At 40.2% G+C, this 57,671-nt stretch carries 47 protein-coding genes and 1 pseudogene (1 of these 48 running past the window's edge); 19 read left to right on the forward strand and 29 right to left on the reverse strand.

Annotated elements, in window-relative coordinates; genetic code table 11:
• The 5 genes and pseudogenes from Q0976_RS13940 to Q0976_RS13960 all read left to right on the forward strand — a co-directional run.
• Nucleotides 1-333 (forward strand): annotated as a pseudogene (locus Q0976_RS13940) (transposase); the annotation flags it as partial.
• Nucleotides 334-1,125: 792 nt separating this feature from the next.
• Nucleotides 1,126-2,082: a hypothetical protein gene (locus tag Q0976_RS13945; RefSeq protein ID WP_299494453.1), complete on the forward strand. Its 957-nt coding sequence runs from the start codon at nucleotides 1,126-1,128 to the stop codon at nucleotides 2,080-2,082.
• Nucleotides 2,083-2,224: 142 nt separating this feature from the next.
• Nucleotides 2,225-2,539, forward strand: a complete 315-nt coding sequence (locus tag Q0976_RS13950) for a hypothetical protein (RefSeq protein WP_299494454.1) — start codon at nucleotides 2,225-2,227, stop codon at nucleotides 2,537-2,539.
• A gap of 634 nt (nucleotides 2,540-3,173) precedes the next feature.
• Nucleotides 3,174-3,677, forward strand: a complete 504-nt coding sequence (locus Q0976_RS13955; RefSeq protein ID WP_299494455.1) for a GNAT family N-acetyltransferase — start codon at nucleotides 3,174-3,176, stop codon at nucleotides 3,675-3,677.
• A gap of 66 nt (nucleotides 3,678-3,743) precedes the next feature.
• Entirely contained in the window at nucleotides 3,744-4,199 is a 456-nt protein-coding gene (locus Q0976_RS13960; RefSeq protein WP_299494457.1) for an energy transducer TonB, read from the forward strand.
• Between the two features lie 40 nt (nucleotides 4,200-4,239).
• Here Q0976_RS13960 and Q0976_RS13965 read toward each other — a convergent pair whose 3' ends face one another.
• Nucleotides 4,240-4,722 (reverse strand): pyrimidine dimer DNA glycosylase/endonuclease V, encoded by a 483-nt coding sequence (locus tag Q0976_RS13965; RefSeq protein WP_299494459.1) that lies wholly within the window; start codon nucleotides 4,720-4,722, stop codon nucleotides 4,240-4,242.
• A 320-nt stretch (nucleotides 4,723-5,042) separates the two neighbouring features.
• Here Q0976_RS13965 and Q0976_RS13970 point away from each other — a divergent pair, with 320 nt between their 5' ends.
• Nucleotides 5,043-7,760: an Ig domain-containing protein gene (locus Q0976_RS13970; protein ID WP_299494461.1), complete on the forward strand. Its 2,718-nt coding sequence runs from the start codon at nucleotides 5,043-5,045 to the stop codon at nucleotides 7,758-7,760.
• Nucleotides 7,761-8,936: 1,176 nt separating this feature from the next.
• Nucleotides 8,937-9,485 carry a DUF296 domain-containing protein gene (locus Q0976_RS13975; protein WP_299494463.1) on the forward strand — a complete coding sequence of 183 codons (549 nt, stop codon included), beginning with the start codon at nucleotides 8,937-8,939 and terminating at the stop codon, nucleotides 9,483-9,485.
• A 371-nt stretch (nucleotides 9,486-9,856) separates the two neighbouring features.
• On the opposite strand, the gene Q0976_RS13980 is transcribed toward Q0976_RS13975, so the two are convergent.
• Nucleotides 9,857-9,988, reverse strand: coding sequence for a hypothetical protein (locus Q0976_RS13980; protein WP_299494465.1), 132 nt, complete (start codon nucleotides 9,986-9,988; stop codon nucleotides 9,857-9,859).
• A 645-nt stretch (nucleotides 9,989-10,633) separates the two neighbouring features.
• On the reverse strand, nucleotides 10,634-10,960 hold the full coding sequence (locus Q0976_RS13985; RefSeq protein WP_299494466.1) for a hypothetical protein: 327 nt from the start codon (nucleotides 10,958-10,960) through the stop codon (nucleotides 10,634-10,636).
• Between the two features lie 937 nt (nucleotides 10,961-11,897).
• Between Q0976_RS13985 and hrpA the strand changes: the two genes are divergently transcribed.
• From hrpA to Q0976_RS14005, 4 genes are all read left to right on the forward strand, one after another.
• Nucleotides 11,898-16,019, forward strand: coding sequence for an ATP-dependent RNA helicase HrpA (gene hrpA / locus Q0976_RS13990; protein WP_299494467.1), 4,122 nt, complete (start codon nucleotides 11,898-11,900; stop codon nucleotides 16,017-16,019).
• A 152-nt stretch (nucleotides 16,020-16,171) separates the two neighbouring features.
• On the forward strand, nucleotides 16,172-17,530 hold the full coding sequence (locus Q0976_RS13995) for an acyclic terpene utilization AtuA family protein (RefSeq protein ID WP_299494468.1): 1,359 nt from the start codon (nucleotides 16,172-16,174) through the stop codon (nucleotides 17,528-17,530).
• Nucleotides 17,527-17,844 (forward strand): DUF4387 domain-containing protein, encoded by a 318-nt coding sequence (locus Q0976_RS14000; protein ID WP_299494469.1) that lies wholly within the window; start codon nucleotides 17,527-17,529, stop codon nucleotides 17,842-17,844. The genes Q0976_RS13995 and Q0976_RS14000 overlap by 4 nt, the downstream gene beginning before the upstream one ends.
• A 621-nt stretch (nucleotides 17,845-18,465) precedes the next feature.
• On the forward strand, nucleotides 18,466-20,688 hold the full coding sequence (locus tag Q0976_RS14005; RefSeq protein ID WP_299494470.1) for a M4 family metallopeptidase: 2,223 nt from the start codon (nucleotides 18,466-18,468) through the stop codon (nucleotides 20,686-20,688).
• 161 nt (nucleotides 20,689-20,849) lie between these two features.
• Here the strand turns inward: Q0976_RS14005 and fadE are convergent, their stop codons facing one another.
• Nucleotides 20,850-23,297: an acyl-CoA dehydrogenase FadE gene (gene fadE / locus Q0976_RS14010; protein ID WP_299494471.1), complete on the reverse strand. Its 2,448-nt coding sequence runs from the start codon at nucleotides 23,295-23,297 to the stop codon at nucleotides 20,850-20,852.
• A 245-nt stretch (nucleotides 23,298-23,542) separates the two neighbouring features.
• Between fadE and Q0976_RS14015 the strand changes: the two genes are divergently transcribed.
• Nucleotides 23,543-24,346 carry a class II glutamine amidotransferase gene (locus tag Q0976_RS14015; RefSeq protein WP_299494472.1) on the forward strand — a complete coding sequence of 268 codons (804 nt, stop codon included), beginning with the start codon at nucleotides 23,543-23,545 and terminating at the stop codon, nucleotides 24,344-24,346.
• 45 nt (nucleotides 24,347-24,391) lie between these two features.
• Here Q0976_RS14015 and Q0976_RS14020 read toward each other — a convergent pair whose 3' ends face one another.
• Both Q0976_RS14020 and Q0976_RS14025 read right to left on the reverse strand, forming a co-directional pair.
• On the reverse strand, nucleotides 24,392-25,138 hold the full coding sequence (locus Q0976_RS14020) for a DUF3108 domain-containing protein (protein ID WP_299494588.1): 747 nt from the start codon (nucleotides 25,136-25,138) through the stop codon (nucleotides 24,392-24,394).
• Between the two features lie 107 nt (nucleotides 25,139-25,245).
• A complete protein-coding gene (locus tag Q0976_RS14025; RefSeq protein WP_299494589.1) occupies nucleotides 25,246-25,572 on the reverse strand; it encodes an MGMT family protein in 327 nt (108 codons plus the stop codon).
• Between the two features lie 630 nt (nucleotides 25,573-26,202).
• Between Q0976_RS14025 and Q0976_RS14030 the strand changes: the two genes are divergently transcribed.
• Entirely contained in the window at nucleotides 26,203-26,655 is a 453-nt protein-coding gene (locus tag Q0976_RS14030; RefSeq protein WP_299494473.1) for a hypothetical protein, read from the forward strand.
• Nucleotides 26,656-26,696: 41 nt separating this feature from the next.
• Here Q0976_RS14030 and Q0976_RS14035 read toward each other — a convergent pair whose 3' ends face one another.
• The 13 genes from Q0976_RS14035 to Q0976_RS14095 all read right to left on the reverse strand — a co-directional run bounded on the left by Q0976_RS14035 (nucleotide 26,697) and on the right by Q0976_RS14095 (nucleotide 39,903).
• Nucleotides 26,697-29,546: an alkaline phosphatase family protein gene (locus Q0976_RS14035; RefSeq protein ID WP_299494474.1), complete on the reverse strand. Its 2,850-nt coding sequence runs from the start codon at nucleotides 29,544-29,546 to the stop codon at nucleotides 26,697-26,699.
• Between the two features lie 163 nt (nucleotides 29,547-29,709).
• Nucleotides 29,710-29,934: a DUF2897 family protein gene (locus tag Q0976_RS14040; RefSeq protein ID WP_299494475.1), complete on the reverse strand. Its 225-nt coding sequence runs from the start codon at nucleotides 29,932-29,934 to the stop codon at nucleotides 29,710-29,712.
• A 114-nt stretch (nucleotides 29,935-30,048) separates the two neighbouring features.
• Nucleotides 30,049-30,786: an 8-amino-3,8-dideoxy-manno-octulosonate cytidylyltransferase KdsB gene (gene kdsB / locus Q0976_RS14045; RefSeq protein WP_299494476.1), complete on the reverse strand. Its 738-nt coding sequence runs from the start codon at nucleotides 30,784-30,786 to the stop codon at nucleotides 30,049-30,051.
• Between the two features lie 88 nt (nucleotides 30,787-30,874).
• Complete coding sequence (kdnB, locus tag Q0976_RS14050) at nucleotides 30,875-31,945, reverse strand: 3-deoxy-alpha-D-manno-octulosonate 8-oxidase KdnB (RefSeq protein ID WP_299494477.1); 1,071 nt, start codon at nucleotides 31,943-31,945, stop codon at nucleotides 30,875-30,877.
• Between the two features lie 82 nt (nucleotides 31,946-32,027).
• Nucleotides 32,028-33,212, reverse strand: coding sequence for an 8-amino-3,8-dideoxy-alpha-D-manno-octulosonate transaminase KdnA (kdnA, locus tag Q0976_RS14055; RefSeq protein ID WP_299494478.1), 1,185 nt, complete (start codon nucleotides 33,210-33,212; stop codon nucleotides 32,028-32,030).
• 198 nt (nucleotides 33,213-33,410) lie between these two features.
• Nucleotides 33,411-34,028, reverse strand: coding sequence for a carbonate dehydratase (gene can / locus Q0976_RS14060; RefSeq protein ID WP_299494479.1), 618 nt, complete (start codon nucleotides 34,026-34,028; stop codon nucleotides 33,411-33,413).
• 102 nt (nucleotides 34,029-34,130) lie between these two features.
• On the reverse strand, nucleotides 34,131-34,805 hold the full coding sequence (locus Q0976_RS14065) for a M15 family metallopeptidase (protein WP_299494480.1): 675 nt from the start codon (nucleotides 34,803-34,805) through the stop codon (nucleotides 34,131-34,133).
• Entirely contained in the window at nucleotides 34,799-35,953 is a 1,155-nt protein-coding gene (gene dapE / locus Q0976_RS14070; RefSeq protein WP_299494482.1) for a succinyl-diaminopimelate desuccinylase, read from the reverse strand. The genes Q0976_RS14065 and dapE overlap by 7 nt, the downstream gene beginning before the upstream one ends.
• Complete coding sequence (locus Q0976_RS14075) at nucleotides 35,950-36,342, reverse strand: arsenate reductase (protein WP_366525080.1); 393 nt, start codon at nucleotides 36,340-36,342, stop codon at nucleotides 35,950-35,952. Before Q0976_RS14075 ends, dapE begins: the two co-directional genes overlap by 4 nt.
• Nucleotides 36,343-36,497: 155 nt before the next feature.
• Nucleotides 36,498-37,007 (reverse strand): PTS glucose transporter subunit IIA, encoded by a 510-nt coding sequence (gene crr / locus Q0976_RS14080; RefSeq protein WP_299494483.1) that lies wholly within the window; start codon nucleotides 37,005-37,007, stop codon nucleotides 36,498-36,500.
• A 324-nt stretch (nucleotides 37,008-37,331) separates the two neighbouring features.
• The gene (ptsP, locus tag Q0976_RS14085; protein WP_299494484.1) at nucleotides 37,332-39,035 is read right to left on the reverse strand and encodes a phosphoenolpyruvate--protein phosphotransferase; all 1,704 of its coding nucleotides are present in this window, start codon (nucleotides 39,033-39,035) and stop codon (nucleotides 37,332-37,334) included.
• A gap of 9 nt (nucleotides 39,036-39,044) precedes the next feature.
• Nucleotides 39,045-39,305, reverse strand: coding sequence for an HPr family phosphocarrier protein (locus Q0976_RS14090; RefSeq protein WP_299494485.1), 261 nt, complete (start codon nucleotides 39,303-39,305; stop codon nucleotides 39,045-39,047).
• A gap of 211 nt (nucleotides 39,306-39,516) precedes the next feature.
• A complete protein-coding gene (locus Q0976_RS14095) occupies nucleotides 39,517-39,903 on the reverse strand; it encodes an ACT domain-containing protein (protein ID WP_299494486.1) in 387 nt (128 codons plus the stop codon).
• 309 nt (nucleotides 39,904-40,212) lie between these two features.
• Between Q0976_RS14095 and Q0976_RS14100 the strand changes: the two genes are divergently transcribed.
• From Q0976_RS14100 to Q0976_RS14115, 4 genes are all read left to right on the forward strand, one after another.
• A complete protein-coding gene (locus tag Q0976_RS14100; RefSeq protein ID WP_299494591.1) occupies nucleotides 40,213-40,914 on the forward strand; it encodes a DUF3334 family protein in 702 nt (233 codons plus the stop codon).
• A 250-nt stretch (nucleotides 40,915-41,164) separates the two neighbouring features.
• Nucleotides 41,165-41,395 (forward strand): hypothetical protein, encoded by a 231-nt coding sequence (locus Q0976_RS14105; protein ID WP_299494487.1) that lies wholly within the window; start codon nucleotides 41,165-41,167, stop codon nucleotides 41,393-41,395.
• Between the two features lie 15 nt (nucleotides 41,396-41,410).
• On the forward strand, nucleotides 41,411-42,034 hold the full coding sequence (locus tag Q0976_RS14110) for a MarC family protein (protein ID WP_299494488.1): 624 nt from the start codon (nucleotides 41,411-41,413) through the stop codon (nucleotides 42,032-42,034).
• 71 nt (nucleotides 42,035-42,105) lie between these two features.
• Complete coding sequence (locus Q0976_RS14115; RefSeq protein WP_299494489.1) at nucleotides 42,106-43,323, forward strand: RsmB/NOP family class I SAM-dependent RNA methyltransferase; 1,218 nt, start codon at nucleotides 42,106-42,108, stop codon at nucleotides 43,321-43,323.
• 85 nt (nucleotides 43,324-43,408) lie between these two features.
• Here the strand turns inward: Q0976_RS14115 and Q0976_RS14120 are convergent, their stop codons facing one another.
• The 4 genes from Q0976_RS14120 to Q0976_RS14135 form a co-directional block, all read right to left on the reverse strand.
• Nucleotides 43,409-44,254, reverse strand: coding sequence for an ABC transporter permease (locus tag Q0976_RS14120; RefSeq protein ID WP_299494490.1), 846 nt, complete (start codon nucleotides 44,252-44,254; stop codon nucleotides 43,409-43,411).
• A 4-nt stretch (nucleotides 44,255-44,258) separates the two neighbouring features.
• A complete protein-coding gene (locus Q0976_RS14125) occupies nucleotides 44,259-45,488 on the reverse strand; it encodes an ABC transporter permease (protein ID WP_299494491.1) in 1,230 nt (409 codons plus the stop codon).
• Between the two features lie 31 nt (nucleotides 45,489-45,519).
• Nucleotides 45,520-46,581 (reverse strand): ABC transporter substrate-binding protein, encoded by a 1,062-nt coding sequence (locus Q0976_RS14130; RefSeq protein ID WP_299494492.1) that lies wholly within the window; start codon nucleotides 46,579-46,581, stop codon nucleotides 45,520-45,522.
• Between the two features lie 86 nt (nucleotides 46,582-46,667).
• Nucleotides 46,668-47,771, reverse strand: coding sequence for an ABC transporter ATP-binding protein (locus Q0976_RS14135; RefSeq protein ID WP_299494493.1), 1,104 nt, complete (start codon nucleotides 47,769-47,771; stop codon nucleotides 46,668-46,670).
• A 223-nt stretch (nucleotides 47,772-47,994) separates the two neighbouring features.
• Here Q0976_RS14135 and Q0976_RS14140 point away from each other — a divergent pair, with 223 nt between their 5' ends.
• Nucleotides 47,995-48,867, forward strand: coding sequence for an SDR family oxidoreductase (locus tag Q0976_RS14140; protein WP_299494494.1), 873 nt, complete (start codon nucleotides 47,995-47,997; stop codon nucleotides 48,865-48,867).
• A 40-nt stretch (nucleotides 48,868-48,907) separates the two neighbouring features.
• Here the strand turns inward: Q0976_RS14140 and Q0976_RS14145 are convergent, their stop codons facing one another.
• The 6 genes from Q0976_RS14145 to Q0976_RS14170 form a co-directional block, all read right to left on the reverse strand.
• Nucleotides 48,908-49,378: a MarR family transcriptional regulator gene (locus Q0976_RS14145; RefSeq protein ID WP_299494592.1), complete on the reverse strand. Its 471-nt coding sequence runs from the start codon at nucleotides 49,376-49,378 to the stop codon at nucleotides 48,908-48,910.
• A gap of 191 nt (nucleotides 49,379-49,569) precedes the next feature.
• Nucleotides 49,570-50,274, reverse strand: coding sequence for a TorF family putative porin (locus tag Q0976_RS14150; protein ID WP_299494495.1), 705 nt, complete (start codon nucleotides 50,272-50,274; stop codon nucleotides 49,570-49,572).
• Between the two features lie 138 nt (nucleotides 50,275-50,412).
• A complete protein-coding gene (locus tag Q0976_RS14155) occupies nucleotides 50,413-51,600 on the reverse strand; it encodes a BCCT family transporter (RefSeq protein ID WP_299494496.1) in 1,188 nt (395 codons plus the stop codon).
• A gap of 293 nt (nucleotides 51,601-51,893) precedes the next feature.
• Nucleotides 51,894-53,597, reverse strand: coding sequence for a choline dehydrogenase (betA, locus tag Q0976_RS14160; RefSeq protein ID WP_299494497.1), 1,704 nt, complete (start codon nucleotides 53,595-53,597; stop codon nucleotides 51,894-51,896).
• A 9-nt stretch (nucleotides 53,598-53,606) separates the two neighbouring features.
• Nucleotides 53,607-55,070: a betaine-aldehyde dehydrogenase gene (betB, locus tag Q0976_RS14165; protein ID WP_299494498.1), complete on the reverse strand. Its 1,464-nt coding sequence runs from the start codon at nucleotides 55,068-55,070 to the stop codon at nucleotides 53,607-53,609.
• Between the two features lie 868 nt (nucleotides 55,071-55,938).
• The gene (locus Q0976_RS14170; protein ID WP_299494499.1) at nucleotides 55,939-57,519 is read right to left on the reverse strand and encodes an isocitrate lyase; all 1,581 of its coding nucleotides are present in this window, start codon (nucleotides 57,517-57,519) and stop codon (nucleotides 55,939-55,941) included.
• 110 nt (nucleotides 57,520-57,629) lie between these two features.
• On the opposite strand from Q0976_RS14170, the gene Q0976_RS14175 reads away from it, so the two are divergent.
• Nucleotides 57,630-57,671: the 5' end (the start) of a LysR family transcriptional regulator gene (locus Q0976_RS14175; RefSeq protein ID WP_299494500.1), read on the forward strand. The gene runs 903 nt beyond the window's last position; 42 of the gene's 945 nt are visible here — the first part of the coding sequence; it begins with the start codon at nucleotides 57,630-57,632; its stop codon lies off the right edge, out of view.

Consider the following 57,671-nt stretch of genomic DNA (forward strand, 5'->3'; position numbering starts at 1 on the left):
TTATTAGGATTTGTGGGTAATGAAAGGCTTGATGTTCCTAATGGCTTGGCATTTCATTTGAATGATTATTTGCAGTTAGTGGATGAAACGGGGCGGCTAATTCTTAATAATAGTCGTAATGATAAAAGAGGCGCAATGAGTGAGTCTGCGATGCCGATTTTAAATCGATTGAATATTCCACCTGATAACTGGCTTAAATTAACTAAAGAGTTTACACGTTTATTTAAAGGGCCTGTTGGTCGCTTACAAGAGTTGGATGCTTATTGTGCGCATTTAGAGCGAAAACGACGTCAAGGTGTTGGGAGCTGCCTTCGTTGGCTCGATAGTGCTTAACGGGATTTGATGAGTACTCATTTTTAGCATTTAACCATACCGTTCTTTTATTATGCTGAACAACTTCTGAAAATTAGTTCAGTGATTTACTTTGCATGAAACTCATATAAATCATATTTTTCATAGGTTTAACAATCTTTTTGATGTTAGATTAACCTTTATATTAATGGTAAAGAACGAATAGCAGATCTTGAGGTGTAGATTGTGGGTTACGGCGTTATAAAATTAATTATGGATGTCTTAATTGATTTTTATACCGTTCTTTTATTATGCTGAACAACTTCTGAAAATTAGTTCAGTGATTTACTTTGCATGAAACTCATATAAATCATATTTTTCATAGGCTTAACAATCTTTTTGATGTTAGATTAACCTTTATATTAATGGTAAAGAACGAATAGCAGATCTTGAGGTGTAGATTTTGGGTTACGGCGTTATAAAATTAATTATGGATGTCTTAATTGATTTTTGGAATGACTCATAGTAAAAGTGCGCATGCGCATTTATTCAAATAAGATATAAAATATTTAGTGACTTTTCAATTAATTAAGTGAGCCCCAGTCGTCAATAATATGTCTCGAATGTAATGAATATGTTGCTTATTGGTAGCTAGATCAGTGGTTAACTGTTTGGTTTGATGGTAACCTATTGATCATTAATAAAAGAAAAACGCGCATGCGCACTATACAAAGGTTAGGGCTTTGCCTGGAAATTTGACGATAATCACATGGTTGCATTTGAAAGTGGCCGCATTAGGCTGCATATTGATGGTGAACTCTATGGATGCAATATATGAATAAGCAACACTTAGCTACTAAATTTCAAATGCACTACTATTTCGGCGATGACTCACACACAATGGATGCGTTGGTACGTAATCGTTGTGAAGCAGAAGTTATTGCGATACTTACAGAGATCGCTAAAACACTTGATGAAAATGTCTTGATCGAATGCGAAGCTCACAGAGAGGGTGGACTTCGTGACATATGGCAGCTAGCTAACGCAAACGCTGGAGTTCTTTCTGTTATTGTTGGCATTGCAGCGATAGCCGTCCCTCTGCTACCAAAATCAGATTCAGAATTAGAGCGGCTTCAAAAAGAAGACCTTCGTTTGAGTATAGAAGAGCGAAAATTGAGGATTCAAGCTCTAAAAGCAGAAATAACAGAAGATAAAGTTCAACCTGAAACAGTCACAAAAGTCGCTGAAGTAGTAAATGAAAACTACAAGGTTATTACTCGACGCTCTAACTTATTTAAACATCTGAATACATACAGCAAAGTCACTAAGTTAGGTGTAAATGGTCTCTCATCTGACGGTAGCGAGGTTAGCCCTGAAACCGAGGTAGTACGTGGTAGCTTTAAACGCTTTATCCTAAGTTCTAACGTATTACCAGTTGAAACGGTTGACGAAGCAATTATTGAAATTGTTTCTCCAGTTCTGAAACAGGGTAACTATAAATGGAAGGGTGTTTTTCATGGTGAAACTATAAGTTTCACCATGAAAGACCAAGAGTTTAAACAAGACGTACTAGACGAAAGAATTAGTTTTCAACATGGTTCTGCGATTCAGTGTGCTTTAAACATTCATAGCAAATTAGACGAAGTCGGTGAAATAACAATAACAGGATACTCGGTCGAAACTGTATTAGACAATATCAATGGTCAGCAAATAAGCCAAACATCCCAAGGCTTGGCCTACAGACACAAAAGAACTTTGGAAAAAGGGCAAGGAGACTTGTTCGTAAGCTGAAGAACGCCCCTAACAAGCAATTCAAGACCCTCAACGCGTGGCATTTTTGGTTTGCAGGTGTTTCAGTGGTTATTCTGCTATGCAGAAACTATCATTGTGCGTTTCGGGCTACTTAATCGGGCGTTAGGTAACAAGGAGAGTTATGAGAAATATTCTACTACTGGTACTACTTTCAACTATTTCCTATTCTTCTTTTGCAATAAATGACTTTAAGTGTGTGGTTAAAGAAGTATATAAATTGGATGATTCAGGAAAGTTAATAACTAAAGCTGGCTTTGTAACTCCAGATGTTGGTAGTACCTTTGTCGTTAATCGCCAATCAGGTCAAATTACAGGCGAAAAAATCACTAATACAATGTCTGGCGTTATGCCAAAAGTTTATGATATTTTGCCTAGTGAAAATACTTATAAATCAGTCACCGTTTATCCATACACCATTGATTATATTGAGATCTAGACTTACAAGAAGTCTCAAGAAAAGCCTTTTGTATATAAAGGAGCGTTTGGGGAAGTGATTACTGGTCTATGTACTGTGTCATAGTTACCTAATAAGCAAATAAATCAGGACAAATAACAGTTGGTTTTTGCTCCTGCGTCGCTAATTTTAACCAACTATTTTTCGCCTCTGATTGAGGCGTTAGGCATCTTGGAGAAGTCTTCGAAGTATGGTAAATAAATTAACCAAAAACACCTTCTATAAGTGATTAACTAGAGAGATTAACAGGAGAGATTAACAGCGAGAGATTAACAGGACATCCACGATTATTTCCATGAAGCCAAAGATATCTAGCTAAGGTTAATTTTCGTTGGTAACTTCAGTGAACCTAGCGCTCATCAAAAGTGATGCTGTGAAGTTGCATGGTCTATCTATAGGTCATTTGTTGTGTGGTATTTGCTGAGATCTTGTTTGTTGGGTCGAAATAATCAATTTACAACAATGAGTTATAAATGTATTCTGGCTTAATGATTTGTTTTAAAAACTGCTTTAAAAAACTGTTTTAAACTTAATGATTTGTTTTAAAAAAAGAGTAAGCAGTCTGGAAGATTATCCTGCTGTTGTTGAATAAATGTTTAGGCATCAAAGGATAGAGATGAGCACGCTGAATGTAAGAGTCTTGAAAAAGGAAGACTGGCTAACTTATCGAGCATTAAGGCTTTTATCTTTACAAGACTCCCCTGATTCATTTGGTAGTACTTATGGTTCTGAAATTAAGTTTTCCAATGAAGAATGGCTTTCTCGTCTTGAGCTTGATAATCGGGCTAAATATGCACTGCCATTAATGGCTGAGTTAAATGGAGTTGCAGTCGGTCTCGCTTTTGGGGTACTTCACCATCCATTCGATAAAACGGCTCATATCTATCAAATGTGGGTGTCTCCCAGTGTGCGCGGTCAGGGTGTTGGCAGTTTACTGCTTAACAAAATCATCGTATGGGCAAAAGGCTGTGATGTAGATTACCTTTGTTTAGCTGTTACCACTGTCAATTTAGGTGCGATTTATCTATATAAAACGACTGGGTTTGAGTCTTATGGTTCATTAGAAAAGCTTCGAGAAACCTCAGCGTTGGCTGTTCAACCAATGAGATTGAAATTGTGAAGTCAATGCTGTCACACACGTTTTACCTAGCCTGTTACTTGGCATAAACGCTATAAGGAATTAGCCATGAGGAAAGTCGTTACATTATCCATTTTTAGCCTGTTTTTAGGGGCATGTGTTTCAAATGATGCTGTAGAAGGGGTGGCTGAATCGCCAGTACACTATATAGACTTAACATCAAAGGAGTATAAGGAACGCGTTAAGGAATATTGGGTGGTGGAGACGAGTCAACATCCTAAATATCCCATTAGTGCAGCGAGAAAAAGGGTGTCTGGCTGTGTTGATGTTATTGTCGGTATTAAAAAAGATGGCAGAATGGGTGAGTATAAAGTCAAAAAGTCATACCCTGAAGGGATATTTGATCAATCTGCTATCGCAGTATTAAAGCATTGGAAATGGACATCGACACAAGAAAATACTGATAGCGCACCTGTTTTGACTACCGTTCAGTTAGATTTTATGGTTGATGGGGCTAAAAATAAGAGTGAAGCAGAGACGCTGTGCGGATTTACTCACATTTAGCCCTTTAACCAGCTAAGGCATGATGTGCATTTTGTGAGCTTTAGCCGTCGGGATGGGTGATCCAATCGGGGGCGGGGCGTTTACGCCATTTGGCAAAATGCATTTTGTCCCCTAGGTAAAATTGTCGGTAGGCTTTGATTGGATCGCCTACGATTTTGTATTGATCGGGCATGGCTTGAGCAAATTCGGTTAAGCCTAGATGTTCATATTTGTATTTGTCATCTTTTAAGGTATCCAATACTGCGATAGATTTATGATCATCTCGTTTATCATAACGATAGCGATATTCTTGGTTCAGTGCTCGCGTTAATTCTTTCAGCCAGAGAAAGTTGTCAAATGACGCTTCAACCCAGAGTACACAAGGATGATGAATATGAGTGGAACGATAGGGTGCCACAAAGCCTTTTTTATTTAACGCAGTGCAGAGTATTTGCACGCTTTCAAGGATCATTTTAATCACATGTTGATCGCAATGATATTGAGCGCAGTGTTCAATGTCGTTATCAAGCACGAAAATGTTCATGATTGCCTTCATCCTTGGGCTGATTGAAAATGATGCCAACTTTTAGTATACCAATAAATAAACCGAGTGATTTTTTACATCAGGTTTTTATTGACTGGGTTTTATTGTTTATTTATCTTTTTTTTGTGTCTCTTTGCTTTTTGACCACTATCGACAAATACTCAAAGTGTTCATACTGTTTTCATCTGTTAAGTCAATATATTTATATGGATTTAATCTGTTGTTATGTCTAAATTTTATTTCCTTTTAACGTTTTATCGATATTGCTAACAGGTTTATTTGCTATTGATTATTCATCGACGGGTTATAGGGAGATAGCTATGTTGTCAAGTGGATTACTATATCGTTGGTTGTTACATGTCTTTATCGCTTTTATATGCGTGTTCAATTCCCCTTTAATGGCTCGAAATTATCTTATTGATGCGGATAAGCAGCATATTTTTGGTGAAGATGCTTTTACCTTGATAGAGCACCCCACTTCCGCTAATGATGCTCCTCGTAGCGAGCCAAGTTATACTCAGCTTGCCATTGCACCAGGGGATCCTAACTATCTGTACGCAGCAACCTTAACCCACGGTATTTTGGCGTATCAATATCAAGAAGTCGATAAAATAGAAGGGGGGTTTGATGAGGCTCCCATAGCGGCGGTTTCAGCATCCGTGTTTGAAAGTACTCGAAATGCGTTAAATGGAAAATGTAATGAGGCGAATCCGGGGCAAACGCCAGGTGAGAGTTGCCATGGCTCTATTGGTATTGCATTTCATTACGATCCCATTGCAATCAATCACCATACGAATACTGCAGGTAAGGTTTTTATGTACTTAGCGCCGACCGTGGTACTTGATAACAGTGGTGGCAGAAACTTTTTTCAAAATATTATTCGATTGAGTGATGATGATGGCGATAGGATCTGGGGAGAAACCATCGCAGATGGGAATGAGGTCAATGAAGTTCGCCAAGTTATTGCTGAGTCGTTAAGTGTCTCACATCATCAAATTCAGCAACTGCATGTTAGCGGTAATGCATTATTTATTTCGCTAGGCTCTAGAGGTGACATTCAAACCAATGAGCAAGCTTATACGGCGTCGATATTATTCATTGAAAATTTACTTGAGCTGAATGACACCAGTACAGCAAACACTGCTTGGTATGACATTGGAGGGCATATCGATCCGAATAATTTTGATAGTCACGAAGATTATTTAAATGCATTACTACAGGAACATAATAAAGATATTCAAATTTTTACCAGTAGTGAGCCACATAAAATCCGCAATTATGTTCAAGGTTTACGTAATCCTTTTGGTATCGCCACAGATGAACTCGGTGATATTTACACTTCAATGCATGCGGTGAATGATGCCTCATCGCTGACTTTTTTGTGTCCGAATCCAACGGCTGTTGATGGTACCCCTAGAGATCAGCTTTATAAACTTGTTCGCGGCATCGATTATGGCTGCCCTAAAAGTAATACCACTGTAGGGGATTGGCGTGATGTGCAAAGTACCCATGAGAGTGTTATTCAAGCCATTGCACTGGGAGTGATTGAACCGGATCCTGCTAAGCAGGGGCGTCCAGTTTTAATGCTTGAATATGATATGGATAAAATTCCGCCGAGTGGTCTCGATTTTGTGACGGCCAGTGGCAATTATCATCAAAGTGCTGTCATGGGCAGCTGGAGTGTGCAAAATGCGGTGTTTTTATTAAATCAAGATCAGGGAGAATGGTCATTAGAAAAGCTGATTTCCAGTGGTGCCCATCAACCGCAAAGTACTAAATTTTTAAATGGCATGTTAGATGTTCTGACCGATCATAATGGTGATTTGCTTATGGCGTCACATAGGGGGGAGTTTGGCGGTAATGTGGGCTCGGGGATCTGGTATGTCGATGTGGAAAATGATCTGGTAAATAATCAAGTCCCCCTGTTCAGATACAGCCATATTGTTGATCATACTGTTATGATTGGCGGTTCTTTTTCTTTCTTTCCTGCTTGGCATGATGGCGATGAGCAAGATGCGATGAATATGACTTTCTCTATCGTCAATGCACCGACTTGGCTTGAGATTAATACGCAAACAGGTGAAATTTTTGGGACTCCTGCTTGTGGCGATCAAGGTAATGCAGAAAACATTTATTTTGAAATATCAGATGGTATGGCAAGCACATCATCACCAATGTTTACTCTCACTGTGGTGGGTGAGCAATGTACTCCTAAGATGGAACATGGCGTGTTAATCAATGTGAGCAATCACTGGCAAACGGTCAGCTTAAGTCACGATTACGATAATATGGTGGTGGTAGCTACGCCTGTTTATACATTGAGTCATGTTGCTACCGTGCCGCGGATCCGCAACGCTACTGGTAATCAATTTGAGATCATGGCGCAAGACATTAATCAAACGGGAGAGGCGATATCGGTAACATTAAGTTATATGGTCGTGGAGGAAGGGATTTATACCCAAGAGGAGCATGGTATAAAAATGGAGGCGCAAAGAGTCACGGCCAGTTTAACAGGACATAAAGATATCTGGGAAGCTGAAACGCAAACCATGTTAAACAATACGGATTATATAATGCCTGTGGTGATTGGCCAAGTTATGACCTATCAAGATACTGAGTTTTCATACTTTTGGAGTGCAAGCAATGGTGGTAAGAAAGATCTTGGCTTGCCAACAGAGATAGCCTTTATCGCTGGAAAAGGGACTAGCACCAGCAGAGGAAGCCGCTTAGCAGAAGATGTGGGTATTATCATTATTGAGTCTGGACATTATATCGCTGAAGGGCTTTATTTTACTGCGGCAATCGGGGCTGATATTGTGAAAGGTATCGCGAATGGCGGGGAGTATCTTTATGTTACGGGGGAGGGCAGTCATGCTGTTGCTTCGGTCATGGGATTAGATGGCGCCGATGGGGGTTGGGCAGTACTCAATGGCTTACCAGGAAGTCCTGAGGGGACGCTGTCACTGACAATTGATGAAAGTAACAGTAAAAGAACACATAGCTCAGCAGAACGTATAGGTTATGTATTGTTTCAATGAGTTGTTAAAATAAAAAGGAGCTTATGGTCAATCATTATGATTGATAGAGTGTTTTATTCCTCTGGAGAGACGAGGATAAATTGAAGTGGGTAAACGTTGAGAGTCAATGCGGTGCCACTTTCTTAGAGATATACCAGTTAGACGTTAAGATGCCTGTTTTCAGAGCCTGTAAAAGTGCCTAATTCAAGGCGTACTCTTTTGCAAGAAAAGGGGCCAAAATGCTTATTGCCTTTTAAGGTGATACAACGCAGAAGTCCGTGCTTTTACAGACTCCCAAAGGGCTGGCCTCTTTTATATGTAAAAGCAAGGCCTTTTATACTGCGTGACTGAACATCAGCTTAGAATGACTAGGGGGCGTTGACCCCTTAGCCCCCATTGTGATTACTTAATCTGTTTTAGATTTTCTGTTTACTTTGCTCTTGTTTTTCACGTGATGAATACTTATTTAAAGATTGTGTTAACTGTATTCAAATGATCCATGGCAGTGGCTTTTATTCAGCCATGTTTACAATGAATAGCTTAATAATATTGTCTAATCCATTGCTAATGTTAATGGCTAATCCTTTAGGGGTAATACTAATATTAACTATGATATCAACAGGAAAGAGGTTAGTATTTACTAACCTCGCTGTTTATACTCACTTTTGTTAATGGCAATGATATTTCACCTGCGAAAATGCCAAATGACATGTCAAAAATTCATTATGCTGCTGAAGTCATATGGGTCGTTTGGCTTAATCATCTTGGACTATATTAATGTGATTTAAACAGCCGGAATTGGCTGTTAGCCATGGTGAACCTGCTAATTTTATATTTGACTTGTGGTTGTGATGAGGTATGACTAAATTGTGATATTACCATTTGAGGTAAGTTTGTTTCATAGAAGGGGTGCAAATTGACTTGGCCTATTGTGTATGGGATTGAATGTATTCGTCGCCGATAATGACATCATTAAGTCTTAAAACACCTTATTAATCGTATTTAGATGGATGACGTTTGTTAATATCCAGTGTATTCACCTATCAGGAGTGGAGGATATCGACATATTAATGACAATGACATTTTATTAAGTTGAGCATTATTTGAAAAGAAGAATGAGCATAGTGAATAGTTCGCTATGGGGTTAGACTCAAACTACACTATATTTCGGGATCTAAAATATAGGATATTTAGAAAATGAAAACATGTCGCTTCATCATTACTTTTATTGCAATGGCAATAAGTATTTCAAGTTATGCTAATGAGCAGCAGCTTGCAATGGGATCAGCAGAATGTGCATCCATAAGTTCTGATAAGCCATTCACTTTAGTATTGAAAAAAGGAAGTATACTTCCAGATACTATTATTGATTGCGTTAATAAAGCGAAAATACAAAGTGCATGGATACAGGCAATTGGCGCGCTTAAGAATGTTGATTTGGCATATTATAATGCCAATAGAGAAGACTTTGATCATAAATTGTTTAACACCGAGATCTATGAATTGGTCTCATTTACAGGCAACATAGCTTTACGAGATAGCAAGCCTTTTTTACACGCTCATCTTATTTTAAGTGATAGTAATTACAATACACTAGGCGGTCATCATCAACGTTCAGAGGTTGGAGTGACTTTTGAAGCAATGATTGCTCCTGTTGACGCTCATCCAGTGCGATATCAAATAAAACCAAATAATCCACTTTGGTTGATCCGCTCACCAGAAAATTCAGCTAATGATAATCGTTGAGAAGAATTATAAAATAAATACTTGTCGATAAGCTGGAGGCTATATCAGAGGCTTTTATGGCGTGAGTTAGCGATTGATTGCTTTTTCTTTAATCCAAGCTGGGGTCAATTCCTCGTTGATTGCGGTGTAGAAGTATTAAAAGGAACATGTTTACAGACAAGATAAAGTGCTTATTAACCTGAACTCGGGATAATGAGTGTCAAAGAATATTGATAATTCATTTAAAATCAATATTTTAAGTTAAGTCCCGTTATTCTTTATTGTTTAATTTGGCTAAATACCGCTATTAAGCGGCGCTGCTTATCCCGAGTTCAGGTTTATTATTTTATTCATGGCCAAACTGTATGATATTTTTTGATTTTTGAATCGGGTCATTTTACTAACAAACCCGTTTTCGCATAAATGACTGTATTGTCAATGTCACCATTTGGCAGTAAACGATGGTTATATAACTGACCTTCAAATTGATAACCACAGCGCTGAGCCACAGACAAACTTTTCACATTTTTATCAGATGCCTTAATTAGAAATAGAGTCGGTAGAATTTAGCGTTCAAATATTATCTTTTGACCGTGACGTCAGGCTGAATGAGTTTATTACTAGTACAATATAAATGATAATTAGTGAAATCAATGTTAAGTGGTTGACTATTTGTCTTTAAAAAATACAAATTATTTTGTCCTAGTTTTTTCTTTTATAATGAAAAAATTTGATGGCAATTATTGGCGTCGAATAAGTCTCTATTTGGCTGAAAGCGATATGTTCATATTCAGGCACTCATTGTTGGGTGCTTATATTTTGGACTACTTGAGGACTCTTATTTACGGATCTAAATGCAACGATATTAACAGGCAGACAGTGGGCGAGGTGTCATCTGTTTGAAAGTCGTGCTCGCGTTTTTTAACTAGGGGACGGAAGAATGCTCATTCTTTTTGTTGGAAGCTGATATAGACTTTGATTAATCACATAGTTGTTAGCAGTCTCATTAGTGAAAGACAAGTGGTTTGAATTACGCGAAAATGGCGTTTAATCCACTACTCAGAGATACACCGGAAGTAGATGAATCATTACAATGGGATTGCCATTTGAATAAATGGCAATAAAGTCCATGTACAAAGCGGCGTGCATTATTTTTTGCTTCGCGTTTTTTACTCTGTTGAGATAGTGATAATAACGGTGCCCATCGGGAAGGTGATGTTACCAAAAGTAATAACAACTTTCGTGGCGCTTGCTGGCGTACTGATGGAATTACCAAGGGGCGTTGATTCTGTAATGTTAAGTTCTACTGGCTGTCCAAGCGGAGTATTATCTTGCCAATATTGCGCTAAGGCAGTTGCAGAGCCGCCCGAGACATTTTCAACTAGCAAACGATAACCATGGATCCGATCATTTTCTGTTACCTGAGCCGTTAATGATGACGCGCCAGCTCTAAACTCTGTAATGGAGAAGACTGCTTGAGAAATGATATTGGACATATTTTGCCTCTATAGGTAATTGATATGAAAAATTTAAATTATTTCAAAATGAGTATAGAACATTTCTGCTTATGTGGATTTATGGGTTGTTTTGTTCTTAGCATCCTCATTGAAACATGAAACATGAAACATGAAACATGAAACATGAAACATTTGAATTGATCTATGAATGTAATCGCGTTTTTGATCGGAGTGATAAAGGATACTCACTCTTTTTGTTGGATGTAGTCTGAATGGCCGAAAGGAGCATGTACCGAACGCTTAATCAAGTGTGAAAATGAATAAAGCTAAACCAGTGATGGGATATAGCTTTGAACAAGATAGTAGCCCATCGACTTGCTTACACCAATGAAGGATGAATGGTTGATCATTAAAGAACAGTCGACTAAATGCAAATAGGCATGTTGAGTTTTGGTTATTTTTTCTGGATTATTAGTGACAAAAGAAGAACGCTTGATCCCAAAGTTAATCATGAATAAATTTAAATCACTTGAGGATGAGAAAGTGACTTAAATTAACGAGTGACATTTATCATGCGTTTTGCAAAGCCAGATAAAAAATAGAAGCTGGTGATCACGTCTATTCCGCTAGGTGGCAAGATTAATATTGCTACCTACATTCTAATCTCGTCATTTGGATAAAAGTATTGATAAAGTCGGGGATTGGTATGTTGAAATGGACGCCTGCTATCCATGCAGGTCAAATACTTGCTGTGTGTCACAGAGGTATCTGCACAAACCCCGCTGGAAGCGTTAAGTATCCATGAACCCAACACCTCAAATACATTGAATCAATAGCAGATAAACCTAAACAAAAATGTAGGAGCTTCATTTGAAGATTGAATGAAGCCTTAGACTTTGGCTAAAAAGTGCGACTATCAAACACTTTGATTTCTTGTTAAAATCATCGCCTTTGATTTTGGTTATGGATTTTTGACTTGACTTCGCATTCGGACCCTCATTCTGGCTCACATTCTGAGCGCGCTAACGACCATGGCGCTGACACTCATTCTGACTCATCGTCTGGTTTACCTTCTAAATCGGCTGCTGAGAGTACGCCGACAGCGCCTGCTGAGCATCATTCGCCTCATCCGTTATCGGCAGCCTTTTTAAAGACCTGTTATCAAGCCGATGCGGCCCGTATTAGAAAGCGTCTGTTTCGATTAAACAAAGGGCCTCATTCTGCTAATAGAAAAGGAAAGGGTAAACAGAAAATAAAAAGTCAGCATGTTCATACCAAAGAAGGTAAAGACAATGCCGATAGTAAGGCTGTTGCGCAACAAGCTGCGGCGAAAAAGAATGAAGAGCGTCAAAGACTGACTGAGCAAGCGTTAAAAGCCCGTGAAAAGGTTGAGCAGCGCCTTGCTCGTCGCCCTCGAATTGATTATCCCGAAAATTTGCCTATTTCACAAAAGCGTGAAGACATTGCCGCTGCGATTGCTGCTAATCAAGTGGTGATTATTGCAGGGGAAACCGGTTCAGGTAAAACGACTCAGCTACCTAAAATTTGTTTGGATTTAGGCTTAGGAACGCGAGGCTTGATTGGTCATACTCAGCCTCGGCGCTTGGCGGCGCGCAGTGTGGCCTCTCGTATTGCAGAGGAAATGAAAACGCCTTTGGGTGAGGCGGTGGGCTTTAAGGTCCGCTTTGCCGATGCCATTAAGCCTGAGTCGTATATTAAACTCATGACCGATGGGATTTTATTGGCTGAGCTGACCTCCGATAAATTTCTTGATCAATATGATGCGATTATTATCGATGAGGCCCATGAGCGCAGTCTCAATATTGATTTCATTTTAGGTTATTTAAAGAATGTATTAAAGAAACGCCCCGATCTAAAAGTGATTGTGACCTCGGCCACCATTGATGTGGCGCGTTTTTCTAAGCACTTTAATGATGCGCCTGTGATTGAAGTATCTGGGCGAACTTTTCCGGTTGAAACCCGTTATCGGCCTTTAGTGTCAGATAATGAGACCGATATGGACATGATGGATGGCATTTTTGCTGCCACCGATGAGTTGGTGAATGAAGGCTTAGGGGATATTCTGATTTTCTTAAGCGGCGAGCGTGAAATTCGTGATGTGGCGGAGCAGCTCAATAAACGTCAGTACCGTGATACGGAAATTTTGCCTTTATATGCGCGTTTATCCTATGGCGAGCAATCAAAAGTGTTTAATAGTCATGTGGGCAGGCGCATTGTACTGGCAACGAACGTCGCAGAAACCTCTTTGACTGTGCCGGGGATCCGTTATGTGATTGATCCCGGTTTTGCCCGCATTAGCCGCTATAGTTATCGTACTAAAGTGCAACGTTTACCCATTGAGCCTATCTCTCAAGCCAGTGCCAATCAGAGACAAGGCCGCTGTGGACGTGTGGCGGCAGGCGTGTGTATTCGCTTATACAGTGAAGAGGATTTTAATCTTCGTTCTGAATTTACCGATCCTGAAATTCTGCGTACCAACTTAGCCTCGGTGATTTTAAAGATGTTGGCTATTGGCCTTGGGGACATTGAGCATTTTCCGTTTATACAGGCGCCAGATCCCCGTTACATTCGTGACGGCTTTTTGTTGCTTGAAGAGCTAGAAGCAGTGCACAAACAGAGCCAAGGGCTGAAACTGACACCTTTAGGCAAGCAGCTGGCGCATATTCCTGTGGATCCTCGATTGGCGCGAATGGTCATTGAGGCCAATAAAAATGATTGCTTACATGAAGTCTTAGTGATCGCCTCGGCTTTGTCGATTCAAGATCCACGTGAGCGACCCATAGATAAACAGCAAGCGGCGGATCAGGCGCATCAGCGTTTTATTAATAATGAGTCAGATTTTATTTCATGGCTCAATTTGTGGGATTTTATTAAAACCAGCCAGCAAGAATATAGCAGTAATCAGTTTCGGCGACAGTGTAAGAAAGAGTTTTTAGCTTACTTGCGCGTGCGAGAATGGCAAGATTTGTATGCCCAGCTTAGACAAGCCACACATGATTTGAAATGGAAACTGAATACGGCGAATACTGAGATTAACTACGAGTTATTGCATCGCGCTTTACTGACTGGTTTACTCAGCCATATTGGGTTTAAAGATAAAGACAAGGAATACTTGGGGGCTCGCAATCGTAAATTTTTTGTGTTTCCCGGTTCGCCTTTGGCTAAAAAGGGTCCCAAATGGGTGATGGCGGCAGAGCTGACGGAAACGTCTCGCTTATTTGCTCGTTGCTGCGCGAAAATCCAACCTGAGTGGATAGCTGACTTGGCTGGGCATTTAGTGAAAAAGAACTATCTTGAACCGCATTTCGAAGCCAAACAGGGCAGTGTGGTGGCCTTTGAAAATCAAGTGCTTTATGGGCTGACAGTCTTGAATCGCCGTAAAATCCAATATGGACCGGTGGATCCAGTGGAAGCTCGGGATATTTTTATTCGCAGTGCGTTGGCAGAAGGCCAATTGAAGACTAAAGAAGCGTTTTTCATTAACAATCAAAAGCTACTGTTAGATATTGAATCATTGGAGCATAAGTCTCGTCGCCGCGATATTTTGGTGGACGAGCAAGTGCTGGTGGACTTTTATCAGTCTAAAGTGCCCGATGGCATGTATAACGCCGCGTCTTTTCATCGCTGGTGGAAAAAAGCCAAACAGCAAGAGCCAGAGCGACTGGATTTTGAACGCGATAGTTTGATGCAGCGCTGTGACACTCATGTGTCGGCACTAGACTTTCCTGAGCGGTGGCAAAAAGGCAATTTGAATTTATTGGTTAGTTATCATTTTGAGCCATCTGCGGTTGATGATGGGGTGTCGGTGCACATACCAGTAGCCTTGATTAATCAGGTGGATGACAGCGACTTTGACTGGCAAGTTGCAGGGTTGCGTGAAGAGAAAGTTGTGGCCCTTATTCGGTCTTTACCTAAAACCTTAAGGCGTAATTTTGTGCCTGCGCCCGATTATGCTCAGGCTTGTATACAGGCAATGATACCGTTTGATTTACCCTTGCTAGATGCCATGTGTAAGCAGTTACTGCGTATGAGTGGTGTACGCATTGAACCTCATGATTTTGATCTTGCCCAATTGAGCAAACATTTGAAGGTGAACTTTAAGGTAGAGGGCAATAAAGGCCAGTTATTGGCGCAAGGGCGAGAATTATTACCGCTAAAAGACAGCATGCAAGGGCAAGTATCTCAAGCTATTCGTCAAGTGGCGGATGCAGGAATTGAACAAGATGCCCTCACTACGTGGTCATTTGGTAAGTTGCCTAAGCAATACCAGCAAAATAAGGGTAATTTTGAGGTAAAAGCCTTTCCGGCGTTAGTGGCCCATAAAGACAGTGTTTCTATCAAATTATTTGATGATGAACATGAGGCGGATAAAGAGCATTCTGCGGGGTTAAAAACATTACTGCTGCTTAATATTCCCTCTCCTGTGAAATATTTACAAAAGAGTTTGCCTAATAAAGCCAAGCTTGCGATGTATTTTAATCCTTTTGGTCAGGTGCAAGTGTTAATCGATGATATTTTATCGGCCGCAGTACAACGTTTATTGGACGAAAAAAAGCTGGATATTCGTGATGAGGCCAGTTTTGATGCTGCAAAGGATTGGGTACGCCAAGAGTTGAATCCCACGGCTGAGAAAATCTCCCTCGATGTAGAAGCCATTTTGACTTTATATCAAAAAGTGAAGAAACGCTTAAAGGGGAAGATCAGTCTCGATATTGCTTTTGCCATGAGCGATATTCATGGGCAATTAGATAAGCTGGTGTTTAAAGGTTTTGTCCAAAGCTGTGGCTGGCAACGTTTGCCTGATGTGCTGCGGTACTTAAAGGCGATTGAGAATCGTCTTGATAAGTTGCCTGTGGATCCAAACCGTGACAGGTTGCATATGCACAGCATAAGCAAGGTACAAGCACAATTGGATGCCCAAGTGGCAAAATTGACTAAAAACATGCCCGAATCTGAAGTATTAGTGGAGGCGAGATGGATGATTGAAGAGTACCGTGTTTCTTGTTTTGCGCAAATTTTAGGGACGGCTTATCCTATTTCGGAGAAACGGATTTTGAATAAAATTGCCGAAAGTTAAGGCGGATTGATTAAAATAATGTGAAGGTGAAAGCGTGAATGATTGTTTAGGCAGCCATTCTGCTTTCATTCTCTATATTGATTTTCGTTATTGTCAATTCTATGTGTGCCTGTTCTATACTTTAAAAGACATTCCTTTATCCTAAAGACACTATGACACCTAAGTCATTAACTGTACTATCCCCTACTGCTATTTTAGGTTACGGCTTTCCTTTATCCTCGTTTGAGCGGGGCATGGCGATGAAGCCCGATGTGATTGCCGTTGATGCAGGCTCAGTGGATCCTGGCCCGTTTTATTTAGGCTCAGGTAAGTCTTTTACTGATAGGGCCGCGGTTAAGCGAGATTTACTGCAGATGATCATTGCGGGCGTGCAAGCAAAGATCCCTGTTATTGTGGGCTCTGCAGGGGGCTCAGGTGCGAAAGCACATTTAGATTGGACCCTTGAGATTGTGCAAGAGTTACTTGTAGAACAAGGTATTACTGCGAAGCTTGGCGTTATTACTGCTGATATTGATAAACAAGCTGTTATCAATGGAATTGAGAGTCATAAAGTGACGGCCCTGGCAGGTTTAGCGCCACTTGTGAAAGAAGAGGTTGAAGCGACAACATCAATTGTTGCTCAAATGGGGGTTGAGCCTTTTATTGAGGCATTAGATGCTGGATGTCAGATTATTTTGGCTGGAAGGGCTTATGATCCTGCTGTTTTTGCTGCTCTTCCGATAAAGTGTGGCTTTGATGCAGGCCTTGCTATTCATATGGGCAAGATTTTAGAATGCGCTGCTATTGCGGCTGAACCGGGATCTGGCGCAGATTGCGTGGTGGGGGTGATTGATCAATCTGGTTTTACGCTTATTTCGTGCAGTGATGAAAGGCAATTTACTGAAGATTCCGTTGCTGCTCATACTTTATATGAAAAATCGAACCCTTACCTGTTACCAGGGCCGGGTGGATATTTAGATTTAACCCAAGTTGTGTTTAGTGCGTTAGGCAATGGACAGGTGCGTGTGACGGGAAGTCGTTTTGTTAAAGATGATATTTATCGAGTCAAATTGGAAGGAGCGCGGTTACAAGGTTATCGAACGGTGAGTATTGCTGGGATCCGCGATCCGATCATGATTAATACAATTGATGATATTTTAACAACGATTAAAGATAAAATGTGCACTCGAATGGAAGAAGATACCGTTGAAGCTTTTATTGATTTTCACGTATATGGTAAGAATGGGGTGATGGGACAACAAGAACCCATGAAAATAACTCAAGCGCATGAATTAGGAGTGGTTATTGAGGTGGTTGCCAGTGAACAAGCCATTGCCGATAGTATGTGTAGTTTGACGCGTTCAACCTTATTGCACTTCGGTTACCCTAACCGCATTGCTACAGCAGGAAATTTGGCGTTTCCTTTTTCGCCGTCAGACTTAAGTGCTGGTCCTGTCTATTGTTTTTCTATGTATCATTTAATTGAAATGCAAGATTTTTCCTTTTTTAAATTGAAGGTGATTGAGTCATGAAAAAGGTATTAACTGAGCTGGCTAAGGTGATCCGCTCTAAAAACTGCAGTCCATTTGAATTAACATTGGATATTATTTTTAATCATAGAGTTGATTATGATGTTTTAAAAAAGACACAGCAGATTAATGATGAGCTTATTGCAAATTTATATAATATTTCTGTCGAAGAGGTTAAATCGATTATTTATTTTGAACCTGCAAAATCAATAAAAATTGTTCTTAACAGAATTCAACCATCCGGTAGTCAAGGAGATAATGATGTTTATGGGGCGCAGCAGCATGCACCATTATTAGCAATTACTCTTGATGTTTAATATTATTTTTTCTATTTTTATTAAAAATTTTTTGTATCGATAATTTTACTTATATTTTACTAGTAATAGATATTGTATTTTTTATTCTCAATCATTTTTATGACTTTCTTATAATTAATGATAATCATTGTTGTTTATATTTCATTCAATAAGTAGTATTAAAGTCGTAATGATCCATAATGATTGATATTGTCACTTTACTATTTAAAATAAATGATATTGAAATCATTGTAACGGCTTATATTCTGTTTTTTCATTATTTTTAACTTACTTTTCAACTTCAATTATTTGGGGGTTATTTTAATTTTTTGATTTTATAGGTTATTTGATTTATTAGCAAAAGTTAATGTTTTATGTTTGACAAGTTTACTCTCTGTACTAGCCTTAGATCGAAATACTGCTGTAAAACATATCGAGAATATGTTTTTTCTTAACAAAGTATTTGAAGATAGGTAAATACCTTGATCATTTGTCTGATTGGGTGAGGGGAATATAATTTTAATATTTCATCTAAAATAAAAGTATTGTTATTTCAATTATTGATGATTTGAAAAAGTATATTGTTCATTGCTTCACTCAATGATGGTCAGTTTTTAAATTTATATTTATAAGGATATTTAAATGTTTAAAAAAAGTATTATCTCTTGTTCAATATTAGGGCTCTTCTCTTTCTTACCTTCGATTACATTTGCGGCTACACAACTTGACTTACGTAATAATCAAACGCAATTATTACATGTTAATGCAGATAAAAGTGATTTAAGAAGCCTACTTAATTTTACTAAGAATGATAATCTAGATTTAATCAAGCAACGTACCACCACAGCCAATATCACTCATAGCCGTTATCGCCAGCTGTATCAAGGGCTACCTGTTTGGGGACACCATGTCTTAGTGACAACTGATGATGCCCAGCAGGTAGTCGCGTTACATGGGGCTTTATTGCAAGGTATCGACAAAGATGTGAGCACTCAAAGTATACAAAATAATAAAATGCAGGCTAAAGCGGCACTGGTTAAGCAGCAAAATGCATTAAAAGCACAATATCCTGAAGTAAAAAGCTGGGTATTTGAAAATGCGATCAGTGAGAAAGTGATTTATTTAAATGAGCGTAATCAAGCTAAGTTGGCTATTTATGTGTCGTTTTTTGCCGATGCAGCGAAAGGAGGCCATCCTACTCGACCAACTTACATTATTGATGCCACAACGGGGAAAATGATTGAGAGTTATGATGGTTTAGCGTTTGCTAATGGGACAGGCCCAGGTGGTAATGCAAAAGTGGGTCAATATCATTATGGCACTGATTTCCCTGTATTTGATATCATTGATGTGGACGGTACGACTTGCCAAATGGAAAACACCAATGTGAAAACTGTGGATTTAAACCATGGCACATCGGGCACATCTGTTTTTGAGTTTGGTTGCTATGAAAATACCAAGAAAGAAATTAATGGCGCTTATTCTCCGCTTAATGATGCGCACTTCTTTGGTGGAGTGGTGTTTGATATGTTTAATGATTGGTATCAAACCGCGCCACTCACTTTTCAGCTAACAATGCGGGTTCATTACTCAAATAATTATGAGAATGCTTTTTGGAATGGCTCTTCCATGACGTTTGGTGATGGTAGAAATACTTTCTATCCACTCACATCGCTGGATGTGTCTGCTCATGAAGTGAGTCATGGGGTAACCGAGCAAAATTCTGGGTTAGAATATGAGAAGCAGTCAGGTGGCATTAATGAGTCATTTTCTGATATTTCCGGTGATGCCGCCGAGTTTTACATGAAAGGCACTAATGACTTTATGGTGGGAGCGGATATTTTTAAAGCGGCAACGGGGGCGCTACGTTATTTTGCCGATCCAACCTTAGATGGCCGCTCTATTGGGCATGTGGATGACTATTACGATGGATTGGGGGTGCACTATTCCAGTGGAGTCTTTAATCGCGCTTTTTATAATTTAGCTACCACTGCTGGTTGGGATACGCATAAGGCATTTGATATCTGGGTCAAAGCCAATTTGGACTATTGGGGGCCACTGACCAATTTCCAACAAGGGGCTGAAGGCATTTTAGATGCCGCTATGGCACTTAAAGATACTAATCCGAATTTTGACTATCCTGCTGCTGATGTGCGTGATGCATTTGCTGTTGTGGGGATTGATTTGGTGATCCCCGATGAACCGGTCGCCGATTTTTCATATAGTAAAGAATTTTTAACGGTGAGCTTTACTGATCTGAGTTCAAGCCCAAATGGCAGTATTAGCACTTGGGCATGGGATTTTGGTGATGGCGGCAGCTCTGCAGTGCAAAACCCTGTTTATACTTATGCTGGAGGAGGGATTTATCAAGTGGGCTTGACAGTGACTGATGTCGATGACCGCTCACATTCAGTCACGCAAACGGTCAATGTCGCCTCTACACCTGATTACTGCTCTGCTGCAGGTGGTTCAAATAGTTATGAGTGGATAAGTGGTGTCAGTGTTGGAAGCTTTAGTAACAGCTCAGGTGCCAGTGGTTATACCGACTTTACTGGGCAAATTATCGATATGACTAAAGGGACTGAGTACACCATGGCGTTAACTCCAGGCTATTCGGGGGCATCTTATACTGAAACTTGGCAAGTTTGGGCCGATTTAAACCAAGATGGTGATTTTGATGATGCAGGTGAGCAGCTCTTTAGTGGTACTGCGAGTAATACGGTTACAGGTACCTTAACGGTTCCAGCTTCAGCAATGACAGGAGCAACCGTTATGAGAGTGGCTATGCAGTGGAACTCTTCCGTATCGGCTTGTGAAAGCTTTAGCTGGGGAGAAGTGGAAGACTATACCCTTAATGTTTTGTAATGTGATTGGTTAAACAGTAAGGTCGATAAGTGTGCATTACCTGCTTTTCACTGTTGAAGTCAAAGAGGTGGATTGCAGGTGAGATAATCCTTGTCAATAGCGTTTATAAAAAAGGAGGCTCATTGTGAGCCTCCTTTTTCATTCAAGTGCTGTTTTTTTACTTATGCTGCTTGAATGTGTTTCTTTTTTACCTTCATTTTTGCCTGTAGTTCTTCAGCTGAAAAATCATCGACATTAATGGATTTCATACGACCTATTTCTGCTTTTTCCAATAAGGCTACTTCATCCTCAGATAAGACCCCCAGCGCTTTACCTTCTGCTGCTACTTTATCTAACCACATGAAAGGTAGTCGCTTATTTGCAGCTTTACAGACTTTATCAAATAATGGTTCTGCTGCCAGAAGATCTTTAAAGGTTTCCTCTTGTACTCCAATAGGATTATTCTCATGGGCCTCAAAATATTGGCCATTCCCTAAACGGTCGCGACTGGCACAAGGCGTTTGCATAATGGCGGCAACCTTACCATCAAGGGCGTCACTTGGACGACTTAATGGACGACCAAAGGGGAAAATGACTAGACGCAGTACACGGCCCAATCCCATTGGGAAGTTGTCTAATAGTTCATCAAGTGAGGTTTGCAGTTTATGCAATGAATCTTCTACAGCCCATTGAACAAGCGGTAAATCTTCTGTTTTACGTCCATCGTCATGGTAACGCTTAAGCGTGGCAGAGGTTAAGTATAATTGACTTAATAAATCCCCTAGACGCGCTGAAATCCGTTCCTTGCGTTTTAGGTTTCCGCCTAATGTTGCCATAGCTAAATCAGACAGTAGTGCTAAGTTCGCACTAAAACGATTCATATGTTGATAGTAACGTTTCGTTTTATCAGAATAGGGCGCATTAGAGAAACGACTTGAGGTTAAGCCTAACCAGAAACTGCGTACAAAGTTACTTGCTGCGAAACCCATGTGACCAAAAATAGCCGCATCAAAGTCATTTAAGCCTTTATTGGCATCGGGATCAAAGGCTGATTCCATCTCGGCAAGGACATAAGGGTGACAGCGGATAGCCCCTTGACCGTATATGATCATAGAACGCGTAAGAATATTGGCACCTTCCACGGTAATAGCAATTGGCGCAGCTTGATAGCCTCGGCCAAGGTAATTATTGGGGCCAAGACAAACGCCTTTACCGCCATGAATATCCATGGCATCGATAATACTTTTTTGCATTCTATCGGTTAAATGATATTTAACAATAGCAGAAATGACGGATGGTTTCTCACCTAAATCAATACCTGTGGTTGTCAGTGAGGCAACGGCGTCCATTAGATAGGCATTACCGCCGATACGGGCCATTGGCTCTTCAATACCTTCAAGTTTACCAATGGCTAATTTAAATTGACGACGAATGCGGGCATATGCACCTGTGGCTAGTGCGGTGGTTTTTATGCCTCCGGCAGAGTTAGAAGGCAGCGTAATACCACGGCCAACAGATAAACATTCAACCAGCATGCGCCAACCTTGGCCAGCCATTTCTGGGCCACCAATAATGAAGCTTAAAGGCACAAAAACCTCTTCACCTTGAGTGGGGCCATTTTGAAACATGCAATTAAGCGGGAAATGACGACGACCTGTGATAACCCCTTTTAAATCTGTTGGAATAAGCGCACAAGTAATGCCAAGTTCTTTCTTATCGCCCAATAAACCATCTGGATCATTCAGTTTAAAGGCAAGCCCTAATACCGTGGCCACAGGGGCAAGGGTAATATAACGTTTGTTCCAGGTCAGTTTCATACCTAGGACTTCTTCGCCTTCCCATTGTCCTTTGCAGACAATACCAAAATCTGGAATCGCACCTGCATCACTGCCTGCCTCGGGACTGGTTAATGCAAAGCAAGGTACTTCAAGGCCTTTAGCAAGACGGGGTAAATAGTGGTTTTGTTGCTCGCTAGTACCGTAATGCTGTAATAATTCACCTGGACCAAGAGAATTAGGCACACCGACGGTCGATGCTAATTCACTGCTCACACCAGCTAACTTTTGTAGGACACGAGATTGAGCGTAAGCTGAAAACTCTAAGCCACCATATTGTTTTTTAATGATCATGGCAAAAAAGCCATTATCTTTTAAATATTGCCAAACATCTTCAGGAAGATCGGCAAGCTGATGGGAGACTTGATGTTGATTAACCATGGCACATACTGTTTCAACTGGACCGTCAATAAAGGCTTGTTCTTCAGCTGATAAGGTTGCCTTAGGGTAATTATGTAGCTTTTTCCAATTAGGATTGCCTGAAAAAAGATCCGCATCCCACCATGTGGTACCCGCTTCAATGGCTTCTTTTTCCGTAGAAGACATTTCTGGCATGATCCCACGATACATTTTTAGTAATGGGCGAGTGATGAAGCTTTTACGAAAAGTGGTCAGATTAAGCGGTAAAGCTAAGACTAAAAAAGCAATCCAAGCAACAGGGTTGATAATATCCATCATCGAACCTGCCACCATCACAATACCAGCACCAAGTGTTGCAGTCAGCAACGATACTCGTAAATAGGTTAATGCACCTAATACTAAGATCATCGCTATAATCCAAAGTAGCATATTCACTGTCTTTCTCCTTCAAAGTGTGACCCAGTTATCGAAAACGGTCACGAATATTTACTGGTATCCAGACCGAAAGTATTCGTGGTCTGACCTGTGTGCTATAAAATTTAAACCTTAGTGAAAAGTAATACAAGCTTTTTTAAACATTTGTTTAAATATTTATTGTTTTTTTATTATTTAATCTCCGATCAGAACTGGGTAAAATAGCGTAAAATTAGGGTTTATAGTGTATAACGTAGGTGAATATCATGTGTGAACTGCTGGCCATGAGCGCGAATGTGCCGACTGATATCGTGTTTAGTTTTACAGGGTTGGCGCAAAGAGGGGGAGTGACGGGTCCCCATATTGATGGCTGGGGGATCACTTTTTATGAAGGTAAAGGAAGCCGTTCATTTAAAGACGCTTGTCCGAGTAGTGAGTCACATATTGCCACTATGATTAAGTCATTTCCGATTAAAAGTGAATTGGTGATAAGCCACATTAGGCAAGCTAATCGTGGTGGAGTCTCATTGGAAAATACTCACCCTTTTATGCGTGAATTGTGGGGGAAATATTGGACCTATGCCCATAATGGGCAATTGAGTGGCTATGAGAATATATTGACATCGACTCGTTTCCTTCCTGTGGGGGATACCGATAGTGAACAAGCTTTTTGTTGGATTTTAGATAAGGTTTTGGATAAGTTTGGTTATTCTAAACCCCAAGATATGTTGCCTGTTTATCGTTATATTGCAACCTTAGCCGATCAAGTGAGGCAATTGGGTGTGTTCAATATGATTTTAAGTGATGGTGATTTTTTGATGAACTATTGTTCCAATAATTTGTGTTACATTACGCGAAAGGCTCCCTTTGGTAAGGCAAAGCTGATTGACACTGATGTTGTGGTGGATTTTGATAAAGAAACGACACCGAATGATATTGTCACTGTGATTGCAACGCGTCCACTCACTCATAATGAAGAGTGGCATATTTTAGCTCCTGGGCAATGGACATTATTTAGAAAAGGTGAGGTGGTGATTAATCAGCTCGCTGAAATGGAAGGAGAGACATAACGGCACGGATCATAACCCGTGCCGTTATGATAAAATATTAGTGCGCTATTCTTGTTTAGGAGTCGTCGTTGGTGGAGGCGTTGTGTCGGCTTTCGTTTCCACTTGTGTGCTGAGTTCAGGACTAAATTTGTATTTTAATAACTGAATATCCAGTTGTTTACTGCCTTTTTCAAAATGGGTGAGCCTAATGGGTAAATATGCCAGTGAAGGCGCCATCCAGAAAAAAGTTTGCCTTTTTTTACTGTCTCTAACGACTTCTATTTTTATGGTGTCATATACACCACTAACGACTTTAATTTGCTCTCGGCCTAAGACTTTAAATTTATAGTCATCGACTTCGCCTTCTTTGACCATTTTATATTCGAGGTTTTTAGCGCCTTTACTGATATCTAAGCGAAATTGCAATTGAGCCATGAGGGGATCATAGATCAGCTCTTTGTAAGGGAGTTTGACTTTTTTATCTTTGTAGCGACTAAAAATTTCTTGTTTATCTTTTAAAAAGACAGTTTGGTCTTGATAGTCGGAGCCTGTGCCTTTTCTATCATGGGTGTATCGAATGGGGATTAAATTATCGTCTTCAACAGTAAATTCACTGAGGATATGACGTTTATCCCAAAGCACCAGTAAACTCACATCACTATCAAAACGGTATTGATAGATACTGCCTTGTTTTGGAGATAATTGATATCGCGCTTGACCTAATTCAATGCTGCCATAATAAACTTGATACTCAGCCGTTTGGGGGGTGAGTGGTGTGATGGTTGCTTGAACCAATGGACTGATGAAGAGCATGCTAAATATAGAGATAAAAGATATGATTTTTAACAAAGGGACACTCCTTAAAACATCATCAAAATCAGAATTAAAAATATAATATGACTCATTCAATTCATGGCCAATTAAAAAGGGATAGATAAGACCAAGGTGGCAATATCGGGCTTCCATTCAAATTGGGTTAATTTAATTCGTCCATTTTCCACCTGAATACCTTCTAGGGTTAACCGCTGCATTTGATCTCTAAAAGCGGGACTGTGCTTTGGAAAGGCTATTTTACCTTGACTATTTAGCACTCGGTGCCAAGGTAATGAAAGGTGGGAAGGTGCTTTTTTTAAGGCTGTTGAGACAAAGCGTGCACGGCCTGGCAGTCCGGCATAATCGGCCACCTTTCCATAGCTACTGATCTGCCCTTGCGGGATCATCGCAACAATGTGCCAAATTTTTTCCATAGGAGATAGAGCTATTTTTATGGATGACTGACTTGAAGGAGTGAGTTGCAATTGCGCATTAAAAATCGTGTTATCCATAAATAAACCTTAATAGAACAATAATAATATTCGTGAGTAAAATACAAATATCAGTTGCTTAAATATAGCGTATTTTGAACCTAAATTGGGGCATTTATTTTGTAAAGATCCTTTTTTGAGTTGTATAATGGAAAATAAGCCACTCCATGAACCTTTGACGGTTTCAGCTTTCAATCCTATTGCAGAATATGTATTTGTTGGTCAACTCATTCTGTTTTTGAGTATTTGCAAGCTTATATTCAGCATAAGAAATTTGCTTAATGCAATGTATTGCTTTATATGTTTTTTTTAATATTAATGACAGTATGTAAATGGAGTGATAATTGTTCTATTTTATGTGGATTTGATATAATAATGGTGTGTTTTATTGTTGAGGTCACTTTCATGAATTCCATCGATCTTACTCTTGCACGAATGGCTGCAAGACGCCATATTAATATTGAATTTCAAGTTCACTTTATTGTTCAATGTTAAATAATTTGTTGTTCTAATGAAGTTAAGAAGTACCATTTGTTATTCGATAGTACTTCTTATTTTTTGGTGAGATGTTTTATGATCCCAGTTAAGTTACTTGAATACCGTAATGTGAATGTGGTGGATAGATTCACTCAATATTATGCTATTTCAAAGCCTGAAGCAGAAGCAATTTTTGAACAGTTAAAATTGTTTTTGTATACCAGTGTGCAATATTCACATGATAAGTCTAAGCGACTGAATATCGTTGATGAAACATTCATTATTGATGAAATGTGGCATTTTTTTATTTTATTTACTCAAGATTATTATGTTTTTTGCATGAGTATGTTTAATGAGTTTTATCATCATGTACCGTCTTCTACACGTGATGAGTCTATCTCTGTTCATGAATTAAGGGAGCAAATGCAATTTATTACTGATGTATGCGGTGAGGAGACGGTGAAACTGTGGTATCAAGATTGGGCATTGAAATACAATGCACGAAAAATGCATGCTTTGAGCATATTACCAGAGCTTGATTTTGAATAACTTATAGATTTTTCAATATATTACTGCCTATAACAGATTGATTAATATTCAGAAATATCGAGTTTATGTAAAAGTGATGGGTAACCCCAGCCATTTTCATTGACTTTTACTCTCTCTCCCGTTAGATACTCAAACAATGTTGGCGCCAATGAACCATTGGCCTCAGAGGTGAGTGGCTCCGCATTTTGTCCAATAGGTGTTCCCCAAAAACCAATAAATGCGTCTTTTTCGAGATAACTTTCACCTGCATGTCGACCAGGCACTTTGGTGTTGTATCCTATTCCTTCTCTCGGGAAAAGGTTAATGGTGCCAGCTCTTTCATTGGCGTACAGTTGCGCCAGTTGAACAATGGAGTCTTGACGTGGGCTGCGCTCGGTTAGGGTTCGCCATTGTGAGGCATCGCACCATGTAACAGGCTTGTTAGGATCCGCTTGTTCAAGACATTGAGCCATTAAATGGTTTAAGGCGTTTGTTGCTTGAGGGGTGGGTAAATAGGGGTTAAATAATTTGAGATCAAGTAATACCACATCGCTTGATAAAGTGTTTTTTTGATCAAACGCACCATAATAGTAGTGATCATTGTGCTTGATGATACTCTCATCATGCCTGTAGCCATCGCGGTTGCCAATGAGCCTAATTTGGCAATACTGTTCACTACAAGGGGTTTCACGTAAGACCATATAATCGAGTGTGTCGCCCAATGATTGATATATTTCTGTCACAATATCTATGTTATTGTTTGGTTTGGCGTTAAGTGGATGCCATCGAATGAGTTCTTGATAGACTGGCTGAGTCGCCCAATTTTTTTTGGCGTTGAAGAGATCAATCATGAAGTTCCCCCCCGCAGTGGAGGCGATAACGGCATCTGTGGTTTTGTAACTTGGGGCGTGTAATGTATTGGTGATTTTTGGGCCTTCGCCTTCATCGGAAGAGATTTTTTTAATTGTGATGGGAGAGGCGAATTTTTTCTCCAGTATAGGTACGAATATTTTTTCAGGATTTAAGGTGTAATGCACAGGGGCAAGACCATGATCGCCAGCCATACCCCATAAGGTTTGATCATAAACTCCTGCTTGTCGATATGCTTGCTCAACACGGTTTACCCAATAATCCAATCGGTTGAGCTCCCCACTAGGCATAATGATTTCATCACTGAATGGGCCCACAAAATGAGCGAAGTGATCAGGCCAAGGATTATAGATTAAGGTAAAATCAGGCATGCCTTTTGTGTCAAGTTTGGTGTAACTTTCTATATCTTGTTCAATTTTCCACTTCTGAGTGAACTTAGTATAAAATTGCCAGAACGGGATTTGTTGGTATGTTATTATATTGTCGATCAGTGATTGACGTGTTTTATGCAAGATAACTTCTATTTTTGCGCGTTCATCGAGCTCTTTGAGGCAACGTTTTTCACCAAAATCACGAAGTGACTCACCTGCACCTAAGTTGACTAAGCCATCATAGCTAATATGGGCATTCCAATCATATTGTGCATTACAGTTGAGAGTTTTTAAATGCACTAAACGGTCAAACATGGTTTGTACATGATTGGCTTGCAGCAATCTGTCGAGCTGAAGGGCATCATTACCAAAAAAATAGTAGGCTCTGTCTTTCTTTCTATCGACAAAGTGAAAATTGGGAATGCCCGTTCCTTGCGGTCCTGCGACCTTAGCGCCAGTTTTGATTATGGGTAAATTACGTACACTAATAGTGGGCGTTGACGAAATACCTGTTTGAGCGATTGAATGGGGAAACTGACGATATAAGCGTTTAAAAAAAGGAAGATAGTGAGGATCCTGATAGACTTGCTCTGTTATTTTTTTCATAAAGTTAACGGTGGGTTCATGCTCAGGACTCGATTGCACAAGTGGGCTGTTTAAGTGGTGTCGATTGAGGTGCTGCTGGTAGGCATGGGCAATAAAGTGACTTTTGGGTTGGACTAATCCTTGCATTAACCCTTGTTGTAACCCATCTACAGTGAACTGCACTGCCAGACGGCGCTGTTGCTGTGATTGTAAAAAAGCGATGGCTTGATTGGGCTTTTCATGAAATGCGGCTTGTAGCCATTGATTGAGGCGTTGTTGTTTTTCATCTTGATAAATAAATTGTCGATAAGCTTTTAATACATTTAAGCGAACAAAATCAATTAAGGTAATGGTTAAAGCCTGAGCTTTATTGTTGACCTTGGATGCTTGTGTTGGATGATTATCTTTTATGATGGCATTGAGTGATTGTTTCATATCACCATCATTCATATTCAAGCTTGCTTGTTCTAGCGTGTGGATGACGATGGGTTGCATTTTTGCGATTAAGGCCATGTCGTCATCAGATTGACTTAAATAAGTATATTGATCTGGCAGTTGCTCCATTTTTTGCCATTCATCAATTTGAACTAATGCATCATACACTGTGACCATAGTTGCGATAAATTTTCTATTGATTTTAAAGCCTTGCTGATGAATATGATTTTCGGGCGACTGTTTATTTTTTTCCTTGTTTGAGTTCGATTCAAATTGCAGTAAGGAATGCTCAAATGTTTTTAAGGTTTGTTGAGTGTAATGAGTTTGTAGGTGCGCTTTGAACTGATCGTCATTATGAATATTGGTATATCGGTCATAAAACTGATAGAGAAAATAGCCCAAAGGAATTGAATAATGTGGATTAGCTATTTGTTTCATCACACGCTTTTTTACCGTTTTCTCAAGGGGCAAAGTCAGTAGGTAGACTTCTAATGTCATACCGCCAATGGTAAATAGCGTCATATCACGGGCAAATTGAGTCGAGTAAGAGAGTGATGCGACAATTTGATTTTTCAATATATGGGTCGAATTAAACAATCCACCGACAAGGGGAGTATTCGCGATATCGGCATGCGCTGCTTGGATTGACATGAATACAAGTATGATTGAACTTGATAATTTGCCTATTCTCGCCCGAGTCATTATGTTAATACTCGTTTATTTTATTCGTTGTCAAATTGTGGCATTAGAATGCTAGATTGCAAGGTGGAGGAGGGGAAGCTTGTTTGTGTGATGAGAAAAGAAACCGTCAATGTTAAGGACTTGATGAAGGATCCTTATCTTTTTTATTGTTTGTTGAAGATTTATTGGTAAGAGTACTCTCAGTATTGACTTCTTCTTGTGTCTTTTTAGGTTTTTTTTTATGGTTTTTACCAAATTGTGTGAGCTTAAATTTAGCATTGTATTTGAGTACCACTAAGTTACTGGCAATAATACCAAGGATTAAAATAATGATAAGCCATGTTTCTAAATTAGACATTATTTCCTCTTAGTGCTCAGTGTTTAAAATGGAACTTTACACTATAATACCCCAAACAAAATAAGATCCCAACAGCGGTTTAAGTGAGGTTGAGATCTGACTTTGTCTTGTGACTTAATCAACGGCTAAACGGGCTTCACATATTCGAATATCTTCAGGTGTATCCACTTCAGGTGAGTCGAATGCGCTAATAGCGACTTTAATTTTATAGCCATGTTCTAAGGCCCGTAACTGCTCTAGCTTTTCAAGATCTTCTAACCGACCTAAAGGCAGCTTAGCAAAAGTAGACACAAATTTCCGTGTATAAGCATAAACCCCTAAGTGTTTGTAAACGGGGTAGTCATCGGTGTCACGGCCAAACGGAATGCGTGCGCGAGAAAAATACAGTGCGTTAAAGTCATTATCAAACACCATTTTCACATGCTTTGGATCGTTAAGTTCATGTTCTTCTGTGATTTCAAACCCTAGTGTCGCCATACTAAACTCACCGGGATGGCGCTTAAATAGGCTAATGATTTGTTCGATAGAAATAGGGTCGATGAGAGGTTGATCGCCTTGTAGGTTAATGACTAAATCATCATCATTTAAGCCTAATTGGGTAATTGCATCTTCAATACGATCCGTTCCAGATGCGGCATCGGCACTTGTCATGACCACTTTTCCGCCAAAAGACTCTACTGCCGCTTTAATTCTATCATCGTCTGTGGCGATATAGATATGACTTAACCCTTTAGCCAGTGCTGCACGTTCATAGACATGTTGGATCATGGGTTTACCATTAATAGGGGCTAATGGTTTACCTGGGAAACGACTAGAGCCATAGCGGGCAGGGATTAATAAAGTGACATTCATTGATTGACCTATTTTACAAAATATGAAGGGCTGCAAGCAGCCCAAAAAATGTGTTCAATACCATCAACAGATATTGAGAGCCTTAGGATTACATGCGTCGATACAGTGCAGTTAACATGTCGTCAGTGACTTTCTCTTCCCAGCCATCACCGTAAACATTATGCCATAAAGGTCCCATGCTTTTCGCAACTTTTACCATTTTTTCAATGGTTTCATCAGGTAAATCTTTGCAAATACCTTTAGGCAGGGTGACATTATGTTTTTTCAGCATTTGACGGAATTCTGCAACACCTTCAGGGTAGAAGTCTTCAAGTACGTCAAAGGCAATACAATTACCAATACCATGGTGATAGCCTAAGACGTAGCCTAAGCCATAAGAAACAGCATGACAGGCACCAACTTGGCTGTATGCGATACTCATTCCGCCCATGAAAGAAGCCATCATGAGTTTGTCATCTTTTTCGGGGTGATCATCTAAATAGACTTCACGGCACAGTGCAAGGGCTTTTTCACCGTATGATTTTGAAAATTCATTTAAGAAGGTGCCTTCCAATGATTCTATACAGTGAATATAGCAGTCCATTCCAGTGTAAAACCATTGATCTGTGGGAACGCCGCTGATTAGCTCAGGATCCATGATGATTTGATCAAACACAGTATGATCAGAGTTGAGGCCTAATTTACGCTCTGGACCACATAATACCGCCGTACGTGATGCTTCTGCACCAGTACCTGAAATCGTTGGAATGCCCACATGGTGAACGGCTGGATGTTCAATCAGATCCCATCCTTGATATTTAGCCGAGCCACCAGGGTTGGTGAGCATAAGAGAGACCGCTTTAGCAATATCGATGGTTGATCCACCACCTAGCCCGACCACACTGACAGCTTGCTTTTCGCTAAATGCTTGTACTTCTTTAGTGAGATTGTCTATTTGCTCTGTAGTGGGCTCATCATCGACATTGACCCAAATCAAAAAATCTTGTGACTTTAAAGGAATGCGGGCTTCAAGCGGTTTACCTTTATGGGCATCATCCACTAAAAAAACAACATAATCATCATCTTGTTTTCGCTCAGCGGTAAGGACATTGTCAAGCTCAGCAAATGAACCGCGACCATAGATCATTTTGGGCACGACCTTGAAATTCTTAAAACTCATATCATTGGCTCCATTACATTTTTATCTAGTCGAGGCTAGAGTGAAGGGCTGTATAGCCCCTCGCGATTGATTGTGTTAGCGATTATGCGAACGCTTTTTTAATGTTGTTAATACGCTCTTGGATTTGCTCTTCTGTCCAAGATAACTTAATTAGCATTGAAATGGTACGGCTCATTATGGCATCAGATTTAGGAACCGAAACTTGAGTATAATCAGGCTTATCTGCAATCAATGTAATGGGTAAGGCTGCGGGTGATTTGAGCTCTTGAATGTGCTTCCAATTAGTTAAATAGTGCCAGTTATTGACATACCAGTAGAAGCAGCCATCAACCCCATTTTGTGCCAGCTTTTGATTGATTTCTATAGTGCGCTCTTCTGTTGGTAACATAAAGGTGAGAAAGCCGGCTGAATCGCCTTCAGGATCGGGAATTTCACGGAACGTCACTTCATTAATGTCACTCATGGCGTCTTTAATGAGTTTTTTATTGGTACGTTGAATATCAATAATCTTATCTAACTTACGCAACTGGGCAAGGCCCATTGCTGAATTCATTTCTGAAATTCTAAAGTTAAGGCCCATTATGGGATGTGATTCTGCACCGCGATCATTACCGACGTGATCATGTCCGTGATCTGAGAACATATGGGCATGGTCATAGATACTGGTTTGGTTGGTGATAACCGCACCGCCTTCACCGCATGTGATGGTTTTGACTGAATCAAATGAGTAACAACCCACATCCCCAATTGTGCCTAATGCTTGACCTTTATAGCTGCCGCCAATAGCTTGGCACGCATCTTCAAGGATCAGCAAGTTATGCTTTTCACAGACGGCTTTGATTTCATCCATTTTAGCCATTGAACCGCACATATGGACTAAGTTAATGGCTTTTGTTTTAGGTGTGATAGCCGCTTCAATGCCTTCAGGAGATAAACATAAGGTTTCATCAATTTCGGCAAAAACAGGCACCGCACCCGCCATGAACACGGCTTCAACAGAGGCGACAAACGTAAACGGAGGCACAATAACCTCATCGCCAGCTCCAATACCTGCAGCCGCCATGGCCGTTTGCAGTGCAGCGGTACCACTGGATACAAGATGAGCGTGTTTCACGTTCATCTTTTCGCATAACAGCTGCTCCATTTCTCTGGTTTTCCAACGATCGTTGCGCATGTGATCGAAGTTATAGCGAAAGGTAAAACCGTTTTCCATGACATCTGCGACTTCCTGTTTCTCTTCAGGACCAAATAATTCAAAACCAGGCATGTGGATTTCCTTAGAATGCGTTGTGCTGAGTTAACATTTCAAATAATGTTTGCGATTATAACTGCCATAAGGGAAAAAGAGCGAGTATTCTTCTTCAATATTGGACTAATAGGGATATATTTATAGGTAAAAGCGGGAAAATGAGGCTGAATGATAAATAATGATGACATTTTTATATCATTCATCCTCAACGATGGATTATTCGTCTTCAGTGGAGTGATCGTCTTTATTAACAGTTACATCCAAGTCTGATAACAAACCATTTTCGATACTATAAATCCATCCGTGAATCGCTAGTTCTTGGCCACGATGCCAAGCATCTTGCACTATGGTTGTTGCGGTGACATTACCGACTTGTTCAATGACATTGAGTTCGCAGAGGCGATCAAATTGGGCGCTTTCATCTAAGCTGGAGAGGGCGCTTTTTTGCGCTTTATATAAGCTGCGAATAGGGTGTAGCCAGTTATCAATAAGGCCTAATCTATCGGAGCCCATGGCGGCTTTTACGCCACCACAACCGTAATGGCCAACAACCATGATATGTTTAACTTTGAGGACTTCGACAGCGTATTGAAGAACGGATAAGCAATTAATATCGCTGTGCATGACCATATTGGCAATATTACGGTGTACAAAAACTTCACCGGGCATGAGGTCAATAATTTGATTGGAGGGGACACGACTGTCACTGCACCCTATCCATAAATATTCTGGATGTTGTTGAATGGCTAATTGTTCAAAGAATTGAGGATCTTCTTTAACAATACGGTCGGCCCAGCGACGGTTATTATCAAATAAAGGCTTGAGTAGCTTCATTGTGTTTCACTCTTATATTGATCTTGTCATTATTTTAGCATCGTTTATTTTAAAGCTGGTCTATACAGTTTAGTAAAGCCGACTTGTTCAATGCTGACGTTATTAAGGGGGTGGTGCAACTCGTAATACATAGTCGTCCACTATATGCGTGAGTCGAGGTAATAATGCCTGTTTCAATTGAATATCACTTTGTTCAATCATTTGCGTTAAATGCTGGAGGTTAAATTGTGCCAGTAAGGTATTGGCAAGCGGAAAATAACTTAAATGCCAAGGCTCAGGACTGACACCACTTAAACCGGCTTGATAGGGTAAATAAAAACCGTATTGCTGTGCATGTTCTTGTAACCAGAGTGATAGCGGATAGCAAGGGCCATTTATGTGATATTCAGTGTCAATTAACTGTAAGTTCTCAGGTTTGATAGCTTGGTTATCGAAGACATCTAAATCTGTTCCCCAGTGATGACGTGAGGTGCCAGGCAGTGCAGACCAAAGTAAAATTAAATCAATTAATTCATCGTCTGTTTTACCTTGAATATCTACCGCTTGGTTATTTTTATTTAATAGGACTCGCCTTCCTTGTGCTTTTTGATCCCAAATGGCTTGTTGAGCTTGAAAGCTGCGAAATGTCGAGCAAGGGGTAATATGGATATCATCGCGTTTAGCGGCTTCTTGCATGCGTAAAAAAGCCGCTAAGGTATTGGCTTCTAATAGCCCGTAATCAAAGCGTTTAAGGTGATCTTGGCTAAGACCAAGCAGAACCTTATGAGAGGTTAACACAAGAGATTTTCCAAAATCTTTTCGTAGCATAAGGCTAATTGTTCAAGATCGTCAATATTGACGCATTCATTAATCTTATGAATTGTGGCATTAACTGGCCCTAATTCAATAACTTGTGCGCCAGTGGGAGCAATAAAGCGTCCATCTGAAGTGCCACCGCTGGTTTGAGGATCGGTATCTGTGCCAGTCGTTTGTTTAATGGCATCTCGAGTTGCATCCAGTAGTGGTCCATGATCGGTTAAAAAGGGTAGACCATTAAAAATCCAATCAATATCATAATCCATTTGATGTTTATCCAATAAAGCGATAACTCGCTCAATTAATATGTCTGCGGTGACTTCTGTTGAGTAACGAAAGTTAAACATGACCTTTAAATCACCGGGGATCACATTGGATGCGCCCGTTCCACCATTAATATTGGCGATTTGAAAACTGGTTGGAGGAAAAAATGCATTGCCATTATCCCACACGATATTGCTCAGTTCTGCTAATACTGGCGCTGCGTTATGGATTGGATTTTCTGCAAGATGTGGGTAGGCCACATGACCTTGTACACCCTTAACGGTTAGATTGCCTGTGAGGCTACCACGGCGACCATTTTTAACAATATCCCCTAACTTATGAGTGGATGAAGGTTCACCGACCAATGACCAAGTGATTTTTTCATTACGGGCTTCAAGGGTATCAATGACGCGGGTGGTACCATTGATAAAAGGCCCTTCTTCGTCACTGGTAATTAAAAAAGCAATAGAGCCTTTATGATCAGGATGTTTGGCTACAAATCGCTCCGTTGCGACAACCATGGCAGCTAATGATCCTTTCATGTCCGCTGCGCCGCGGCCATAAAGGTAGCCATCAATGACTGTCGGTTCAAAAGGTGGAGTATGCCAACGATTCAAGTCGCCGGTGGGCACGACATCGGTATGACCTGCGAAACAGAAAACAGGTTCCTTTTGGCCTCGACGGGCCCACATATTGGTTGTGTCCTCAAAGATCATGGGTTCTATATTGAAATCACAGGCTTTGAGTCTATCACTCATCAGTTGCTGACAGCCTTCGTCTAAAGGCGTGACTGAGGGGCGTGAAATGAGGGCTTTGGCGAGGGCTAATACCTCACGTTGCGTGTTTACATCGATTGATTGACTCATAAATTAAACCAAGCCTTATAGTCAGCCTCTTTGAAACCAAGCAATATTTTATCTTGCTCAATCAGCACTGGGCGTTTGATCAACGTTGGAGTGGCCAGCATCAGTTCAATGGCTTTTTGCTGATCAATATCTGTTTTGTCCGCTTCTGACAATGCACGAAAGCTGGTGCTACGTTTGTTGAGTAATTGGCTCCAATCGATGAGGCGGGTCCAATGTTCAAGCTGCTCACGCGTTAATCCATCTTGTCTAAAGTCATGAAATGAAACAGTCAGTGTGTTTGCCTCAATAAATTTACGGGCTTTTCGAACCGTATCACAGTTTTTAATGCCAAATAATGTCAAAATGATAACTCCATATAATAAGGATAATGCATGTTCATTATCGTCTATTGTGGCATTCTCAAATAACCGACTCAATAGCAAAAACCTTTAATTACTCGCTAAGTTTCATAGAAAAGGTTAATTGATTTTTTTTCAGGCGCTAGTATGAATGATCTTATTTGGATTGCTAACGTTAACTTTACTGTAAAGCAGTGGCGAATGGGTTAAAGTATGGCTGAAAAAATGACATCTTTACCCGCTTCAACATAGCCATGGCGTTTTTCTAATCCCTGAATATCTTCCATATTGGCTAATAAAACAGGGGTGAGTACACTGTCAACATGTTGTTTAAGGTAAGCTAAATCAAATGAAAGAATGGGATCGCCGCTTTTGACTTCTTGTCCTTCTTCGGCTAAACGTGTAAAGCCTGCCCCTCTAAGCTCTACTGTGCCGATACCAAAATGAACAAAAATTTCTAACCCTTGGGGCGATTCTATGCTAAATGCATGATTTGTTTCAAAAATTTTACCTATTCGTCCATCAATAGGGGATAATATTTTGTCACCTTTAGGCTCAATGGCAATGCCGTTACCCACAATTTTTTCAGAAAAAACAGGATCGGGTACGGCTTCAATATCAATGATCTTGCCCGATAAAGGTGCAAAAATATTAACGTTACCCGAACGGGTGGTTTGCCCAGATACTAATCGCTTAATTCGGCTTAAAAATCCCATACATTACCTCTTAGCAACTTTGCTCGTTTGGTCTCTCCAAGTGACACTGAAGCTTACTTTCAGGCCGACTGGGGGGGAAGGTTGTTTTATTTTTGTTGTTTTTTCATTTTTTATTGTAGTCAGTTGAGACTACCATCATCTATTTTTATGTGCCATGACAAAAATGACATAAACTTGAGAAGGTCGTGACTATTTCATAATTGTGTTTTTTTTGTTTACTAATAGATGATGTTACTGGTGTCATATTAACATTTTTGTAAATACTTTTTGAGAACTTAAAGATTGTTTAATCAAAGCGACAGCTTTACGAGGGGGCACGTCCGGTCACTTTGTAGAATAGATACATTGATGCAATGTCTTTATGGTTGTTAATTTAAGGGCTTTTTGAGCGAGGGCCTGGCATTGCTGCAGGCTGAAGTGACTTAGTGAGGATTTGACTTCTAAGATAGCAGGTAAATTGACACTTAATTCATCCAGTCCCATGCCTATCAACAGTGGCGCAATATGAGGGTCACTGGCCATTTCACCACACAGGCTGACGGGGATACTTTTTTGCTGAGCAGTGGATAAGATCAAATTAATGAAACTTAATATTGCCGGAGATAATGAAGGGTAACTTTTTGTTAATTTGAGATTACTTCGATCGGCAGCCATGGCATATTGAGTGAGATCATTCGTGCCAATACTAATAAAATCTAAGTGAGGTAGCATGGAGGTTAAATTCATCACTGCTGCAGGCGTTTCGACAACAATCCCTATGCTGACTTGACCAAAATGGATATTTTCATTAGTCAGTTCAAGTTGACATTGTGCCATAATATTAAATATTTCAGTTAATTCTTCAATTTGATTTATCATCGGAAACATAAGGCGAATAGGCCCATATTGCGCGGCTCTGAGCACGGCGCGAAGTTGAGTGATGAGTAAATTTGAGTGGGTTAATGTGTAGCGGATCCCTCTTAAACCGAGTGCTGGATTTTCTTCTGGCGTATTATTTAAAAAAGGTAAGGATTTTTCTGCGCCAATATCTAAGGTGCGAATCGTCAACATCTTACCATTGAGGAGGTGAACAAGATCACTATAGAGATGATATTGTTTTATTTCATCAGGGGCGCTATTGGTGTTCATAAGCATAAATTCAGTTCGAAACAGCCCAATGCCCTCTACGCCCATTTCATCTATATGTGAACTTTCATTGATGGAGCCTATATTGACGAGCATAGGCACTTTATGACCATCTTGAGTTTGCATTTGCCTGTGTTGAAATTTGAGCAATTGTTGTTTTTGTTTTTGATGGCTTTGCTTTAATGCTTTGAGCCGAGTGAGTGTTACGCTATTTGGCGATGCATAAAGTTTACCTGTTAGCGCATCAAGTGCTAGAGGCTGCTGATCAGTGATATTAGCCCGTTCAAAAGCGCAATCAAAAAGGGCTGGGATCCCTGCATTACGAGCAAGAATGGCAGTATGACTGGTTATGCCTCCTGTTTTCATTACCAAGGCAGTAATAAATTTTAAGGGTAGCATGGAAAATTCTGCTGGGGTGATATCGCTGGCCAGTAATATAGTGGCTTGATTAATCTTATGAAGCTCAATGGTATGAGCTCCATTGATTTGGTCGATAAGGCGACGGGCTAAAGACAAAATATCTTCAGAGCGGTTGGCAAGGTAATGATCGTCTAATGCTTTCATTTCAGCCGCTTGATAGGAAAAAATGCGTTCCACAGCCACAGCGGCGCATAGCTGAAATCGCTCAATTTCATTACAAATACTGTTGATTAACTCGTCATCATCAAGCAAGAGTAGATCTGCCTCTATCAATGCGTAATTTTGAGATTGGTTAGGAAGACGATGAAGGTGTTGTATTAGTTGCTGTTTTTTGTGATTGATAATATTGATTAGGGTTTGTTTTTCTTGTTCAATTTGATCTAGGGGCAATAAATGATAATCGCGTCTTTCAGGGTGTAGATGTAAGTGCAGAGCCTGACCAAAGGCTATGCCTGAAGAAACCACGATACCGGATAATGGCATAAAGCACTCCTAGTTCAGTTTTAAAAGCAAATTGGCAATATCATCGACGGCAAGATGTGCATTTTCTCCTTCGGTGATAACGGTGACGTGAGCGCCTTGATATAAACCTAATGTTTGAAGTTTAAATAGGCTCTTTGCGCTAGCTTGTTTTCCTTGGCATTCAATGATGATTTGACACGAATAACTTTTTGCCTGTTTGACTAATAAGGCGGCAGGGCGGGTATGCAGTCCGTGTTGGGCTGAGATTAACACTGATTTTTGATATTGCATGGTCAAGGCCCTTCCTTTTTTCAAAGCGTGACGATAGCTAAATCAATATAAAATGACAGTTGCAACAAGCACGAAAAGAGATTTAGCTATGTAAGCATACGATATTAAATAGCAAATTGATATTGTGAGGTAACTGAATCGATTGGATTTAAAACGTGTAAAAAGGTTGAGGTATTTTTATGCTCAATAAAAGTGTTGATGAACGAGTGGGTCATGCATCAATGATTTGATAGCGATTTTTTTTTAATGAGTGCAGTGTATGTTTAAGATCATGATTTTTGACTAATATGTAATCGGTTTCAAAAGTAGAAATGGCAAAAATACTGATTTTTTCTTTGGCTAAAATTCCAGAGACCTTTGATAATAAGCCCGTCATAGAAAAACCTAGTGGACCAATGACTTCTAAACAACGCCAATCATGTTCTGAATCTTGGCTATTAAGATCGAGGCTTTGAGGTGCAACGATGGATATTTCATCTTTCGTTTTGCCAATAAAGTAGGTGTCTTGTGCGAAAACCTTTTCAGGAATGGGCTCATTGGATCCAATACTATGAATACAAAATGTTTGCTCGTGTACTGCTAATGTCATTTTTGCCATTGAATTATTTTTCTCATTATTATTGTTTCATTATTAACGTGCAACGGCTTGTGAAAATAACGTCCTCTTATGTTCCGTTTTGAATGAGCGGATACATTTTCTTTTATCAATAATAGCAGCCGTATTATGAGTTGCTGATTAATTATGAGATGGAGTGATGTAAAAAGTCTGATGCGATGTGTTGAGTAACCTGATAAACATATATTTGCTATTAGTTTGTTTTTTATAATGAACTCTTTGTTTTTTTTCGTTAACATAGGCCTTAATAATAAGATGAATATCAGCTGTTAACCATTGGAATGGATTATGATACCAAGTACACCCGTTGTGACTTCACAGGATATTTTACTTAAACTTTGTCACTCTGTGTCACATATATTGTCAAAAACGACAAGTACCTCGGTGACACATGCTGGAATGGTGCAAACCATCACTCGAACATGTTTAAAGCCCGATTTAGGCTGTTTTTCTATTTTTGATGGCGGCTTTTCAGGATTAGTGGTGATTAATTTTTCGTCGCTTGCAGCAGTGGAAATTTATCGTACCTATATGGTGCAGATGGGGATGCCCGAATCTGAATTGGCTTTTTCTCATACATCAGATGAAGTGGCGAATGTGATGGGGGAATTAATGAATCAGATTATTGGGGACTTTACTAATAAAGTGAGTCAAGAGCTACAATCATCGATCACTCAAAGCCAACCTAAGATGTTGACTATCAATAAAGAAATTACCTTATCTGTGGATACCAATTTAACAGAGGCTGTGTGCCGTCGAGTGGCATTTAGAACCGCGGGAAATCATAGTTTCTATCTTGAATTTGCCATGGATAAAACAGAATTTATTTCGCTTAATCATGACATAGATGAGAAAGAACAAGATCCTGATAGATTGTTGGAAGCACACGGAAAACCAATATTAAGCCGCCAAGTTAAGCTTGAAACGCCAAACACTGACAGTCAGAATAAAGTTGATGATGCTGATGAATTGCTCAATTCGTTGGGGTTATAATTTACCTGATTAAAGAGACTGATATTTCATGGTTAAATTATTGTTGAACTAAACGTATTTTAATCGCGGCTTAGTGAGTTGCAACCTAGTTTTCTAAGCCCTTTTCTTTAATAAAAGAGGCTTATAACAATAAGGTCGAACATGTTTAGTGAATGCTGCTTTATCAAAAAATGAGTGCAGTGTTTTGGGGGCCTTCTTACTAGCGTTATCGTTTATTGACGCACATTCCCAAGGTTGTTCATTCACATTCATGCGCACACGACATTTGTTCATCCGTAAACATCAGATGGATGAGGTAGAGGATGTCTGGAACCCAAGCCGAGAATACCAACACAGCATAAGCTCTGCTTTGTCTAAAGGCACTAAAAACGGCTGCAGAAATTACCATCAAAGCTCAACCGCTTCTAGTATTCGTTACCTCGATTTAAAGCTAATCAGTAATAAATCGACTAGCCTTACAGTATCAAGTGGTTGGAATTGATATTGAAGATGCGTTATGAATGAATACTTCTCGGTGTTTATCTTTTTTTTTGCAGTCATTGATCCTATCGGCACCATTCCGGTATTTATGACGGCAACTCAGCACTTTGATGAAAAAATGAAACAGAAAATTGCATTACAAGCAATAGGTGTATCTGCATTAATATTACTCTTTTTTGTCATTGCTGGAGAATACATTTTATTTTGGATTGGGATCCCGCTTTCAGCTTTTCAAATAGCCGGTGGCATTGTGCTGTTTTTATTTGCACTGACGATGGTTTTTGGGGTGAGTAAGCCTGAAGAGGAGATTAAAATGAGCCTGTCCAGTGCTGAGACCGCGGTGTTTCCATTAGCCATTCCTTCCATTGCGAGTCCAGGTGCGATGTTGGCTGCAGTGTTATTAACAGAAAATAATCGCTTTGGTATTATGGAGCAGCTACAGACGGCAGGAATAATGTTATTGGTGCTTTTAATCGTCTTGGTTTTGTTATTAATGGCGACCCATATGCATCGATTCATTGGGATCAGTGGAGCAAGTATTATTAGCCGTATTATGGGGCTGATTTTATCTTCTTTGGCCGTTGCGAATATATTGGAGGGGATCACTGTTTATTTTGCATTACCGTCTCTTTCATTTTAAGTGGGTATTGACTTGCGTATTGTGTGCTTTACTCCTATGATCCCTCGGTTTTTTCTTTATGGTAGCCTAACATGTTAAATGCGTCACTTTCTTCGAGTTCAAACCAACTGGTGATCGATATTCTTGATCTAGTCTTAACACAAGGAAAGCCACTTGATAGGGCTTATTCTTTGCAATTTTCAGGGATCACTTTACAACCTTCAGAGCAAGGGCGGATCACCTTAGTCGTTGGTGATATCTTAAGAAGATTAAATTTATATTGTTATTTGTCCGATGTAAAAACGGATGAAGTGGCTAGGTTGGGGACAAGGTTGTTGAATACTTGGCACCTTTTTCATCAATTACCCTTACCTAAAATGCAATATTCCTTGCCCATTGATGAAACTGAATTAGCGAAACGCATCAGTATTGCAAAAGATAATCAAGCCTTATGGGATGGATGTCCAGAATGGCTCGATATATTAGGCTCCACGCAATTAGGGGATCAATGGCCAAAAGAGCGAGCGGCACTATACCAAGGTGCCAAACGTTTTTTACGGACTAATACGTTAAAAACCAGTAAAGATGCCTTGCGAAAAGCATTAGCGAAAGAGCGAGTCGATACGATAGAGGTTAAAGGGGTGGAGACGGCATTGGAAGTGACGTCAGACTCCGCTCTTTTTAGGACTGACGCGTTTAAATCAGGTTTATTTGAGCAGCAAGATGCAGGTTCACAACTCGTGGCTAATGCGTTAAATGCAAAACCGGGTATGCGGGTGATTGATGCGTGTGCAGGGGCAGGAGGAAAGACATTATCCATTGCAGCTCAGATGCAGGGGAAAGGTCGGTTATTGGCCATGGATGTTGAGCAATGGAAACTGGATAACTTAAAACAAAGGGCAAGACGAGCAGGGGCTCATAATGTTGAAACTCGAATTATTGCCAGTAGTAAGACCATTAAGCGGCTGAAATTAACCGCCGATCGTGTTCTGCTTGATGTCCCTTGTTCAGGTCTTGGGGTCTTAAAACGTAACCCTGATACTAAATGGCGTGATGCTGCAGAGCGTTTACCTGTGCTGGTAGCTTTGCAAAAACATATTTTGCAAAGCTACAGTCGAATGGTGAAAGTGGATGGCATATTGGTTTATGCAACTTGTTCCATTATGCCTGAAGAGAACCGTGAACAAGTGGATGCATTTTTAGCGAATAATGCCCATTTTGAGTTGATTGAAGATGAAACTATCAGTCCTGCTGATACGGGGTTTGATGGTTTTTATTTGGCCAAACTTAAGCGCATTGCAGAAGCATAGTTGTTTTGATTGACAGAGTGCGTTATCAAGCCGCTCTGTCATTAATCTTATTCGACATGTCTGCTGAATTCTGCATTTTTAAGTATTACGGGTATTGATGTGTTTTATCTTGTCGGCGAAAGATTAATAATGCAATAAGCAATAAAAGCGTGGTCAGAGTGAGCAATGTAGAAACGGCTAATATAGTCGGATTAATTTGCTCTCGCAGGCCTGAAAACATTTGCCTTGGAATGGTTCGCTGTTTAGGGCCTGCTAAAAAAAGGACTAAGACGATTTCGTCTAAAGATGTGACAAAAGCAAATAAGGCTCCTGATAATATTCCAGGTTTAATTAATGGAAACGTGACGGTAAGAAAAGCGGTAAGAGGCGTTGCACCACATAAACGGGCGGCATTATATAAGCTTTGATCAAAGCTTTTTAAGGATGCGCATACGGTGATGATGACAAAGGGGATCCCAAGAGAGGTGTGCGCTAAGATCAAACCTGCATAACTGCCGACCAAATTGAATTTAGCATAGAAGAAAAACATGCCTGCAGCTGTGATAATTAATGGCACTATCATGGGAGATAAGAAAATAGCCATGATAAAACGTTTGAAAGGCATATTATTGGCATTTAAACCTAGTGCGGCGAGTGTGCCAAGACTGGTCGCAATCAGTGTGCTCATGATGGCAACAAATACACTATTTTGTATGGCGTTTAACCAAATAGGCGTGGTGAAGAAGGCTTGGTACCATTTTAAGGAATAGGCATTGGGATCAAAATGAAGCATATTTTGAGTAAAACTAAAATAGGGCTCAGCATTAAAGGATAATGGGATCACAATGAGTAAGGGTAAGATTAAAAAAAACAGTACTAAGAAAGCGAATAATTTTAATACAATGAAAAAAAGTTTTTGCGGTGCTTTGTAATAGCTAGGGTAATGGCTCATGGCATCATACCAATTTTAATTTATTGGGATCGGTTAATTTATCAAAGAGCCAATACAGCACAATGATAAACAAGAGCAATAAAGCGCCTAATGCAGAAGCGAGTGCCCAATTGTTCGATTGTTGCATATGAAAAGCAATGATATTAGAGATGAGTTGTCCATCAGTCCCTCCCACTAAGGCTGGAGTAATGAAATAGCCGATAAAGAGAATAAAGACCAATAATATTCCGGCGCTGACTCCTGATAATGTCATGGGTAAGTAGACAGTAAAGAAAATCCTTGTGGGTTTTGCGCCTAAAGAGCCCGCCGCACGAACATAACAGGGATCAATACTTTTCATGACGGAATATAAGGGTAATATCATTAAGGGCAGTAAAATATGTGTCATTACCAGAATGGTTGAGAATTGATTATATAAAAGGGGTAAAGGAGCATTAATGATATTCAACCAGAGTAACGTCGAGTTAATGACCCCATTGGTCTGTAATAGGGCAATCCAAGCGGTGGTCCTCACCAGTATGGATGTCCAAAAAGGTAATAATACAAAAATGAATAGAATATTACTGATACGACTGGGTGCATGTGCCAAGTAATAGGCTAATGGGTAACCTAATAGTAATGTCAACCCAGTAACGATCAATGCCATTTTTAAGGTTTTCAAAAACAAATCGATATAGAGCCTACTGTCTGGTTTAGATTGGTGCTGGCCTTGGGGATTTTTTTCTAGCCCTAATGCGGTTAAATAATATTGATCTGTTATGACTTGGCCTGCATTTTTAATGGCTTTCCAGGTAGCGATGTCCTTCCATCCAGAGTGGCTATTTAATAAAGCGTTTTGACCTTGATGAAGTAATATTGCATCGTCTATTTTCCGCAACTTTCTTGCGCTGATTTTGATTAGGGAAGCGGAACCGGGTAAATTTCGATTAATTTCTTGGGCCAATTTCCCCGCTTTTCTCTGGCTTGCGAGTGTTTTTAATTCAAGTGCCATTTGGGTCATAATGTGTTCATTAGGCAATGAGTGAGGATCCCAAGCGTTAAGTAATGCTATGGTTTGTGGAATTAATTGTTGGACATTAGGGTTGTAAATACTTCGAAACAGTAAGGTTGAAATGGGGGCGATAAAGCTGAATATTAAAAAACATAATAGCGGCAGTGTCAGTGAAAAAGCCAGCCATTGATGATGACGATGTTCAGCTCGAGCTGAGGCTTTTTCATCCTTTGAAAGTATCATATTAACTGTCGTGTTATCGTGTCATTGAGTGTTATTCTAAAAGCCATTGATTAAACTTAACCCCTAGAGACTCTCCGTAATCACTCCAAAAAAGTGAGTCTGCTTTTAAGCCTTTGTCTAAGTGTGAGCTGGGTAAAAATGGAATGACCTGAGGGGGAACAAAAGCCATGGATGATTGTCGAGTCGGGCCATAGGCAATATCGGCCATACCCGCTAAGGGCTTAGATCCTGTTGCGAAGGCGATGAAATCCAGTGCTGCTTGTTTATGGGTTGTTCCTTTGATAATTGACCACACATCAAGATCATATAAATTTCCATCCCAGACAATTTGAAAGGATTTGCCATCTTTTGCGATTGCATCATAAATACGACCGTTTGCGGACTGAACAATAATGGCGCCGCCATCATTAAGTAATTGGGGGGCTTGAGACCAACTATCAAACCAAATAATATCGCTTTTAATGGTATCCAGTTTCGCGAAGGCACGTTGCTGGCCTTTTTCTGTGGCGAGTACTTCGTAGAGTTTTTCTTTTGGAACACCATCGGCAAGTAATGCCCATTCTAAATTGACTTGTGGACGTTTACGTAAGCCACGTTTACCCGGAATTTTTGTTGTATCAAAGATATCTGTTATTGTTTTAGGAAAGACTTTGCCGATGGTTTTTTCATTAAAAGCAAAAATATTGGCCCAAACCATGACACCGATCCCGCACTCATTGGCCAAGGCGGCGGGTAAAAAATCCTTTTGAGCGGGTGTGCCATCGCTGCCTTTGGATAAAATACTCTGTGGGATCACTTCCAGTAAGCCTTCGCTGCAAGCACGCTCTAAATCAATCGCTTCAATATCAACTACATCCCAGAGGATCTTATTGGCTTCAACTTGTGCCTTCATTTGTGCAACGCCACCAGAGTAGTCATCAAATAAGACTTTTTGCTTCGTTTTCTCCATATAAGGATCAATCATGTGTTTTTTTTGTGCGGCTCCATAAGCGCCGCCAAAAGACACTACGGTTAAGGGAGGATCTTGAGAAAAAGCGGGGGAAGTCAATAACGGAAGCAAGATTGCCAGTGAGAGTAACATAGCATTGCGCATGGGGATGCCCTTATTTGAAATGCAAACTTATAAGGAGTGTAGTTGAGTATTGAGACTTTATGACCCAGTGAGTCTTTTTTCTCACTTTACAAGGCAAAAAGGTGGGCATGTTCCATGGCCCAAGTGAGTCGGACTTTTTCTTGTGGGGCGAGTTGAACAGGATGATGAGTATTGAGGAGTTTTATTATAATCGTTTGCTCATCAGTCAGTTGAAAATAGTAACGGATGTAATCCCCGACATAATGTTTAAGGGAAAAGTGAGCGATTAATCCATTAGCATGGGGATCTTGATGTTCAATGTTGTTTAAAGGCGTAAATGTTATTTTTTCAGGTCGAATAGAAATAAGGCAAGCTTGGTTTATATCTAATTTTTGATGGGTTTGTACCTGAATGTGCTGTTCATTGAGAAGGCTAACTGTGGTGAGTTGTTGTGTTTGATGTAAACACTGGCAGGGTAACATATTGTTTTCCCCGATAAAGTCAGCGACAAAAGCATTGGTTGGTTGTTCGTATAGAATATGAGGTTGTGCACATTGTTGTACAATCCCTTGATTAAAGACAGCAATCCTGTCTGACATGGTTAATGCTTCTTCTTGATCATGAGTGACATATAACACGGTAAATTTAAGTTTTTTATGCAATTGAGTGATTTCAAATTGCATTTGTTCCCGTAGTTTTTTGTCTAATGCTCCTAAAGGTTCATCCATTAAGACGAGGCTGGGTTTAAAAATCAATGCTCGTGCTAAGGCGACACGTTGTTTTTGACCCCCTGAAAGTTGACTGGGATAGCGGTGAGAAAACTCAGAGAGTTCTATCATGGCTAGAAAGGTATTGACTTGTTGACGAATGCGTTTTCTTGACCACTTTCTGACTTTTAGGGGGTAAGCGAGATTTTGTGAGACGGTCATATGTGGAAAAAGCGCATAGTTTTGAAAGACCATACCGATATTACGTTCATGAGGAGCAAGGCACTTTATTGAGGTACCATTAAGCAATATGTCACCACTGGTGACTCCCTCAAAGCCTGCGACTAGCATCAGTACGGAGGTTTTACCTGATCCCGACGGGCCCAGTAAAGTCACAAATTCACCTGCAGCAACAGTCAGGTTAAAATCTTTCACTACTAAATTTTTGTGATCATAACTTTTTTTAATCGCGTTAAATTGCAGAAATGCTTGTTCACTTTCCATTTATCACCTTGATATTCAACGGGGAGAAAGCAGTATCTTTTCAATTGTAAGATGATTAAAGCGTAAGTGGTGACTCTGGCTTGTGCAAGCAAAAGAAATAAAATAAATGTGTGATATTAACCGAAGATTAATAATATTTATCTCGTTTCTTTTACTCATAAAGAGTAAATTTAAACAGACACAATGATTACTGCTATCAGGTTAAAAAATAAGGATGTAAACAATGGTTAAAGTCGCTGTCGTGACTGGCGCATCGTCAGGGTTAGGACTTCATCTATCCATTATGTTAGCCAAACAAGGGGTGAAGACATATGCAACAATGAGGAATCTTGAAAAGACGCAAGCACTTCTAGAAGAAGCCAATAATCAAGGTGTTGATGTGGGGAACACATTAATCATCAAACAGCTCGATGTACAGCTAACCAGTAGTGTTGAGTCTTGCATTAATAGTATTTTGGCTGAGGCGGGTAAAATTGATATTTTAGTCAATAATGCTGGTGCGGGTTTTATTAGAACCACTGAGCAAGCGACAGAAGAGGACATTAAATGGGCTTTAGATGTTAATTTACTGGGCGTTATTCGCTGCACTAAAGCGGTATTGCCCATTATGCGTGAAGCTAAATCGGGGCATATACTGAATATTTCTTCGGTAGGTGGGCTCGTCGGCCAGCCTTTTAATGAAATCTATTGCGCGGCAAAATTTGCAGTAGAGGGTTATACAGAGTCGATGGCAAGTTATATTCAGCCTTGTTTTAATGTGAACTTTACACTTGTTGAGCCTGGGGGGATCGCGTCAGAATTTGCCAATAATGCCTTAGCGCAATTTCAAATATCTGGCGGCATGGTAGATGACGAATACAAGCCAATTTTAGAGCAATATATTCAAGGAGCACAAAGTCGCAGTGCGGATGGGGTTTATCAAACCAGTGAAGCGGTGGCGCAAGTTGTGCTCGATTGTATTGCGATGGCGTCTCCGCCTGTACGGATCAGAACGTCACAATGGGCGGAAGATTTTTGTCAAATTAAAACGGCACAAGATCCCGATGGTAAGCGCCAGCAAAGAGAAGTGATTGAGACTTTTTTATCAAAAAACTAAGCGCATTGACTTAGGCCTCTATTGCCAATAAAGCAGAGTGTTATTCTTGAATTTTCCCAACGAGTAATACCGGCGCAGCATCTAAATCTTCAGCATTCATCATACTGGCAATACGTTCAATGGATGAGAGTAATTGGCTTTGCTCCCACTCATCAAGGTTTTGGTATCGCTTGATAAAATGATCTTGTAATGGTTTAGGTGCATCATCAAGGATGGCTTGACCGCTGTCACTTAAATATAAATGTACTTTTCTTTTATCACTTTCACTGCGTTGTCTGTTGACTAAACCACGACTTTCCAGCCGATTAATAATGGTGGTGACCGTTGCTGCACTTAATGTGATTTCTTGTGCAACATGCTTAGCAAGAGGAGCATCTAATTGGGCAATTTTTTGCATGACCATGAGCTGGGGGCCAGTGAGCCCAGACTGTTTATTGAGCTGACGAGAATGAAGATCAATGGCGCGAATAACACGTCGTAGCGAGATGAGCAACTGTTCATATTTTTCCATCATAACTCCCATTGATTAATGGTCACACTCTATAAATAGAGTTTTGTACTTAGGTTTATTTTGATGAGTTTAACGTTATTAAAGCGTTAATACTGAATGCTGATCATCCCTTTTTAATTAAGGTGAATAACCCATCCAATATTAACACTTTATAAAACGGATATGATTAACTTGAGCGATGATGTCTCAAATTAAAAATTAAAGGTTTTCGCTACAGCAACAACAAAACGAGCATCAGATGTGTTGGAATCCATGTTGGTGTCTTCTGCTGAAACCGTTAAGTCAAATGACTTCACATTGGTCATATAAGCAATACGGTAATGGTTATAGGCACGGTTTTCATCCCAAGCCCACTTTTCGATGTCACCCGAGGTTGAGCGATCGAAACTAAAGCGAATATCATGACCTTCAGCAAGGGTGAAAGTGTGTGCAACCATCCCTATGTAATGACTACCACTGTAACCGAAATAATCCCAAGTGTACCAGAAGTTGACTTCACTGTGGCCCCATGAGGAGTCATAGCCGAATTTAGTGTAAAGCTCAGGGTAGTTATAGTCACTTGAAGCGTCATCACCGTGATAAGTATAATAAGCAAGGCCCGCATCTAAACTAAACTTGTCAGTCAGTTGGAAATATTTCCCCCCATAAGCATCCAATTCTAGCCAGGTATCATCACCACTGCCAAAATCCACATTTGAGGTGAATGCACCCACATACCAACCATTATCGGCCGCATAATCAAGGCTGGCTTGTAACGCAGGATTATTTTGGGTTTGGCTGACACCATTAAACATATAGTCAGACGTGGCGGTCACGGTTGAAGACAGAGCAGCATGAGCACTGGAGGTCATGGTGAACAAGCCAAGTGTTGATAGCATTAATAATGTCTTAGGCATTTTTATCTTTGAGTTATTTTTCATTTTATTTTTATCATCTTAGTGAGTGAAAAGTATCACAAGCTAATCACTCAATGCATAACAGTGCCATGCATTGAGTGGAGCCATTTAATTTATTTTTATAATGAAGTTATATTATTAATTCGCTTGCTTTAGGCCTGTGCGAATAGTGAGGCCTTTGGTGTAATGCTGGTATAACATATAGGCAGTACAACTGAAAAATAGGGCAATATTTAATGCGCCAATCCATTCAATTTCTAAGAAATTTAATTGGAACAACAATGTCAGTCCTGACATTAATACCAAGTTAGCAATAAAGTATTTTGCTTTCCCTAAACGCTCGACAGTGAGGTTTAGGTTATCGGTATACAAGCGAATTAAAGAGTCGAGTGAGTTTATGACAAAAGTAATACCCACGACGACCATGGCAAGGTTATAAAACCCAGTTGTATCAAGACCATGAGTGCTATAGTAGTACAGAACGGTAAACCAAATGGCAATGGGAATAGATGGGAATATCATCATGGCACCCAGCACTTGATACGTTTTTAATCCACCGACAAAACGAGAGGTAAATTGGCCAATCATGATGCTCCAAGCAAACCACCACAGTAGATAAAACTCATGATAGTCATTGATGGGTAATACAAAGTGATTCAGGTTAGTAAAGTAGCCGCCAATCAGCCCAAAGGTACTGAAGAACTCACCCACGCTAGACTCTGGGGACAAAAATGCACCTGCCCACATGACAGCAATTAAACTTAAGAAAAGCCAGGTACTGCCTAAACTTAAAATACGCACGTAACGGAGACTGATACTGGAATAAACAGCTGCCGCAATAACCGCAAATACGATTAAATAAAAGGTGGCAACAATGGTACTGCCATCACCTATTTCGGGTAAGTACCAAGGTAAGTTTGATAATAACAAATACGCAGTAAAGGCACAGGTACCAATAATGACGACGTTATTAATAAATTTAACCCAAGCCAATTCAAAGAATTTGACTTTAGGTTCAATAATACAAAAATAGAAACAAGTGAGGAAATAAAATCCCCAAATTAAACATCCCCAAAAACCGAATTCGATGGCTAATGGATTAGTAAAGCCATATTCTGGGCTGGCCGCTAAATCTGCATATCCTGCAAACTCAGTAAGAGGGAACATGATTAAGCCCACATCTAAGCCTGATGTGAACAAGATAGCAATAAAAGTAAAGGTGCTAACGGGGTTTTTACCGACACATTTTATATTGCCCCAGCGATAAAGCACAAAAACAATGGCGATGAGGGTAAAAATAATGCCCATTGATAACCAAAGTGTCATTTAAGCCTCCGGTTTTGAGTAAGTTGAAGTAATATCAAGTGTGATCCCTTATTCGTTATTTATTAGTGGTAATTCAATATCAAATGATATCCTTCTATACCCAAACGACCTGACTACATCATTAAAGGTCGCTTGGGTATAGAAGTGAGTTAACGTTATCTTGGCCTTGTATCAATCAAAGCCAAACAGCATGAAGGTTAACTGCTGATAGTCATGGTTAAAGCCAAACCCGTTCAATGACCACATCTTGTGTGGTCAATGTTGTTTGGCGGGTAAAGCGATGCTTTTTATTATTATGAGGTTGAGCTTGTATTCCTCTTCGGTGCGTGAGTGCGCTGTTGCTCAGGCTTATCAGCAAGAATAACCGCGTGATTTTCTGCTTTAAGCATTGGGCGAGAAAGAATAAGATCCGCTGCCCGCTCAGCCAACATGATAGTAGGAGAGTTTAAGTTACCATTTGGAATACTTGGGAAAATCGATGAATCGACAACGCGTAACCCTTGTAATCCATGAACTTGGGTCTCAGGATTGACCACGGCCATTTCATCAATCCCCATTTTGCAAGAGCAAGACGGATGATACGCACTTTCCACGGCGCTTCTCACAAAGGTGTCAATTTCTTCGTCAGTTTGGACTTGTAAACCGGGTTGAATTTCTTCGCCGCGATATTCATCCAATGCAGGCTGATTAATGATCTCACGGGTTAATCTTACGCAAGCTCTAAAGCCATCAATATCCTCTTGATGCTCAAGATAATTAAATTGAATGCGAGGCGCAACCTTAGGATCCTTTGAGACCAAGTCTATGCTACCCCGGCTCTTGGGTTTGTTATGTCCAATATGCACTTGAAAACCATGACCGGCAAAGGCTTCTTTACCATCGTAGCGCATGGCTGCGGGTAAGAAATGATATTGCAGATCGGGCCACTCGAGATTTGCCTTTGAACGAATAAAGCCACAAGACTCAAAATGGTTGGTTGCCCCCAATCCACTTTTATTTAAAATCCAACGTGTGCCGATAAACAGTTTATTTAAAGGATCGAGCTTACCATTGAGTGAAATGGGTTTTAAGCACTTAAATTGAAAATAAAACTCAAGATGATCTTGTAGGTTTTGACCCACACCGGGTAAATCATGTACCAGATCAACACCAGCTTGTTTCAGTTTATTGGCATCGCCAATACCCGATAACTGTAAAATATGCGGTGAGCCAATAGAGCCTGCACTTAAGATCACTTCCTTTTGACAAAAGAGATCTTCTACTTGACCTTTACGTTCAACGCGCACGCCTTTGGCCGTTTTGCCATCTAACAGGACTTTATGCACTAAGGCATGAGTCACGACAGTTAAATTACTGCGTTTCATTGCCGGGCGTAAATAAGCATTTGCCGTCGACCAGCGTACGCCGTTTTTGACCGTCATATGCATCGGCCCAAAGCCTTCTTGCTGGGCACCGTTGTAATCTGAAGTGGCTAAGTAGCCCGCATCCACACCGGCATCAACAAAGGCTTGGTAGAGTGGGTTTTTCATCTCATTGCCATTGTTGACGGCAAGTGGACCCTTTTCTCCTCGGTAATCATCGGCGCCAAAGGCCCATGTTTCAGCTTTTTTAAAATACGGTAAACAATGGGCATAATCCCAGTTGGTCGCGCCGAGTTGTTGCCACTCATCAAAATCTCTGGCATGGCCACGCACATAAACCATACCATTAATGGATGAAGAGCCTCCTAAGACTTTACCGCGAGGGCAATGCATACGGCGATCATCCAAAAAGGGTTCTGGTTCGGTTTCAAATTGCCAAGCGTATTTAGCGGTATTCATTGGAATAGACAGGGCCGTTGGCATTTGTATAAAAATGCTTTTATCACTGCCACCGGTCTCCAATAGTAAGACTTGATTACTTGGATCTTCCGATAAACGATTGGCTAATACGCATCCTGCTGAGCCTGCACCGACAATAATATAGTCGTATTGGTGTTGATTATTTGAGCCTATCAAAACAGATCCTTAAAATGGACTTTCTAGGGATTGTAATCCCACATAAATGGCTTTTGTTTGGGTATAGTGTTTTAGCGTTTCGGTGCCATTTTCACGGCCTATACCTGATAACTTATATCCGCCAACTGGCATTTCGGCAGGGGATGCACCATACGCGTTTATCCAACAAATACCCGCTTGTAATTGATGGATCACTCTATGCGCACGAGTTATATCTTGAGTGAAGACACCAGCGGCTAAGCCCATTTTGGTATCGTTTGCACGTTCAATAACTTTGTCTTCATCGGTAAAGGTCAGTACAGACATCACTGGGCCAAAGATCTCTTCACGGCAAATGGTCATGTCATCGTGGCAATCAGTAAAAATGGTGGGGGCGACGAAATAGCCATTGGGCGCATTATCGGGTTGTAATGCTTTGCCGCCTGTCAATAAAGTGGCACCTTCTTCAATGCCTTTATTGATATAACCTAAGACTTTGTCTTGATGATCTTTTGAAATTAAGGCGCCAAAATTGGTGTCTGGATCCATAGGATCGCCACAAATAATATTGTCATTGGTTCTTTGCACCAGCTTTTCAATAAATTGTGGGTAGATATTTTCGTGTACAAAGACGCGAGTACCGTTTGTACAAATTTCACCTTGGGTGTAAAAATTGCCTAGCATGGCTGCTGATACGGCATTATCAAGATCGGCATCATCAAAGATAATGAGCGGTGATTTTCCGCCTAATTCCATGGTGACGTTTTTTAAGTTGCTGGCTGCAGAGGCCATGACTTTTTTACCCGTACCCACTTCACCAGTGAAAGAGACTTTGGCAATATCGGGGTGGCCTGTTAGCCACTGTCCAACTTTACCGTCGCCTAAAACGACGTTAAAAACCCCGTTAGGTAATCCCGCTTGAGTGAAAATTTCTGCCAGTTTCAATGCGCCTAAGGGCGTTTCCTCTGACGGTTTAAAGATCATGGCATTGCCCGCGGCAAGGGCAGGGGCGGATTTCCAGCAGGCGATCTGTAATGGATAATTCCATGCCCCTATGCCAGCACAAATCCCTAGAGGCTCTGGGCGGGTATAATAAAAGTCACCGCCAACTTGTTGCTGACTGCCTTCAAGGCCTGCCGCTATATTTGCAAAGAACTCAATCGCATCAGCACCAGTAACAACATCGACAACACTGGCTTCTTGCCAGGGTTTGCCGCTATCTTTTACTTCGATTTCGGCTAATGTATCGTTGTGCTCGCGTAATAAACTGACCGCTTTGAGAAGAATACGATTACGCTCAATGGCGCTCATTTGTGACCAAGTGGCAAAGCCTTTTTTCGCGCTGTCTATGGCTGCTTGTTGAACTTTTTCATCACTGGTATCGATATGATAAATAATGTCACCAGTAGCAGGATTGGTAACGGCAATAGGGTCACTTTTATCACTAGCTAGATATTGACCGTCAATATAACTGTAAAAATGCGGTAAGGTCATGATGCGCTCCGTACGACATGAAAGGAGTATGAGTCAATGGCATGATTGATATAATGGGCCATTTTGGATGTAAAAAAAGCGGGTAATAAAGTGAATAACCGACTTAATTGTTTTTTTTCTTTGTAAAAAAGAGCCATAAAACTAAATGTTAAAAATGGAGGCGTGTTTATATACCTAACGTTAGTGGCCGAAACAAGTGTTGTATTTTGCTCTGCATCAGGTATCCATTTTTTACTATAAGTAATACTTAAAACGGAACCTGTGTTAATTGTTTCATTTATGTTTTTTATCTGTTGCTTTTGTCGCAATTTTTTTGATGTCAATGGCATAAATAACTTCAATATAAAATGACAAATCTAACCACTAGGCCCTTTTAATGGAGCCGTATATTAATACTTAGAGTTCAAACTATCAACAAAAATAAAAGTCTTTGTCTAGACCAAATAGCGTCATATGCGTAAGCATTTCTTCTTTTAATAATGTTAACTTACTGGTTAGTATTGATTTAAGTTAATTTAGGAAATAGTTAGATGTGAAATTATTATTTAAATGTTTGTTTGAAATATAAGCTCTAAATAGGGGCGTTTTGACGATAAAAAGCCAAATTTACCGATGTAATGAGCAGTGTGGTGGCCGCTTTTTTGTAAAAAAATCGATAAATAAACGTATCTATTACTCGAATACAAGAGGGTCTATTATTAGCCCTAAACGGAAAATACTTTGCGCTGTTACAGGTATGGCAGAGAGAAAACGGAGTAACCTTAAGCCATTCCTTTAAGGTTACTCAATGCGTGTTTAATGTGTTTGCTTATTTTCTTGTGCTGTGACTAACAAGAACACAGGCAGAACACTGACATGAACACTGGGATTAAAACTGGTTCATCGTATTGTCTTTACCCGAGGCTTTGAGTGCCTGATCCCCAGAGAAATATTCTTTATGATCATCCCCCATGTCAGAACCTGCCATGTTTTGATGTTTCACACAGGCAATACCTTGGCGAATTTCTTTGCGCTGTACATTGGCCACATAGCCTAACATGCCCATTTCACCAAAATAATCTTTGGCTAAATTATCTGTCGACAATGCTGCAGTATGGTAGGTGGGCAGGGTGATCAAGTGATGGAAAATACCCGCTTCGCGAGCAGCATCGGCTTGGAAAGTACGAATTTTCTCATCGGCTTGACGGGCTAATTCACTGCTATCGTATTCTACATTCATTAAATCACTACGTTCATAGGCACTCATATTTTGGCCTGCGTCTTTCATTGAATCAAATACTTGCTGGCGGAAATTGAGGGTCCAATTGAATGACGGTGAATTATTGTAAACCAATTTAGCGTTAGGGACGGTTTCGCGAATAGCATTAACCATGGCACCAATTTGAGCGACATGCGGCTTTTCGGTTTCAATCCACAATAAATCGGCACCATTTTGAAGAGAGGTTATGCAATCGAGTACACACCTTTCTTCCCCTGTGCCTTGTCTGAATTTGAACAAACCATTAGGTAAACGTTTAGGTTTTACCAGCTTACCTTGTTGTTTAAAGACTATATCACCATTACTGATGTCATCAGCGCTGACTTCAGACACATCTAAGAAAGCATTATATTGCTCGCCTAAATCGCCAGGGGTATTGGTGACGGCAATTTTTTGCGTAAGACCTGCGCCTAATGAATCGGTACGGGCGACAATGACACCATTATCAATACCCAGTTCTAAAAAGGCATAGCGTACGGCGTTGATCTTGGCTAAAAACTCCACATGGGGGACCGTCACTTTACCGTCTTGATGACCACACTGTTTAACGTCTGAGACTTGGTTTTCTAATTGTATGCAACAAGCCCCCGCTTCAATCATTTGTTTGGCCATTAAATAGGTGGCTTCCTCATTACCAAAGCCTGCATCGATATCGGCAATAATGGGCACGACATGGGTTTCGAAATTATCAATTTTCGCCTGAATGGCCTGCTTTTCATTATCTTGAGCGTTATCGAGTTGACGAAACAGACCGCCGAGTTCTCTTGCATCGGCTTGACGTAAAAAGGTGTAAAGCTCTTTTATCAGTGACGCAACAGAGGTTTTTTCGTGCATGGATTGATCGGGCAATGGACCAAACTCAGAGCGCAGAGCAGCAACCATCCAACCAGATAAGTACAAGTAACGTCGTTTTGTTGTTAAAAGGTGCTTTTTAATTGAAATCATTTTCTGCTGACCAATAAAGCCATGCCAACAACCCAGAGATTGCGTATATTGCGATGAGTCCGCATCATAGTTGGCCATGTCTTCACGCATGATATCGGCGGTATACTGGGCAATATCTAAGCCCGTTTTAAAGCGGTTTTGCAGTCTCATACGGGCAGTGGACTCGGCATTGATTGCATTCCAGCTGTTCCCTTCAGCATTAATCAAGCTTGCAGCTTTATCTATCTGGTTTCTATAGTTCGACATAATAATTCCTTTTTAACAAATTGATTAGCAGCGTTTGATTACTTGTCAAATAGTAGTAATATTAGTCTAAATTAGTCTAATTTATAGTTTTTATTTTCGGTATTTATTTTATGAATATATCGCGTATTGATTTGAATTTATTGGTTTATTTA

Origin of the sequence: uncultured Shewanella sp., from assembly GCF_947501665.1 — a bacterium.
Classification (GTDB): domain Bacteria; phylum Pseudomonadota; class Gammaproteobacteria; order Enterobacterales; family Shewanellaceae; genus Shewanella.

What these genes read in the sequence shown, in the direction of transcription:
- Q0976_RS13945 (WP_299494453.1), top strand. Translation starts at nt 1,126, where the DNA reads ATGAATAAGCAACACTTAGCTACTAAATTTCAAATGCACTACTATTTC.
- Q0976_RS13950 (WP_299494454.1), top strand. Translation starts at nt 2,225, where the DNA reads ATGAGAAATATTCTACTACTGGTACTACTTTCAACTATTTCCTATTCT.
- Q0976_RS13955 (WP_299494455.1), top strand. Translation starts at nt 3,174, where the DNA reads ATGAGCACGCTGAATGTAAGAGTCTTGAAAAAGGAAGACTGGCTAACT.
- Q0976_RS13960 (WP_299494457.1), top strand. Translation starts at nt 3,744, where the DNA reads ATGAGGAAAGTCGTTACATTATCCATTTTTAGCCTGTTTTTAGGGGCA.
- Q0976_RS13965 (WP_299494459.1), bottom strand. Translation starts at nt 4,722, where the DNA reads ATGAACATTTTCGTGCTTGATAACGACATTGAACACTGCGCTCAATAT.
- Q0976_RS13970 (WP_299494461.1), top strand. Translation starts at nt 5,043, where the DNA reads ATGTTGTCAAGTGGATTACTATATCGTTGGTTGTTACATGTCTTTATC.
- Q0976_RS13975 (WP_299494463.1), top strand. Translation starts at nt 8,937, where the DNA reads ATGAAAACATGTCGCTTCATCATTACTTTTATTGCAATGGCAATAAGT.
- Q0976_RS13985 (WP_299494466.1), bottom strand. Translation starts at nt 10,960, where the DNA reads ATGTCCAATATCATTTCTCAAGCAGTCTTCTCCATTACAGAGTTTAGA.
- Q0976_RS13995 (WP_299494468.1), top strand. Translation starts at nt 16,172, where the DNA reads ATGACACCTAAGTCATTAACTGTACTATCCCCTACTGCTATTTTAGGT.
- Q0976_RS14000 (WP_299494469.1), top strand. Translation starts at nt 17,527, where the DNA reads ATGAAAAAGGTATTAACTGAGCTGGCTAAGGTGATCCGCTCTAAAAAC.
- Q0976_RS14005 (WP_299494470.1), top strand. Translation starts at nt 18,466, where the DNA reads ATGTTTAAAAAAAGTATTATCTCTTGTTCAATATTAGGGCTCTTCTCT.
- Q0976_RS14015 (WP_299494472.1), top strand. Translation starts at nt 23,543, where the DNA reads ATGTGTGAACTGCTGGCCATGAGCGCGAATGTGCCGACTGATATCGTG.
- Q0976_RS14020 (WP_299494588.1), bottom strand. Translation starts at nt 25,138, where the DNA reads ATGCTCTTCATCAGTCCATTGGTTCAAGCAACCATCACACCACTCACC.
- Q0976_RS14025 (WP_299494589.1), bottom strand. Translation starts at nt 25,572, where the DNA reads ATGGAAAAAATTTGGCACATTGTTGCGATGATCCCGCAAGGGCAGATC.
- Q0976_RS14030 (WP_299494473.1), top strand. Translation starts at nt 26,203, where the DNA reads ATGATCCCAGTTAAGTTACTTGAATACCGTAATGTGAATGTGGTGGAT.
- Q0976_RS14035 (WP_299494474.1), bottom strand. Translation starts at nt 29,546, where the DNA reads ATGTCAATCCAAGCAGCGCATGCCGATATCGCGAATACTCCCCTTGTC.
- Q0976_RS14040 (WP_299494475.1), bottom strand. Translation starts at nt 29,934, where the DNA reads ATGTCTAATTTAGAAACATGGCTTATCATTATTTTAATCCTTGGTATT.
- kdsB (WP_299494476.1), bottom strand. Translation starts at nt 30,786, where the DNA reads ATGAATGTCACTTTATTAATCCCTGCCCGCTATGGCTCTAGTCGTTTC.
- kdnB (WP_299494477.1), bottom strand. Translation starts at nt 31,945, where the DNA reads ATGAGTTTTAAGAATTTCAAGGTCGTGCCCAAAATGATCTATGGTCGC.
- kdnA (WP_299494478.1), bottom strand. Translation starts at nt 33,212, where the DNA reads ATGCCTGGTTTTGAATTATTTGGTCCTGAAGAGAAACAGGAAGTCGCA.
- can (WP_299494479.1), bottom strand. Translation starts at nt 34,028, where the DNA reads ATGAAGCTACTCAAGCCTTTATTTGATAATAACCGTCGCTGGGCCGAC.
- dapE (WP_299494482.1), bottom strand. Translation starts at nt 35,953, where the DNA reads ATGAGTCAATCAATCGATGTAAACACGCAACGTGAGGTATTAGCCCTC.
- crr (WP_299494483.1), bottom strand. Translation starts at nt 37,007, where the DNA reads ATGGGATTTTTAAGCCGAATTAAGCGATTAGTATCTGGGCAAACCACC.
- ptsP (WP_299494484.1), bottom strand. Translation starts at nt 39,035, where the DNA reads ATGCCATTATCCGGTATCGTGGTTTCTTCAGGCATAGCCTTTGGTCAG.
- Q0976_RS14090 (WP_299494485.1), bottom strand. Translation starts at nt 39,305, where the DNA reads ATGCAATATCAAAAATCAGTGTTAATCTCAGCCCAACACGGACTGCAT.
- Q0976_RS14095 (WP_299494486.1), bottom strand. Translation starts at nt 39,903, where the DNA reads ATGGCAAAAATGACATTAGCAGTACACGAGCAAACATTTTGTATTCAT.
- Q0976_RS14105 (WP_299494487.1), top strand. Translation starts at nt 41,165, where the DNA reads ATGCGCACACGACATTTGTTCATCCGTAAACATCAGATGGATGAGGTA.
- Q0976_RS14110 (WP_299494488.1), top strand. Translation starts at nt 41,411, where the DNA reads ATGAATGAATACTTCTCGGTGTTTATCTTTTTTTTTGCAGTCATTGAT.
- Q0976_RS14115 (WP_299494489.1), top strand. Translation starts at nt 42,106, where the DNA reads ATGTTAAATGCGTCACTTTCTTCGAGTTCAAACCAACTGGTGATCGAT.
- Q0976_RS14120 (WP_299494490.1), bottom strand. Translation starts at nt 44,254, where the DNA reads ATGAGCCATTACCCTAGCTATTACAAAGCACCGCAAAAACTTTTTTTC.
- Q0976_RS14125 (WP_299494491.1), bottom strand. Translation starts at nt 45,488, where the DNA reads ATGATACTTTCAAAGGATGAAAAAGCCTCAGCTCGAGCTGAACATCGT.
- Q0976_RS14130 (WP_299494492.1), bottom strand. Translation starts at nt 46,581, where the DNA reads ATGCGCAATGCTATGTTACTCTCACTGGCAATCTTGCTTCCGTTATTG.
- Q0976_RS14135 (WP_299494493.1), bottom strand. Translation starts at nt 47,771, where the DNA reads ATGGAAAGTGAACAAGCATTTCTGCAATTTAACGCGATTAAAAAAAGT.
- Q0976_RS14140 (WP_299494494.1), top strand. Translation starts at nt 47,995, where the DNA reads ATGGTTAAAGTCGCTGTCGTGACTGGCGCATCGTCAGGGTTAGGACTT.
- Q0976_RS14145 (WP_299494592.1), bottom strand. Translation starts at nt 49,378, where the DNA reads ATGGAAAAATATGAACAGTTGCTCATCTCGCTACGACGTGTTATTCGC.
- Q0976_RS14150 (WP_299494495.1), bottom strand. Translation starts at nt 50,274, where the DNA reads ATGCCTAAGACATTATTAATGCTATCAACACTTGGCTTGTTCACCATG.
- Q0976_RS14155 (WP_299494496.1), bottom strand. Translation starts at nt 51,600, where the DNA reads ATGACACTTTGGTTATCAATGGGCATTATTTTTACCCTCATCGCCATT.
- betB (WP_299494498.1), bottom strand. Translation starts at nt 55,070, where the DNA reads ATGACCTTACCGCATTTTTACAGTTATATTGACGGTCAATATCTAGCT.
- Q0976_RS14170 (WP_299494499.1), bottom strand. Translation starts at nt 57,519, where the DNA reads ATGTCGAACTATAGAAACCAGATAGATAAAGCTGCAAGCTTGATTAAT.